The following is a 55,572-nucleotide window of genomic DNA, read 5'->3' on the forward strand; positions in this document are numbered from 1 at the left end:
TGGCCGGGATAACCGGGATACGGGCGCTCCGGCTCCGGACGCGGCGGGCGTGGCGGATACGGTCGGTGATCGCCGCCGCCATGACCCGGGCGGCCCACTTCGCGCACGGAGGACACGGCGTCGTTCATGCCCGGCATGCTGCCGTAGCGGCCAGGTCCGAAAGTACGGCAGTTGCCACGGTAATTGGCGTCCTTGCACACTTCCCACGTGCCCGAGCGCACGATGATGCTCGAGGTCTTGTCGTTAAAGCCCATGCGCGACAGATCGCCCGTGTCGTAACGCAGGGTCACGGGGCGGCCGCGGAAACCGGCGTCTTCGAACAGGGTGATTTCGCCCGCGGATGCGGCAATGGGGGCAAGCAAGGTGGCGGCGCACAACAGCGCGGGCCGGAAAGATAAAACCATGACAACTCCAATACTGATGACATTTTCGCCAGTGTAGACCAGGCGGCAGGCGGCGAGTGTAACAAAGGGCAAGCAAATGTCAGCGCACGGCAGCGAATGTAAAAACCGCCTGGCGGGATCAACCCGGCAGGCGGCCTGTCTGCATGGTGGCAGAAAAAATCAGCGTACGCGGCGCAGCGAGGAAATCTGGTTTTCCATGGCGTTCAGGCGGCCGTATTCGCCCGGCCCGATCACTTCGCAGCGGCCATGGAAGTTCGAATCGCTGCACACTTCCCACTGGCCCTCGTTGACGACCATGGACGAGGCGCGGTCGTTGAAGTTGTAGCGCACCAGGTCTTCCGCATTGCGGTCCAGCGCCAGCGGTTCGCCGCGCATGCCCGCTTCGGGGAACAGCAGCACGGCGCCGCGCTGCTGGTACTGCGGCTGCTGGTATTGCGGATATTGCGGATATTGCGGCTGATCGTATTGCGGCCGCTGGTACTGATTATCGTACTGCTGCTGACGGCGCGCTTCGCGCTCGTCGACCATGCGCGCCGACGAGACGCGCCCATCGAGGCCGCGTCCCAGGTCGTCGTGGCGGCCGGGGCCGAAGATGCGGCATACGCCGTTGTAGTTCGAATCGCTGCACAGCTGCCAGTAGCCGTTATAGATGACGATGCTGCTGGTGCGGTCGTTGAAACCGATATTGACGAAGTCGTCCGTGTCGCGGTTCAGTCGCGCCGAGCCGCCATTCTGGCCCGCGCCCGAATACACTTCCAGGGTACCGCCACGGCCATAGCCGCCGCCATGGCCCCGGTCGGGATCGCGTCCGGGGCGTCCCGGATTGGTGCCATCGCCGCGCCCCGACTCGCGCACCGAACTGATGGCGTCATTCATGCCCGGCATCGAGCGGTATTCGCCCGGCCCCAGGGTGCGGCAATTGCCGCGAAAACCGGCATCCGTACACACGTCCCAGGTACCCGAGCGCACCAGGATGCTCGACACCTTGTCGTTGAAGCCCATGCGCGACAGATCGTCCGTCGTCTCGCGCAGGTTCACTGCGCGGCCACGCAGATCAACGTCTTCGAACAAGGTGATATCGCCCGCATGGGCGGCCGCATGGGCCCCCAGCGAAAGCAGCAAGGTGGCCGCGCATGCCAGCGTATGTTTGAAAGGGCCCGTCATGATTAACTCCATTCTTCATTCTTTGGTGATGATTTGCCTGGCAAAACGCCAGGATGCCATTGTAACAAGTGCCAGCCCGCGGGGAAGATCCGACCCCGCGTTCAGTACAGGCGGCGCAGCGAGGAAATGCGCTTGTCGAGCGCCGTGTCCAGTACTTCATACTTGCCCGGCCCCATGCGCTCGCAGTTGCCGTTGAACTGCGAGTTCGTGCAGACTTCCCAGGTGCCTTCGTTGATGGCGATGGATTCGGCCTGGTCGTTGAAGTTCAGGAGCACCAGGTCGCTGACGTCGCGGTTTACCTGCAGCCCCCGCCCCTTGAGGAACGCGCGGCCATACAGCACCACCAGGCCCTCGTCATTTTGCGGACGGTTCTCCTCGCGCGGATCGACCAGGCGCGCCGACGACACGCGCCCACTCAGGCTGCCCAGGTCATCGTGGCTGCCAGGCCCGAATACGCGGCAGCTGCCATGGTAGTTGGAATCGCTGCACAACTGCCAGTAGCCGTACTCGATGCGCGCGCTGCTGGCGCGGTCGTTGAAGCCGATGTCGACCAAGTCGTCTCGGTCCGAATTCACGCCGGCCGACGCGCCGCGCTGGCCGCCGTCGGCGTACAGCTGCAGCGCCGCGCGGCGTCCACTACCGCTGCCGCTGCCCTGCCCGCCGCCGATTTCGCGCACGGATGAAATTTTATCGTTCATGCCCGGCATCGAGCGGTAGTCGCCCCGTTCCAGCGTCTTGCAATCGCCCTTGAAATCGCCATGCGTGCACACTTCCCAGCTGCCCGAATCGACCTGGATACTCGAGACGGTGTCATTGAAATTGACGCGCGACAGGTCGTCCGTCGTATCGCGCAAGACCACTACGCGTCCCTTGAAATTGTCGTCGGTGTACAGGCGTATCTCGCCGGCCTGCGCCGCGAGGTGGACAAACAGCGAACTGGCGCACAGCAGAGCAAAGGCGAACGGGCGATTCATGGGAAGGTCTCCGGTGGCGGCAAAGGCAAGTGATCGACATGACAACTGATGTCAGTGTAGCCATCCGTAGAAAAAACGGTGTAACAAAGTATGGGAAAAGCACAAGAAATTGTTACCAAAAGCAATAGCAGGCTCCTGCGGAGCCCGTTATTGCCACTTGGACGTACTAGCCGCCTAGTGTCAGCCCACTTCAGCGCACTTCGCGCACCGACGAGATGCGGTTGCTCATGCGTTCCAGGCTCGCGTACTCGCCCGGTTCCAAGGTGCGGCAGCGGCCACGGAAGCCCACGTCCTCGCACACTTCCCAATAGCCGGAGCGCACGCGCACGCTTTGCACCGTGTCGTTGAAGTCGCGCTCGCGCAAGTCGGCTGAGGCGTTGCGCACACTCAAGCTGCGGCCGGCGAAATCGTCACGCGTGTAGAAGGTCAGTTCGCCGCCCAGCGAGCGTCCTGGCAAATGGCCGTGCTCCCGGTCGCGTTCCCAGCGGCCGTCCCGGTCTCGCCCACGGTCACGATCGCGGCCCGGATGGCCGTCCCAGCCGCCGCGCACTTCGCGCAGCGAGGTGATTTTGTTGGCACGGTCGTCGAGCGACGGATACTCGCCCGCCTCGAGCAGGAAGCAATCGCCGCGGAAATCGGCTTCCTCGCACGCTTCCCAGCGGCCCGAACGCACGCGGATGCTTTGCGTCGTGTCGTTGAAACGGACATCTTCGAGGTCGGCGACCGTATCGCGCACGGTCTGCGAGCGGCCGTGATAATCGTCGCGCGAATACAGGGTCAGTTCGCCGGCGCCGGCCAGTTCGGCCGTCATGGCGGCGCCCAGCAACAGGGCGCAGTTCAGGGTGTGTCTCAGCATGGTCTTGCTCCATAGTCAGGGTACTGCGGTTGACTATTTGGTCATTTTGCCAAATAGAGCGCGCAGTCTATCCGCGACTGGCTTTCTTAGCTGTAACAAATGATTACCGGGACGGGCGCCCTGGGCGCCGCGTCGGACAAGCACGGCGAATGCCGGTAGAATCTTGTGTTTAGTCAAGCTTTCCGCCCATGCCACACACTACCTCGTTCACCCTGCCCGCCATCCGCACTGAAGTCTCGTCGCTGTGGAAGCTGGCCTGGCCCATCCTGATCGGCCAGCTGGCCACCGTCGGCATGGGCGCGGCCGACGTGGCGATGACGGGCCATACGAATCCCGAGGAACTGGCGGCCGTGTCGCTGGGCGCGGCCATCTGGTCCATCGTGCTCGTCACCGTGAGCGGCATCATGATGGCGATCAATACCCTGGTGGCGCATGAAATCGGCGCCGCGCGCCATGACAAGGTGCCGCACATCGTGCGCCAGTCGCTGTGGAAGGCGCTGCTCGTGGGACTGGTCGCCTGTCTGCTGACGAACATGGCGGCGCTCGTGTTCGACCATCTGATGCTCGAACCGGCCGTGGCATCCAAGGCCAAGCTGTTCGTGCACATCATCAGCTGTGCGCTGCCGCCGTTCGCCGCCTACCGCGCGCTGTACGGCTACAGCACCAGTATCAACCAGACCAAGCCCGTGATGGTGATAGCGCTGGCCGCGCTGGCGCTGAATATTTTCGTCAACTACCTGCTGATCTACGGCCACTGGGGCATGCCGAAACTGGGCGGCGTGGGCTGCGCCGTGGCCACCACCTGCTGCGTGTGGATGATGCTGCTGGCCATGCTGGCCTGGATCCGGATCGCGCCCGCCTACCGCGCCACGTATCCGTTCGCGCACTGGGAATGGCCGGAGCTGTCGTCCATCGGCCCCATGCTGCGCCTGGGCCTGCCCATCGGCGTCACCTACTTTGCCGAAGTGAGCGCCTTTGGCGTCATCAGCCTGCTGGTGGCGCGCTTCGGCGTGATCCAGGTATCGGCGCATCAAATTGCCCTGAATTTCTCGTCCGTCGTCTTCATGGTGCCGCTCACCTTCGGCATCGCGCTCGTCACGCGCGTGGGCCACGCCGTGGGCGAAGCCAATTTGCGCAAGGCGCGCTTCATTTCGTGGGTGGGCGTGGCCATGTCGCTGACGGCGGCCATCGTCTCGGCCGCCGTCATCACCATCTTCCGCCACCAGATCGCGCAAGCCTACACGTCCGACCCGCAGGTGCAGGCGCTGTGCGCGCAGCTGCTGCTGTTCGCCGCCCTGTTCCAGCTGTCCGACGCGACGCAGGTGGCCACGTCCTGCGCCATCCGCGGCTACAAGGTGACGCGCCAGCCGATGCTGATCCAGCTGCTGGCCTTCTGGGGCTTCTCGCTGCCGATCGGCTACGTGCTGGGCCTGGCGCCGCAGGGCTTCATCTGGTCGCCGGCCGAGCCGATGGCCGCCGCCGGTTTCTGGATCGGCCTCGTCACGGGCTTGACGGTGGCCGCCGTGCTGCTGACCTGGTATCTGAACCGGCTGTCGCTGCAGCGCCTGCGCGCCGCCTGAACTACTTAAAGGAATCCGCCATGCCCCAGCCGCGCCCCTTCAAGCAGGTCGATGTCTTCAGCAAGGTGCCGTTTCTCGGCAATCCGCTGGCCGTCGTACTCGACGCCGACGGCCTCGATGACGCGCAAATGCAGGCCATCGCGCGCTGGACGGGCCTGTCGGAAACCACCTTCGTGCTGGCGCCGCGCGACCCCGCCGCCGACTACCGCGTGCGGATTTTTTCTCCCGAGACGGAATTCCCGTTCGCCGGCCACCCTACCCTGGGCACGGCGCACGCCCTGCTCGACTCCGGCATGCAGCCGAAAGGCGCGCGCATCGTGCAGGAATGCGGCGTGGGCCTGGTGCACATTGAACGGCAGGCGGGCGGCGTGCTGGCGTTCCAGGCGCCGCCGTGCACCACGCGCGCGCTCGACCCGGCGCTGCTGCCGCTGCTGCAAACCGCGCTGGCCGGTGCGCCAGCCGCTGCCGGCACCGTTGTCGACATGGGCATCCGCTGGCTGTGCGTGCCGCTGGCAAGCGCCGCCGCCTGCCTGGCCGTGCGCGCCGATATCGCCGCGCTGACGGCCTTGCTGGCCGCAGCCGGAGCGGACGGCCTGGCGCTGTATGGCCCGCACGGCGCGGGCGGCCCAGCCGACTACGAAGTGCGCGCGCTGCTCAGCGAACACGGCGCGCTGGTGGAAGACCCCGTCACGGGCAGCGCCAACGCCTGCATCGCGCAACTGCTGGCCGGTGGCGACTACACTGTCCGCCAGGGCACCTGCCTGCAGCGCGACGGCCGCGTGTCCGTCAGCTTCCGCGATGGCCACGCCTGGATAGGCGGCGCCTGCCTGAGCGTCGTCGCGGGGTCGATATTGGCCTGAACCACGTAAAGCGCCATCGAATGGATGGTGCCTGGATATTTTTCACGAAGGAAATACGGCAGGCAAGGCCATATTCCGTGGCCGGGGCTATCGCATAAAGAAGCACGCTCTGGTATCGTCTTACGCTTAGGCAACGCTCAAGTTCGCCTATGCATGCAGTGCCCTTCATCCTTCCAACTACCGAGACATCCATGCGTTTTATTCTTTGTTTTCTGGCCGCGATGGCCAGCGTTCCCGCATCGGCTGAAAAGCTGACCCTGGAACGCATCCACGCCGATCCGGCGCTGGCCGGCCCCGGCGTGCGCAACCTGAAGGTCTCGCCCGATGGCGAGCGCGTCACGTTCCTGCGCGGCCGCGCCGACAACCAGTTCCAGCTCGACCTGTGGGAATTCAAGCTGAAGGACAAGAGCACGCACCGCCTCGTCGACTCCAAGGCGCTGGTGCCGAATGAAACGATTTCGCCCGAAGAGCAGGCGCGCCGCGAACGCGAGCGCACGGCCAGCCTGAACGGCATTCTCAGCTACAGCTGGTCGCCGGACGGCAAGCAGCTGCTGGTGCCGCTGGCCGGCAATCTGTACCTGGTCGACGCGGCCCATCCTGACAAGGCGCGCCTGGTCGCCAAGGGCAATGTGCTCGATCCGAAAATCTCGCCGAAAGGCCGCTACGTCTCGTTCGTTCGCGACCAGAACATCCATGTGATCGACCTGAAGTCGGGCCAGGAACGCCAGCTCACCACCGACGGCAAGGGCACGATCCGCAACGGCGAAGCGGAATTCGTGGCGCAGGAAGAAATGGGCCAGCGCACCGGCTACTACTGGGCCCCGGACGATTCCGCCATCGCCTACAAACGCTACGACGAAGCGCCCGTGCCCGTCGTGCGCCGCTTTGAAATCTTCGCCGACCGCACGGACGTCGTCGAGCAGCGCTACCCTGCCGCGGGCGACCCGAACGTGCTCGTGCAGCTGCTGATCGTCTCGCCGGAAACGGGCGCGCAGCGCCAGGTGGACCTGGGCACGAACCCGGACATCTATCTGGTGCGCGCCGACTGGAGCGCGGACGGCAAGTCGCTCGTGTACCAGCGCCAGTCGCGCGACCAGAAGACCCTCGACCTGGTCGCCGTCGACGCGGGTACTTTGGCGCAGCGCACCCTGCTGACGGAAACGTCGACAACCTGGGTCAGCATCCATGACGACCTGCGCTTCCTGTCGAACGGCACCTTCCTGTGGTCGTCCGAGCGCACGGGCCGCAACCATCTGTATTTGTACGACATGGGCGGCAAGCTGCTGCACCCGGTCACATCCGGCGCATGGGGCATCGACAGCGTGCTGGCCGTGAACCAGAAAACCGGCAAGGTGTTCGTGTCGTCGAACCGCGACGCCGTGATCGACAAGCAGACCTACGCGCTGGCGCTCGACGGCAGCACGGCCGACAAGCCGCAGCGCGTGACGAAAGCGGACGGCTGGCACGACACCACGTTCTCGCGCAACGGCGAAGTCTTCGTCGACACGTATTCCGACCCGGCCACGCCGCCGCAAGTGAGCATCCGCCGTCCGGACGGCGCCATGGTGGGCTGGCTGGAAGAAAATGCGCTCAACGCCAGCCATCCCTACTTCAAGTACAAGGCGGACCACCTGCCGACGCAGTACGGCACGCTGAAGGCCAACGATGGCCAGACCTTGCACTATTCGATCGTCAAGCCGTCGGACTTCGATGCGGGCAAACGCTACCCCGTCTACCTGTCGACGTATGGCGGCCCGCACTCGCAGCACGTGGCTCGCCGCTGGGGCAACAACTTCGACCAGTACATGGCGCAGCAGGGCTTTGTCGTCTTCCGCCTCGATAACCGCGGTTCGTCGCGCCGCGAGCGCGCGTTCACGGACGCCATCTACCATAACCTGGGCGCGGCCGAAGTGGCGGACCAACTGGTCGGCATCGACTGGCTGGCCAAGCAAAGCTTCGTCGATCCTAAACGCATCGGCGTGTTCGGCTGGAGCTACGGCGGCTTCATGACCCTGCGTTTGCTGTCGGCCGCGTCCGACAAGATCGCCATGGGCGTGTCGGTTGCGCCCGTGACCGACTGGTCGCTGTACGACACCCACTACACGGAGCAATTCCTCGGCATGCCGAAGGAAAACGTGGACGGCTACAAGGCCAGCACCGTGTTCGCCCACCTCGACGGCCTGAAGTCGCCGCTGCTGCTGGTGCACGGCATGGCCGACGACAACGTCTTGTTCAGCAACAGCACGCGATTGATCGACGCGCTGGTCAACCGCGGCGTACAGTTCGACCTGATGACGTACCCGGGCGCCAAGCACGGCATCTCGTCGCGCGCGGGCCAGCGCCACGTGTACAAGAAAATTGAAATGTTCTTCAAGCAGAACCTGATGAAGCCAGCACAGTAAGCTTGCGCTGCATCAAATAAAAAACCGCCGCCTGTCTTGCGACAGGCGGCGGTTTTTACATTCTTGCTGCCAGAATTAAGGCTTGCGCGTGACGGTCTCTACTGCGTCCTTCACATCGCCAACTTTCTTCTGCACTTTGCCTTCGACCTGGTTTGCCAGGCCCTTGGCTTGCTGTTCTTCGCTGCCGACGACTTTGCCAGCGGCTTCCTGGATTTTACCGCCGACTTCCTTCAGTTTACCTTCGACTTGATCTTTGTTCATGATGGATCCTCACTGTAGTTGGTACATCTGTTGTCCAGCCCAAAGGGCCGGTACTGCGGCTCACACGCTGTTGCAAACTGCTTGCTGCGTGTCGATGTATTCATAGTACGCCCGAGGCCGTAAAAACTATGTACGGTTCCTAACACATGCCAAAATTCATCCAAAGTGCGCCCATCAGGCTGGCTTGCGCCACACGGTGGCCAGCCACGGCTGCTGCTCACGCGGCAAGCCCGGCGGACGGTAATACTGCTCGACCAGGGTAAAACCGGCCGCCTGCACATACGCGGCCCATGTCGCTTCGTCGTGGTAGCTGCCGTAGCGCGCGCCGTTCCAGCCTTCCTGGTTTTGCCCGCGCGGGTTCGAGCTGAACAGCACGCCGCCCGGTTTCAGGCACGCGTGCAAAGCGCGCAGCACGCCGGGCAAGGCGGCGCTGGGCACGTGGAACAGCACGGCATTGGCGAACACGCCGTCGAAATGCGCGGCGGGCAAGTCGAGGTCGACGAAATCCTGCCGCCACACGGTGCAGCCGCTGTAGGCGCGCGCCATCCCGACGAAGCGGGCGCTGCCGTCGACGCCCGTCGCATGGTGGCCCATGGCCGTGAACGCCTTCAGGTCGCGGCCCGGGCCGCAGCCGAGGTCGAGAATCTCCAGAGGCGCCGGGCGGCCGATGGCGTTCAGCAGTGCGCTGATGTTCTGGCTGACGTCGTGGTCACGCGTGCCTTCGAAAAACTGCTCGGCGCTGGCGTCGTAATGGGCCAAGGTGCGTTCGGTGATGGCGTGGATGGGGTCTTGCTGATCTTGCGGTGGGGTCGGCTTCATGGCGGTCCTGTCGATATGTTCCGCCATTTTACGGTGCCGGCTCGCTGCGTGCCGGCACCGTCAGCATTTTCTACCAGACGCGCACGCGCTGTTCCGGCGCCAGGTACAGCTGCTGCCCAGGCTTGACGTCGAAGGCCGGGTACCAGGCATCGAGGTTGCGCACGGTGGCGGCGCGGTATTGCGCCGGCGCGTGGCCATCCGTGAGGATTTGCTGGCGCGCCGCCGCCTCGCGCGCCTTGCTGCGCCAGCTGACGCCGTAGCCGGTGAAGAAGTCGCGGTCCGCGCCCGGCTGCGCCGGCTTGCCCTGCTGCGACAGGGTGAACGCGTCATGCGCGGCCGCCACGCCGGCCAGGTCGGCCAGGTTTTCGCTCAGGGTCAGCTGGCCATTCACGGCCAGGTCGGGGAACGGCTTGTAGGCCGCAAACTGCGCCACCAATTGCTTGGATGCCGCCTGGAAATGCGCCAGGTCGGCCGGCGTCCACCAGTCGCGCAGCTTGCCCTGGGCGTCGAACTGCGCGCCCTGGTCGTCAAAACTGTGGCTGATCTCGTGGCCGATGGTGGCGCCGATGCCGCCATAGTTGGCCGCGTCGGACGCTTGCGGGTCAAAGAATGGCGGCTGCAGGATGGCGGCCGGGAAGTTCAGCGCATTTTGCAGCGGCAGGTTGACGGCGTTGACCAGCTGCGCCGGCATGGCCCAGGCCTTGCGGTCGGGCGACTGGCCCAGCTTGGCCAGTTCCTGCTGGTAATGGAACTGTTCCGCCCGCTGCACATTGCCCAGCGCATCGCCGCGCACGACGCGCAAGCCCGCATAGCTTTCCCACCGTTCCGGGTAGCCCACGCCCACGTACAGGGTCTTGAGTTTTTCCTGCGCCTGCGCCTTGGTGGCCGGCGCCATCCAGTCCAGCTTGTCGATGCGGCGCGAGAAGGCGGCGACGATATTCTTCACCATGTCTTGCACGCGGGCTTTCGATTCCGGCGGAAAATAGCGTTCCACGTACAGCTTGCCGACGGCGTCGCTGAGGGCCGCATTCGTCGCGGCCAGCGCCCGCTTGCTGCGCGGCGACTGCTGCGGCGTGCCGCTCAGGGCGCTGCCATAGAAGGCGAAGCGCTGGTCGGCGGCCGCCTTCGGCAAGGTCGTGCTGAAATGGTTGATCGCGTGGAAGGCCAGAAAATCCTTCCACGTGGCCAGCGGCACGCTCGCCACCAATGCCGCGCTGCCCGTCATGGCCGTCGGATGCCAGACGATGAAATCCGTCTGCTGGCCCAGGCCAGCCGCCTGGAAGAACACTTTCCAGTCCAGCCCAGGCGCCTTGCTGGCGAAGTCGGCGGCGCGCCACGCATTATTGCCCTTGGCGACATCGGCCGAATCCTCGCGGCTGGCGTGGCTGGCGGCAATTTGCTGCTCCAGCGCAAACACGCGCGCGGCGCGGGCCGACGCATCGCTGTAGCCAGCCTGCTTGAGCATGGTGGCGATATGCGCCTGATAGCCCGTGCGCAAGCCCTGCATGCGGGCGCTGTCGCTCTGGTAAAAGGCGCGGTCGGGCAAGCCCAGTCCACCCTGCAGCAGATAGGCGACATTGCGCGTGGTGTCGTTCAAATCCTGCGCCACCCACAGGCCGAACAGGTTTTCCGTATAAAAATTGGTGGCGTTGAGCGGGTCGACATCGGCGCGCAGGCTCTCGCCCAGCGCGCGGGCCAGCCCTGCCCGGTCGCGTATGCCATCGATCTTCCTGAGCAGCGGCTTGAGCGGCGCCCAGCCTTTCGCTTCGATAGCCGATTCATCCATCCAGGAACGGTAAAAATCGCTGACCTGGCGCGCGGAGGCATCGGCCTGCGGCGCCGCCGCCAGGCCTTCGACGAGGGCGATGATGCGCTCGTTGGTGGCGTTGGCGAGGATGGCGAACGAACCCCAGCTGCTGCGGTCGGCAGGAATTTCCGTGGCGCGCAGCCAGTCGCCATTCACGTAATCGTAGAAATCGTCGCCGGGCAAGGCCTTCGCGGCAGCGGGGACGGTGGCGCTGGCCGCCGCTTGCTGGCCATGCGCCTGGACAGGCAAGCCGGTCAGCGAGACGCCGGCCAGGGCGAGGGTGATGGCAGCCTGGACTGGGGTCCGGGACCAGGAAAAACGCAAACCGTGCATGGCGATCCTTTCGATGTAATAGCCAAAATCATAACCTGAAAATCCTGCCTTTTTGGGACGAAAAACCGTCCCCTAACTTTTTTGCATGCGGACAAAAAATCGGCATATAGTGGCACGACCGCACGCCGTACCGCGCGAACGCCAAGGAGATTGCCATGCAACTGGAAGCTCTGTTCCAGCATCCCCACGCCCTGCCTGCCGCCCCGAAAATCGTCGATGAATTGGTGCGCAGTTTCGACAACCCCGCGATTGCCACCGAAGACATCGCGCGCCAGCTAGGAGCGGACCCGGCCTTGAGCGCCAAGCTGCTGCGGCTGGCCAACTCGGCCTATTACCATGTCTCGCGCAGCATCGGCACGGTGGAAGACGCCGTGCTGATGCTCGGTTTTGTGACCGTGCGCACCCTCGTCATCAGTTCGGGCCTGGTCAGCGGTTTCAAGGCCGTGCCGGGACTGCATTTGCCGCAGTTCTGGCGCTACAGCCTGCACAGCGCCGTATCCGCCCGCTGGATCGCGAGGCAGACGGGCGACAACCAGGACCTGGCTTTCACCATCGGCATGATGCATGCGATCGGACAACTGGTGATCCATGCCGCCATGCCCGAGCAAGCCATGCAGCTCGACAAGATCGCCCCGCCGCTCGACGCGCGCCGGCTCGACGCGGAACGGGTATCGCTGGGCTACGATTATGCGCAGGTGGGCGCCGAACTGGCGCGCCGCTGGAAGTTTCCGCCCGCCTTTGCCGAGGCCATCGCCGCCTTTCCCGATCCGCTGGCCAAGGCGCCCCTGAACCGCCTGGCCGCCATCATCCACCTGGCCGCCTGGCGCGCGCGCATCGATGAAAACCAGCTGAGCAATGAAGAAATCATCGCTTGCTATCCCAACGAGGTGGCCGAAGCGCTCGGTTTGCCGCCGTCCGTACTGGTCGACAGGATGCCGCCGCCCGCCGAACTGAGCGCAGGACTGGAAGAACTCGTCAAATAAATCCACCGCTGCCGGCATCGCCACCCCGGCATCCATGGGGGTTTGCGGACGATTCCGGCGGCCAGCCAGAAAACATCCAAATTATTTTCACTTTTTTTCAAAAACACCCTCAAGTTCCCGTTGGACCCGCCGTTAATCTGGACAAGCGGTAATCCATTCACTAGTTACGGGTGTGCTCATGACCTCCAACGACGTTCTCTCGATGTACGAAAATATTGCAGGAATGACCAATAAAATGGTCGTGGCCGCACGTTCGAGCGACTGGGATGGCCTGGATACCCTGGAAAACCAGTGCGCCAGCACCGCCAGCGCGACCATGACGGGCAAGGTGCCTGCCCTGGCCGGTGCCTCGCGTCTGCGCAAGATCGACTTGCTCAAGCAAATCCTGGCCAACGACCGCGAAATCCGCGCCATCACGGAACCATGGATGACGCAGCTGCCGAACGCCATGCAGGGTTCGCGCGCACGCATGTAAAACTTGCCGCACCAGAAACGACAAAAGCACCCGCGGGTGCTTTTTTTACGTCTGCCGCCTTCGCAGCGAGCGCGCCATCTGCGGCGCCCGGGAAGCAAGGAAGAGAATTTGGAAGGCGAGCCCCAGGTATCTCCTGGCGTCGCCTCGCTGCCGGTTGCATCCGGCGTTCGCGAGCACATCGTCGGCATCGCGAACCGCTTCCAGACCCAGGCGTTTATGCAACGCTACACCTGTTTGCCGCGCCACGCTATCGTTGGTGACTGCGCCAGGCTGGGGCTGTTTTGTCGTAGAGCAAGTCCACTGAATTCATCATAGCACCATCTTTGAAAAACAGGCAACGTGATTGACCGGCGTTTCCATGTATTTTTTCAATATCTTTTTTTATATCAAATTTCGGCGCCGTCTTGCCATGTCTTTAACGCGAGAACGGCTCCGGTTCCGGCTCGGCCGCCCCATCTTCCACGGCTTCCGTCAGCACGGGCACATCCTTCTTTTTGCGGCTAAACGGCTTGCGCAGCAAGACCCAGTATTTCGATGGCGCGCGCGGCCCCGCCGCCTGCCTGCGCTTGCGCACGACATACACGATGACGGCAGTCAACAACAGAAAGACCAAGGTGCCGATACCGAGCCACAACAGGCCGTTGCCGCCCGCCTTTTTGTCCTTGTCAGCGGCTGGCGCCGCATGCAGAGGCTTGGGTTTGGCATGGGGCACTTCCGCCACGGCCGGTGCAGCGGCAGCCGGCAGGGCCAGCGCCTTTTGCAAGGCGCCGATCTTGCCCTCCAATTCGCCGAGCTTTGCATTCAGAGCCGTGTTTTTCTCATCCAGCGCCACGCACGCTTGCGCCTGCTCCATATTGGCTTGCGGCGCGCAAGCGGCCACGGGCGCCGCGGCGCGGCGCGGCGGACGCAATACAGGAGCAGCCGGTGCGGGCGCGGCGCGCGGCGGCACGAACACGCGCGCCGGACGCACGAGGCCCTCGGCGCGCGCGCGGGCCGCCAGCGCGGCGGCGTCGGGCGACGGCGCGACGGGTACAGGACGTGGCAACGGCAACGGCGCTGGCACGGGCGTCTGAACGGCAGGCCGGACTGGCGCACTGACGGGGGCAGCAGCGGGCGGCGCCGGCGTCAGCCACAAGGTGCCCAGGCGCACGACGGCGCCGCTGCCATTGCCCAGCAATAAATACAGATGCACGTGGCCCGCCTGGATCGCTTGCCGGGTGCTCACGCGCACATAGTGGCGCCCACCGCGTTCCAGCGGGCTGATCGTCAATGCCTGCAGGGCCGGGTCCATGCCGATGCCGCCACCGCGGTACACATCGGGCGAAGCCAGGCGCACGGCCACGCCGTTGATCTCCTCGGGCGCCAGGGCCGTCAGTTCGATCTCGGCCAGCAGGGGCTGGCCCACATGCGACAGCACGGCCATCTCGCCCAGTTCGGCCGCGCCCACCACAGGCGGCAAGGCCAGGCTGGCGGCGGCGCACGCGATCAAAGACCAACGGGGAAGGATGCTGCTCTGCATGGACTGATCGCTTTGATAACAGGATAGATAATCGGGACTCGCCTGTCTTTAACGGCAGGAAATCGCAAAAATATAGATGGCCCAGGGTAAAAATGATGCAATACAGCATCATCCTGTGTCTTTTTGACGCCTGGAGTACACTCGATCCACCTCTATCGATGAAAGGGATGTCATGAGTAGCAGAATCGAACGCGACAGTTTCGGCCCGATCGACGTACCCGCCGACCGGCTGTGGGGAGCGCAAACGCAGCGCTCGCTCGAGCACTTCCATATCTCCACGGAAAAGATGCCGCCCGAACTGATCGCCGCCCTGGCCACCGTCAAGCGCGCGGCCGCCCACGTCAACCTGGACCTGGGATTATTAGATGGCAAGAAAGCCGTTGCCATCACGCAGGCGGCCGACGAAGTGCTGGCCGGCAAGCACGACGCGGAATTCCCGCTGGCCGTCTGGCAGACGGGCTCTGGCACGCAAAGCAATATGAACATGAACGAAGTGCTGGCCAACCGCGGTTCCGAGCTGATCGGGGGCTTGCGCGGCGCCGAGCGCCTGCTGCACCCGAACGACGACGTCAACCTGGGCCAGTCCTCGAACGACATCTTCCCGACCGCCATCCACGTGGCCGCCGCCCTGGCCGTCGCCAACACGGTCTTGCCGCCGCTGCGCCAGCTGCGCGCCACCCTGGATGCGAAGGCGACGGAATTTGCCGACATCGTCAAAATCGGCCGCACCCATTTGCAGGATGCGACGCCGCTGACCCTGGGCCAGGAATTTTCCGGCTACGTGGCGCAGCTGGACTTCGCCGAGCACATCATCACGGCATCGCTGCCGCCGCTGCGGCAGCTGGCCGCCGGCGGCACGGCCGTCGGCACGGGCTTGAATGCCCACGTGGAATTTGCCGGCCGAATCGCGCAAGAACTGACGCGCCTGACGGGCCAGCCATTCGAAACGGCCAGCAACAAGTTTGCCGCGCTGGCCGCCCACGACGCCCTCGTCGCCGCCCACGGCGCGCTGAAAACCCTGGCCACGGCCCTGATGAAAATCGCCAACGACGTGCGCTGGATGGCGTCCGGCCCCCGCTCCGGCCTCGGTGAAATCACGATCCCCGAAAACGAGCCGGGCAGCTCCATCATGCCGGGCAAGGTCAATCCTACCCAGTGCGAAGCGCTGACCATGCTGTGCTGCCAGGTGTTCGGCAACGACGTGGCCATCACGGTGGGCGGCGCCTCGGGCAATTTCGAGCTGAACGTCTTCAAACCCTTGATTGCACACAACTTCCTGCAAAGCGCGCGTCTGCTGGGCGACGGCATGCGCAGCTTCGACGAGCATTGCGCGCACGGCATCGCGCCGAACCGCGCACGCATCGCCGAACTGATGGAGCGTTCGCTGATGCTGGTCACGGCGCTGGCGCCGCACATCGGCTACGACAAGGCGGCGCAAATCGCCAAGCAGGCCCAGCACGAAGGCACGACCCTGAAGGAAGCGGCGCTGGCCCTGGGCTTTGTAACGGAAGAGCAATTCAGTGCGTGGATCGTGCCCCTGGAGATGACGCGCCCCAACAAAAGCTGACTTCCACCCTGCATTGCTGGCGGCTTCAGGTAAACTACAAGTTAGTTGAGGTCGTCATCAAGTGTTGAAAACACATCATTGCAATAAGGGATACAATGCAAAAAGTAAGCTTTGATTTAACATCCGAGTTCGTCGAGCTGAACCAGCTGTTGAAGCTGGTCGGCTTGTGCGACAGCGGTGGCGCAGGCAAGGTCATGGTCGATAGCGGCGTGGTGAAGGTCGATGGCAAGAAAGAATTGCGCAAGACCGCCAAGATCCGCGCCGGCCAGGTCGTCAGCGTGGGCGATATCCGTATCACGGTCGTCGCTCCAGTCTGACCCCGGCATGGGGCGCGAAAGCGGCCCCATGCGTCCAGCCAGCACCCCGCCAGCCGGCTGCCTGCATCAAGCTGCAAACACGTCGTTATTGCCAGATAAATATCGATTGCAGAAGGGGAGCGCCATGGACCATCCCGAACAAGGTACGCGCAGCCAGGAACGCCTGATCGGCGACTTGCGCCAGGTCATAGAAAACGCGGAAGAATTGCTGCGTAACACAGACAAATACACCAGCAGCCTGTACCAGAGCGCGCGCGCCAGACTGGAACTGGCCCTCGTCGCGGCCACTGCCGAGCTGGCCCGCTTTGAAGAAGAGCAAGTGACGCGCATGATGGACGCCACCCTGGCCGCGAACGCCCTGTACCGCGATCAGACGGGCGAAGCGCGCCTGCTGCGGGCCTTCGAATAAATCGTTACGCCGTCAACACCGCATGCGCCAGCCACTGGCGCAAGTGTGCGGCCAGGTCGAATGCCGGGTCCAGCTCGAATGCCGCGTCGAGCGCGGCGCCAAACGTCTGTCCCTGCCGCAAGGCCAGCAAGGCCGCATGTGGCGCCGCATCGAGTACCAGCACCTGCGCCTTCCAGCGCGACCGGCATACGAGTGCGTAGCTGGCCATCTGCATATCTTGCGGAAACATCCCCTGCCCTTCCCCTTCCTGATGCGCCTGCCACAGGGCAGCCACTTGCCAGTCCGATGCCAGCAAGACGCAAGCGGGATGCAAGGTAAAACAGCGCGTCTCCAATTGATCGGGATGCAAGGCGGCCAGCGACTCGGGCGCCAGGCCCTGCGCATCGGCCGCGTAGTGGGCCAGGTGCAAGGCCCATTCCAGGCGCGCCATGTCCGGCAGGTAGGGCAACTGCGCCACGGGCGGGAACGCGGCGAGAAAGTCGGCGAAACGCGCGCCAAACTGATTCAAATCGGCGCTATCGGATGGCATCTGCCGGCCATACGCGCGCGCCAGTCCGGCAAAGAATTCCTCGCCCACCAGCGCCAGCACGACGGGATAGACGTGGCCCAGGGTGCGGCGCCAGGTGGCGCTCAAGCTGCCGCGATACAAGGAGAAACGCTGCGGCACCGATTCTCCCGCGAACGATGGCAGGGCTGCCGCGGTATCGAGCAAGGCCGTGGCAAACACTTGCTGGCCGGCGGCCAGCGCGTCAAGCGACGCGGGCGGTGGCGGGGACGGCAGCGCTTCCCTCTGCCAGGGCGTTTGCGGCGCATGGCGCGCCAGCATGGCCTGCGCCTTGTCCGCCTCGCCCAGCAAGACATCGAGGGCGGGCAAGTCCGTATCCCATTCGACGAGGGTGGGAATGGCGCCAAAGCGCAGCAAGGCGGCCGCATACAAGTCCCAGACGGGCTCGGCCACGGCGGCGCCATGGTGGTCGACCACGGCGTGCGGCGTCAGCAGATGGCCGCCCAGGTGCAGTTCGCCCACGCTGCCCGGCGCGATGGATTGCATCGCAAGCATGGCGTCCTCGCCGTGGTTGCACTGGTTCACATACAGGTTATTGATATCGAGCAGCAATCCACAGCCGCTGCGGCGCGCCAGCTCCGCCAGGAATTGCGCCTCGCTCATGGCGTCGTCGGCAAAACGCAGGTAAGTGGAGACATTCTCCAGCAAGATCGGCCTTTTCAGCACATCCTGCACCCGCCCCACTCTGGCGCACAGCAAATCGAGGGCGGCGCCATTCAAGGCCAGCGGCAACAGATCGTTGAGTTGCTGCTGCGCTACGGCGCCCCAGCACAGGTGCTCCGACACGAGGACCGGCTCGATGCGCTCGACCACGGCGCGCACGCGCCGCAGGTGCGCGTCCGAAAAGCCGTGCGCGGAGCCCAGGCCCACGCCATGCAGGCTGATCGGGTAATCCTCGCGCAGGGTCCGCAGCACGTGCCAGTCCCAGCCGGACGGCTGCAGATAGTTTTCAGTGTGCACTTCCAGCCAGCCCACCCTGGGCCGGCGCGCCAGAAAATCGCGGTAATGCGCGGCGCGCAGGCCGACGCCGGCAAGCGCCTGGATGGGCAAAGGCACGGGCGGGCGGCGGGTGCTTACGGCTGCGTGGCCGGTTTTGCAGCCTTGCCGGCCTTGATGGGCTTGATGGAGCCGCCCGCCTGTTCGCACGTGCCCTTGGCAACATAGGCCCATTCGGTAGGCAGGTTGTCCGCCTCCGCCTGGCCCGCGCAGGAATGCGCGCCATCGGACGAAGCGCAATCGTTCTGCCCCGCCTTGGCCACGCCATAGCATTTTTCCTTGTCGCCGGGGGCGGGACCGTCGTGCGCGGCCGCGTTGATGGTGGCGCCGGCACAGATGCCCGCGAGGGCGGCGGCGATGAGAGCTTGACGTTTATTCATGGGAATTCCTCTTGCTGGGTCAAAGTAATCGGTAAGTGGGCACGCCCCGGGCTGCGCCATGAGCAACACAAGGCGATGGACGTCATTCTACTGAATCGGCCGTGCCATGGCGAACCATGATCAATTAATCAACTTGTCAGGAACGGGAAGAAAAACGGAAGGACGGCAGGAAGGCAGACAAAAACGCCCACGCGCCACCGTCGACGACGGTGGTGTGGGCGTATCGATGGCGAGCGCCAGAAGGGCGCCGCGGGACTGCGCTCAGGCTGTCGTGTTGATGCGGTTGCCGAGGTGAGCCGGCAGGCTAGGCGCCGCCTGTACCGGTGGCAGCGCTGCCAGCAAGGCAGTGGCAGTCGAGCTTTGGATATCCTGGGCTTTTTTCAGGACAGTCAAGCCCACGGCTTGCCGCGTGCCTGTCTCCGCCATCGTGGTTGACAGTTGAGCAATGCTTCCGACGTCCATACGTTTCTCCAATGAGGTTCTACCCTTGTTAACGGATGCCGCCGGCAAACCTTTAGCTTATTTTTCCAGTCTGTGCAGCAGCCAGGCCAGCACGTGCTCGCGCGCATTCAAGTCCAGCCATTGCACGCCCTCGCGCAAGTCGGCCGGCGCCGGACTGTCGGAGGCGACGGCGATCACATGCGGGTCATGCGGATACAGGGGCGCCTGCCCCACTTCCGGGCGGAACACTTCCAGCTTGGGAATGGGGTCCGTCTTGAAACCTTCGACCAGGGTCAGGTCTGCCGGCCCCATGCGGGCCAATTGCTGCGCCAGGCTGGGCTCGGGCGCGCCGCGCAGCTCGTGCACGATGGCAAAACGGTACGGCGACGCCACCAACACTTCCGCCGCACCCGCCATGCGCAGGCGGGCGCTGTCCTTTTGCGGCGGTTCCAGCGCCAGGTCATGGTGGCTGTGCTTGACCAGGTTGACGCGCAAGCCGCGCGCCGCCAGTTCCTTCACCACAAATTCCAGCAGGGTCGTCTTGCCGCTACCGGAACGGCCGATCACCCCGAGTACCGGGTGGGCGGGCATCGCATCGTGCATGGTCACTCCTTGTTTGAGAAGGAATGATTATACGCAGCCCCACGGGCGCGACCGCCGGCGCAGGCCCCGCGCATTGCCCGGCTCATCGCCCAGGTCAAGCGACCACAGGTTTTCCGCCATTCACGGTACCGGCGGGCGCCGTCTTGCCGCCCTGCCGCCGGCGCCTGCCCGCCGGCTTCGGCGCTGTCGCGCCCGCCGATTTATTATTTGCCGCCTGCGCATTTCTGGCCGTGCGCGCCAATTGCCGGTGGGCGGCGATCGCGCCCGCCTCGGCATCGGACTGGAACGGTACGGCGGCAGCGGCGGCCACTTCGCCATCAGGCTGGCAAGCGGGTGCCAGCGGAGTAAAATCCTGCGCCCGCACATCCGCTTCCCATGCGGCGCGCTGCGCCAGCACAGCAGCGGGCACGGCAGGCGCCGCGCGCGCTTGCGCCAGGGTCAGCACGGTGCCCAGGCCGCTGGCGGCCGCCACGCGCGCGCCCATCTGGGGCAAGGCGCCATCGGCGCCGCGGCAAAAGCGCTGCAAGATGGTTTTGATGATCGACGTGTGGTCGTATACCTCGTGGCTGACGCTGCCCGGTGCGATCAGCGGCGACACCAGCAGCATGGGCACGCGCACGCCGTACTGACGAAACGCGGGATCGTCATCGATCGCGGGGCCAGGCGGCACGTGGTCGAAAAAGCCGCCGTGCTCGTCATAGCTGAGGATGAGCAAGGTGCGCGCCCACGCAGGCCCGCGCGACAAGGCCTGGTAGACCTGCGCCACGAGCGCCTGGCCGGCGCGGATATCGCCCGGAGGATGGTCGTCATTCTCGAAGAAATGCGGATCGATCCAGCTGACCGAGGGCAAGGCGCCCGCCAGCGCATCGCCGATGAAGCCATAGCGGCGCGCGCTGGAACCGAACGGTTCGTACAGCTCGGACGAACGGTAATGGTCATCCGTCAGCGCCAGGCTCCAGGGTTTCCAGGCGGAATAAAACTTCCAGCTGACCTGGGCCCGCTCGAGGTGGCGCACGAAGGACTTGTTCGCATACAGGGGCACGCGCTTGCTGTCGCGGCTGCCGGCCGCCCTGCCGCTGATGGCATACAGGCGGTTGGGCCAGGTGGCGCCAGGCACCGAGCTGTAGCAGCGGTCGCAAACGCAGAACTGCTGCGCCAGGAAATCGTACATGGGCAAGTCGGCACCATTGTAGTAGCCCATTACCAGGTCGATGTCGGGGTCGCCCGGATGCGTTTGCGCATAATCGTCGACAAAGCCGCCATTATTGTTTTGCAATTGCTGCGCCACCGACATGCCCGTGTGCGACGGGTCTTGCTGCGGGCCAAAGGCCGTGCGCCGCAAATGGTGCACGGGGTAGCTCACGCCCGCATGCACGTTGGCATGGCCGGCCTGCAAGCCGTCGATGTCGGTGCGCCCGCCTTCCAGGCTCAGGTAGCCGAGCATGTGATCGAACGATCGGTTTTCCATCATCAGCACGACGATATGGTCGATGCGCGCCAGGTTTCCCAAACCATGCGCATCAAAAGCACCCTCACCAGCTGCGGCAGCAATCATCGGAACTCCCCGGCCGCGCACACGGTCGCAGCGACCCTGGTTCGACCAGGCCAGGCCAGTATGGTTCAGCTACTGTTACCCGGCCTTGATGCGCAACAACTCAATACGGCACGCGGTAGCGGTAGCCCTTGAAACTGAAGATGGCCGCCTTCGGCTGCAATTTTTCCAGCACCAGGCCGGGCGCCAGCTCCTCGCCTTCGTGGCGCAGGACTTTGTCGATCAGCAGCAGGCGGTCGGCCGGGTTCTTCGAATAGATATAGCCCCCGATGGCGACCGGGGGAATCTGCCGCTGTATCGGCTCGGGCAAGTCGCGCATGCCGGGCACGGTCTCTTCGGCTGCGGCCGCCGGCGCGGACGCTACGGGCGCCGGAGCGGGGACTGGCGCCTCCGGCTTCGGTTCCGCCACGGGCTTGGCATGGTGCACGGGCGCGGCGGTGGCCGCCGGCGGCACTGGAACGGGCACGACCACTGGCGCGGGCACTGGCGCTGCTGGCGGGACGACTGCCGGCACCGGCGCGGGCACGGCCTGGGCCAGCACGGCAGGTGCAACCGCAGGCGCCGTGGCCGCCGCCTGCCAAGGCTGCCACAGCAGCAGCGCGGCAGCCACGGCCACCGTCACGCCGCCCAGCGCCAGCCAGACGGGCGCGCGACCCGCGGCGCCCGATGCTGCGCCATCGTGCAGCTGCACTTGCGGTGCGTGGATAGACGGCAACTCGCCCAGTTGGCGTTCGGCTTGCGATTTTTTCAGTGCTTCAAGTATGTAGGACATCTTATTTCCCCGCCACCATCGCCGTCGCAGCGGGCGCCGCCACGGCAGGAACTGCGCCGCTCAGGCGCGGCTCCGCGTTGTCACCGAGCTGCATCAGGCGTATATACGTTTTCGGGCCCGCCAGGCCATCGGCCCGCAGGTTCTGGCTTTGCTGGAATGCGCGCAACTGGTCTTGCATCTCGGCATCGAGCGGCAGATTGGCGGCCGGCGCCGGCAAGCCCCGCTGTTGCGCCAGGCGCTGCGCCAGCCAGTCCACGTCGGCACCGCGCGCGCCCAGCGGCACTTCATCGCGCCAGCCGCGCGGGGCGCGCCAGAAGGTCGTGAAACTGCCATCGCTGCGCTGCGCCAGCTGGGCCAGCGGCAGGCTTTGTTGTTTGCCATCGAGCATCAAGGTGGCGCTCTCGTCCTGCACGCGCGTGAGCAGCGCCAGCTGTTCCCTGCCATCCGCATCGCGCAAGGCCAGCATGGCGGGACGGTCCAGCACGCGCAGCTCGGCTATACCACCCCGGCTGTGCAGGCAGCGCAAGCCGGCGCGGGTGCCCGCCTGGCAAGCATCGCCGGCCGGCAACTGCTCGCCCCACAGCCTGGCCAGCTGGCGCAGCACGGCGTTGCGGTCCGGCACGCCGACTGGCGCGGATGCGGATGCGGATGCGGATGCGGATGCGGATGCGGATGCGGATGCGGATGCGGATGCGGATGCGGATGCGGATGCGGCGGCAGCCGCCACGGCGGAGGCGGAGGCCGGTACTGAGGCGGCCACGGCAGGCGCAGCAGGCACGGCGGGCGAACGCGGCATGAAATGCCAGGCCAGCGCGGCCGTGACCATGGCGCCGGCCAGCACGCCGCCCGCCACCTGCGGCCAGCGCAAGCCCCGTCCGGCAACCGGCTTGCCCTCTTCCGCGAACACTTCCTCGGCGGCGCGGCGCAATATCTGGCGCGTCACCTGCGGCTGGTTTTCCACATAGGCGCCCAGCAGCGCGCGGTCGCACAGCAGGTTGATGCGGCGCGGCACGCCGTGGCTCATGGCGTGAATATGCGCCATCAAACGGGGCGCGAACGGCGTCTGCGCCGTGCAGCCGGCCACGGCCAGCCGGTGGCGGATGTAGCTTGCCGTCTCGTCCGCCGTCAGCGAACCGAGGTGATAGCGGGCGATCACGCGCTGCGCCAGCTGCTCGAGTTCGGGCCGGGCCAGCATGGCGCGCAATTCCGGCTGGCCGATGAGGATGATCTGCAGCAACTTGCGCTCGCTCGTCTCCAGGTTCGTCAGCAAACGCAATTGTTCCAGCACGGCGGCCGACAGGTTTTGCGCTTCATCGATGATCAGCACATTGTTCCTGCCCTGCGCATGGCTGGCCAGCAGGTGCGCATTGATGGCGTCGACATAGCCTTTCACGCTGGCCACGCCGGGCGCCAGGGCGATGCGGAATTCCTCGCAGATCGACAGCAGCAATTCTTCGACGGACAATTTCGGATTGAAGATATACGCGAGCTGGCAGTTTTCCGGAATCTGCTCCATGAAGCAACGGCACACGGTGGTCTTGCCGGCGCCGATTTCCCCCGTCAGCAACACGAAGCCGCCGCCGCTGCCCACGCCATACAGCAAATGCGCCAGCGCTTCGCGGTGGCGTTCGCTCATGAACAGGTAGCGCGGATCGGGGGCGATCGAAAACGGCGATTGCTTGAGCTGGAAATAATGCGTGTACATGGAGACCCTGCGGATGAAACGATCAAAATGCGCGGCGGCAAGCCGATACCCTCATCGGGTGCGGGCGGGCGGCAACGGCTTGTATTTGGCGCAATAGACTTTCGCCTTGCTGCGGAAGTAGACGATTTTACTGCCAGGCACGGAACCACGGACAGGAAAGGCGGAATTGTCGAGTTTATTGAAACGCAGGCCCGAGACGCCGCGAATGGCCGGCTCCAGCTTTTCCGGCGTCGAGTCCGCCACCACCCCCATGAAGACGAGGGGGCTCGTGTCATCGCTGACGATCACGTCGGTAATCGGCGCGCCCCACAAGGTGGCGTCCGTGCGGAACCAGTAGGCGCCCCCTTCATGCTTGTAGGCGGGGCCGAAGGCCGTCAGCAGATACGCATAAAAGGCCTTGTTGTCGATCTGGTCGATGCACAGCACGGCATTGCCCACCACTTGCCCGAACGTGGACGGCGGCGGCTTTTGCTGCGCCAGCACGCCGGATATGGGCACGCCGCAGGCCAGCAGGGCGAACGCCGCCAGCAGGGCCGGCGCACGCCACGGGCGCATCAATGAACGGCGCACGCGCATGATCAGCGCTTGCGCTCTTCTTTCTTGACCTTCTTGGCTTCCTTCTTTTCCTTCATGGTCTTGGCCGGTTCCTTCTTGGCCTCTTTCTTGCTGTCCTGTGCCTTGCTCATCATCTACTCCATGCCTGGGCGGAAATGCCTGGGCCATTATGACACTCCCCCATGAAAATGCCACGTCATTTCCCCCATGCAATTGACAGACGGCGCCCGGCAAGCACGGGCAGCGCATGCGCTTATTTGCAAAAAGACGTTTGCATTTTTATTTTATTGTGTTTTAATACACGCAATTTATAAATAGATATCATTTCGGTGCGGCGTGACCAGCACGGAAACAAGCATACAAACTGGGGACAGGACATGGCCGGCATACGGCACGACCATGTGTAATCAACTTAGAACAGCCCTCGGCGGAAACAGGCAATATGATGAGAACAATGATTTTGCTGGGCGCGGCCCTGTCGCTCTGGGCCGCTGGCAACACGCATGCGGCCGGCACGCCGCCGGTTCAGATGGCCGCCTACCAGACGGTGCCCGCCACCCTGGCCACGCGGCTGGCCCATTTCCATTCGCCGGACGCCAGCCGGCGCGTCCCTGGCTCGCATGAACCGGGCCCGCATTCGCTGCTGCTGGTCACCATCATGCTGCTGAGCCTGCGCATGCGCGTGCGCGCCAGCAGCGAAAAATTCAGCACCTGACGTGAAAACGGCCGCGCAAGGCGGCCGTTCCAGTCACACGTCAGCGCACGATCAGTGCAGGCACAGACGGCGGCGCGTCTTTTCGATCAGCGCCGCATCGTAGGGATACAGGTTCTCGATAAAGAACAATTCCGTTTCCGCTTCATCTTCCAGGCACATTTCGATCATGACCGGGCCATCGCTTTCGCGGCCCAGGAAATCCTTCGGCCAGCGGTTCTTGCGGTGCGTGCGCATCATTTCCATGCCCAGCGCGGCCAGCGGCGCCGACACGCCGGCGGCCAGCGCCTCTTGCTGCCAGTCGTCCCAGTACTCGCTCTTTGCTGCCTTGTCGTTCATCATGCTCTTCCAACTCAGGTGTAAAAGGCGGACTTTACTCTTCATGGCGTCCCTTGCCAAGCATGCATACAAGCAATATCGCACACCCAACAACAGACCAGTTGCAAAAAATTGGCATTAAACAAGGCCAATTTCAATACCATTCGACATCCACAAAAAACCCTTTAATAACAACAACTTGTCATCACACCCTCGGGCATGGCACGACGCCGTGCAACGCAATTATCAATACCACTTAAATACCTGTTGACAAGCCATCGGGGCGACAATATAGTGCCTTCAGCTTTTTCGCCGCCCGACAAATAAAAGAACCGAGACAGGCGCACTCAACCAAACGCGGGACTGCACAACATGATCGAATACATAATCGGCGTCGACGGCGGGGGAAGCGGTACCCGCGTACGCCTGGCGCGCCTCGACGGCCAGGAGCTGGCACAGGGACAAAGCGGCCCCTCCGGGCTGGGGCTGGGCATCGAACGGGCCTGGACCTCCGTGGCGCATGCCGTCACCGTGGCCTTCCGCACGGCCGGCCTGGAACAGCCGTCATTGCAGCGCATGGCCATCGGCCTGGGCCTGGCCGGCGTGCACAACAAACAGTGGGCCGCCAGCTTCGTCGAACACAATCCCGGCTACGCCTTTGTGGCGCTGGAATCGGATGCCCTGACCACCCTGCTGGGCGCGCATGCGGGCCAGCCGGGCGCCATCGTCGCCATCGGCACCGGCAGCGTGGGCGAAGTGCTGCACGCGGACGGCAGCCGCCATGAAGTGGGCGGCTGGGGCTTCCCCTCCGGCGACGAGGCGGGCGGCGCCTGGATCGGCATGCGCGCCATCAACCACGCGCAGCAGGTGGTCGACGGCCGCGTGCCCGGCAGCGCCTTCGCCACGGCCGTCATCGACGCCTGCGGCGGCCAGCGCGACGCCATGCAGGTGTGGCTGGCCGAAGCCAGCCAGACCAATTTCGCGCAACTGGCACGGCTGGTGCTCGAACACGCGGCCAGCAATGCCGTGGCGCACACCATCCTGGTCGACGCGGGCCGGCAGATCGCGCTGATCGCCAGGGCGCTCGACCCGGCCGGCGCCTTGCCCGTGGCCCTGTGCGGCGGCCTGGCGGCGCCCTTGTCGGGCTACCTGCCGGCGGAACTGTTGAAACTGGTCGTGCCAGCACAGGGCGACTCGGCCGCAGGCGGTCTGCGCCTGATACGCAAGCACTTGCAGGAGCAATGACCATGCTGGCCAAACTGTCCACCTTCAAACCCAATCCGGCCAGCGACACGCCGCTCTACATGCAGCTGGCGAACATGCTGTCGGACGGCATCGCCAGCGGCGACTGGCGCGCCAACCAGGCCTTGCCTTCCGAGCGCGTGCTGTCGGAGATCCTGGAAATTTCGCGCGTCACGGCGCGCAAGGCCATCGACATGCTGTGCGACCGGGGCATGCTGACGCGCAAGCGCGGCTCGGGCACCTATATCACGCCCAAGCTGGAACAGCCGCTGTCGCGCCTGACGAGCTTTTCGGAAGAATTGCGCCAGCGGGGATTTACGGCCGGCTCGCGCTGGCTGCAGCGCGACATCGGCTCGGCCGCGCCGCTGGAACTGCTGTCGCTGGGACTGTCGCCGCACATGCCGGTGGCGCGTTTGCGCCGCCTGCGCACGGCAGACGAAGTGGTGATGGCGATCGAGACGACCACCATTCCCGCGCTGTACATGCCGGACCCGCAGCAGGTGACCGATTCGCTGTATGGCTACCTGGAGTCGCGCGGCACCATCCCGATGCGCGCGCTGCAGCATATCCGCGCCGTCAACGCCACGGCGGAACAGGCCAAGCTGGCCAATATCAAGACGGGTGAAGCCATGCTGCACATCACCCGTGTCAGTTATCTCGACAACGGCGCAGCGGTGGAACTGACCCACTCGTATTGCCGCAGTGATTATTATGAATTCGTAGCGGAGTCGCGCAGATGAGCAGCACTATCAAAGGCAATATCCTTACCCCAGGCGGCTGGATCCACGGCGCCATCGCCTTCGGCGAGCGGATCGACAGCATCGAGGGCAATTCCCTCCACCCGTCGGGCAACAGCGACGACTATATTTTGCCCGGCTTTATCGACCTGCACGTGCATGGCGGCGCCGGCAAGGACATCATGGAAGGCGGCGAAGCCGTCTACACCATCGCGGCCATCCACGCGCGTCACGGCACCACCAGCCTGCTGGCCACCACCATGACGGCGCCGCCGGAAGACATCGACATGGCCCTGACGGCCATCGGCATCGCCGCCAACCACCGCCGCCCGAACACGGCGCGCGTGCTGGGCGCCCACCTGGAAGGCCCGTACATCAATTCCGGCAAGCTCGGCGCGCAGCCCAACTTCGCGCGCGCCGCCACGCTGGCTGAAATCGAACGCCTGCAAACGCTGGCCAAGCTGCGCGTCATCACCGTGGCGCCGGAAATCGCCGGCCACCTGGACCTGGTGCGCGCGCTGGCCGACGCCGGCGTGCGCGTGCAGATCGGCCACACGCTCGGCTCCTACGAAGACGGCGTGGCCGCGCTGGAGCACGGCGCCATGGGCTTCACGCATCTGTTCAACGCCATGAGCGGCCTGCACCACCGCGAGCCGGGCATGGTCGGCGCCGCCCTGGCGCACGCCGAATACGCGGAACTGATCCCCGACCTGCTGCACGTGCATCCGGGCGCCATCAAGGTGGCCCTGCGCGCCATCCCGCGCCTGTATTGCGTCACCGATTCGACGGCCGCCACCGGCATGCCGGACGGCGAATACATGCTGGGCCGCCACGCCGTGCAGAAATGCATGGGCGGCGTGCGCCTGCCCGACGGCACCTTGGCGGGCAGCACCCTGACCCTGGACCAGGCGCTGCGCAACCTGGTGGGACTGGGACTGGACCTGGCCGACGCGTCCAAGCGCGTGTCGACCAACGCCGCCGATTACCTGGGCCTGGAAGAACGCGGCCGGCTGGCCCCCGGTACTTACGCCGATCTGGTGGTACTCGATCGCGATCTCAAACTCAAAGCTGTGTATATAGAAGGAGAAATCTGTGACCTCAATGATGCTTAAAGAAGCCATTTCCGCCGCCGAATGCGTCGCCCTGCAACTGGCCAGCGACACGGAACGCTACGCGGAACTGGGCCGCAAATTGAGGAGCACCTCGTTCTCGACCGCGCTGACCATCGCGCGCGGCAGCTCCGACCACGCCTGCAACTACGTCGCCTACCTGATCATGGCACGCCTTGGCCGTGTCGTCGCGTCGTTGCCGATGTCGCTGGTCACCCTGAACAAGTCGCCGCTGGTGACGCGCGACACCTTGGCCATCTCGATTTCGCAATCGGGCCAGAGCCCTGACGTGGTCGAACCGATCCGCTACTTCCGCGACGGCGGCGCCACCACCGTGGCCCTCGTCAACGACATCGATTCGCCGCTGGCGCACGCCGCCGAGTGGGCCATGCCCCTGCGCGCCGGCAAGGAACAAAGCGTCGCCGCCACCAAGAGCTTCATCACCAGCCTGGTCGCAGGTGCCCGCATGGTGGCCCAGTGGCAGAACGATCCCGAACTGCTGGGAGGCCTGGAAGCGCTGCCCGAGGCGCTGCTCGAAGCGACCCGCGTCGACTGGTCGCCGGCGATCGACGTGCTGGCGCCGGCGCGCAACATCATGGTCGTCGGACGCGGCATCAGCTTCCCCGTGGCGCTGGAGTCGGCCCTGAAATTCAAGGAAACGTCGGCCCTGCAGGCGGAAGCGTTCAGCGGCGCCGAAATCAAGCACGGCCCGATGGCCCTGATCGAAGACGGCTACCCGCTGCTGATTTTCGCCACGCGCGGCCCGACCCAGGCCGGCCTGCTGCAGCTGGCCACAGAGATGCGCGGCCGCGGCGCGAAGGTCTTGCTGGCGGCGCCCGCCGACGTGGCCGAGCGCGACCTGACCCTGCCCGTGGCCGCCACGCCGGACCTCGATCCGATCGTCGCCATCCAGTCCTTCTACGTGATGGCGGCAAAACTGTCGGCCGCGCGCGGCATGGACCCGGATGCGCCACGCCACTTGAGCAAGGTAACAAAAACAAACTAAGCAATACCCAACCCGAAAGCGAAGACTGGGGTCGGACGGGGGCACCTAGCCCCTGAGGGTCCGACCCCGGCACTTACGGGGCCACTGGCCGGGATAATAATAATGATCAAGAGACTGTTGGCGGTTGTTGCCTGCGCGGGCCTGCTCGCGCCGCAGGCATGGGCTGCCGAGAAAATCGAATTCTGGACCTTCAGCATGAAGCCCAAGTTCACGCCGTATTTCCATGCGGTGGTGGCGCGCTATGAGGCGCAGAATCCCGGCGTCAAGATCGAATGGATCGACTTCCCGTGGGACGTCATCCAGACCAAGCTGGTCACGCGCATCGTGGCCGGCACGCCGCCCGCGCTGGTCAGCCTGAACGTGCCCTGGGCCGACGAATTTGCGCGCGACGGCTTGCTCACACCCGTCGATGGCCTGATCAAGGAAGCGCGCGCCAGCTACATTCCCAGCGCCCTGGACGACTTGCGCTTCAAGGGCCGCACCTACGGTTTTCCCATGTACAGCAATGTCGCGGTGATCGCCTTCAATACCGCCATCTTCAAGCAGGCGGGCCTCACGCGCGGCCCCGCCAGCCTCGATGAACAGCTGGCGTACGCGCGCCAGATCGCGCAACGCACGGGCAAGGCCGGCATCGCCCCGGCCCTCTCGAAGATCGACGGCCTGTTCATGCAGCAGGGTCTGGCCGTCATCACCGACAACCGCGCCGTCTTCAATTCGCCGCAGCACGTGGCGCTGGTGCAGAAACTGGCCGACACGTACAAGGTCGGCGGCCTGTTGAAAGAAAGCCTGTTCGCCGAAGACAATTTCCCGGCCGTGATCGACGCCTACAAGGGCGGCCGCCTGGGCATGCTGCTGGCGCCGCCGACGGCCATGCAGCGCATCCGCGGCGACGCGAAAGACATCTACGCCATCACCGACGTGGCGCCCGCGCCGCTGGGCCCCACCGGCATCGCCGACGGCGGCTGGCTCGTGCACTTCGCCGTTCCGAAAGGCGTGCCTGCGCGCCAGTTGCCGTCGGTCGGCAAGTTCGCGCGCTTCCTGACGAACGACGAGAACCAGCTGGCCTTCGCGCGCCAGGCCAGCGTCTTTCCCACCACCGTGAAAGCGGCGGCCGATCCGTTTTTTCTGTCCACGCCGCAAAACGCGGGCGCGGCCGAAAAGGCGGTGGCCGCCGGCGCGCTGTCGATGGGCCACTCGCGCACCCTGTACGTGGCCGGCATCGACGACTACGACGAGCTGCGCCGCTCGCTCGTGAAGGCCGTCGAAGCCGGGGTCACGGGCAAGCAGGACGTCAAGCAGGCGCTGGACCAGGCCGTCGCCATCTGGAACCGCAAGCTGGCCACACTGCCGCGCCACTAAGGACACCATGAAACTCGCCCACCGCCACACCGTGCAAGCCTGGCTGTTCCTCGCCCCGGCCCTGCTGCTGCTGGCCGCCTTTTCCTTCTGGCCCGTCGGCTACGGCTCCGTGCTGGCGTTTACCGACTACAGCCTGATACGCGAGACGCGCTTCGTCGGCCTCGACAACTTCCGCTACATCTTCAACAACGAGATGTTCGTCTCGGGCCTGAAGAATTCGCTGATGTTTTTGCTGATGGTGCCCTTCGTGCAGGTGGGCGCCATCGTGCTGGCCGTGCTGGTAAACAACCGCCTGCCCGGCATCCGCCTGTTCCGCGCCGCCTTCTACGTGCCCGTGGTGACCACCGTTTCCGTGGTCGGCATCATGTGGGGCTTCATGTTCCACGAGCAGGGCGCGCTCAATTACGTGATGATGACGTTAAAACTGGTGAACGCGCCCGTGGGCTGGCTGTCGAACGACAGCCTGGCCCTGTTTGCCGTGATGTTCGTCACCCTGTGGCGCGGCCTGGGCTGGTACATGGTGATGTATCTGGCGGCCCTGCAATCGATACCGTCGGACATGCAGGAAGCGGCCATGCTCGATGGCGCCAACCGCTGGCAGCGCTTCTGGAAGATCACCGTGCCCATGCTGCGACCGACCATCATGCTGTGCTCCATCCTGTCCGTGCTGGCGGCGCTGAAGGCGTACCAGGAAGTCGACGTACTGACCCAGGGCGGTCCGATGAATTCCACCTTCACGGCGCTGTACTACGCGTATGACCAGGGCCTCAAACACTTGAAACTGCCGCGCGCGCTGGCGGCCAGTTTCGTCGTCTCGCTGTTCTGCATAGCCATCGCCCTGCTGTGCCTGCGCTATCTGAAACCGAAGCACCGCTAACCGGGAATGACCATGAAACTCCGTTCCCGCCCCCTGAAAACCCGCCTGCAGATACTTGGCCACTATGCCGTGCTGTGCGCCATCGCCGTCGTCTGCGTCTTCCCTTTCTGGTGGACCCTGGTGACGGCCATTTCCACGCAAGGCAATATCTTCGCTTTTCCGCCCACCTTCTGGCCGAAGGCGCCGTCCTTGGACAACTTCATCGAAGTGTTCAATGCCATCCCGATCTGGTCGTTCTTCAAGAACTCCGTGCTGATCGCCGTGTTCACCGTGTTCTGGAAACTGCTGCTGTGTTCACTGGCCGCGTATCCGCTGGCGCGCCTGAAATTCCGCGGCCGCAAACTCGTGTTCGGCCTGATCCTGGCCACCCTGGTGCTGCCGTCCGAGGTGAATTTCCTCGTCAACTTCATCACCATCACGCAAATGAGCCTGGTCGATACCTACACGGGCGTGATCCTGCCCAACGTGGTGACGGCCGTGGCCATCTTGCTGCTCAAGCAGGCGTTCGAGGAAGTGCCGCAAGACCTGATCGATGCGGCGCGTGTCGACGGCGCGTCCGAGTGGGTCATCTTCAGCCGCATCATGCTGCCGCTGATTACGCCATGGCTGGCCACCGTCGGCATCCTGACGGCCGTCGAATCGTGGAACGAATACATCTGGCCATCCATCGTCATGAGCAAACCCGATGAATTCCCCCTGTCGGTGGGCGTGCTGTACCTGCGCGGCACCTTCGGCAGCAGCACGCGCGTGATCGCGGCCGGCACCCTGATCACCATCGTGCCGACCCTGCTCGCCTTCCTGTTTACCCAACGCTTCTTCATGCGCGGCATGGACGGCGCTGTCAAATGAAAACGTCTCTCGATAAGGAAGCCTCCATGCACGACAAGCGCATCAGCATCAACAAACGCAGCCCGATCACCTGGGTGCCCACCTTGTACTTCGCCCAGGGCTTGCCGTTCTACGCCGTGGCCCTGGTGGCCGGCCTGATGTTCAAGAGCATGGGCGTGCCGAACGACCAGATCGCCCGCTGGACGGGCCTGATCGGCTTTGCCTGGGTCTTCAAGTCGCTGTGGAGCCCCTTCCTGGAACTGGCGTCGAGCAAGAAGACCATGGTGGTGCTGTTCCAGTTCGCCGGTGGCCTGAGCCTGGGCCTGATCGCGCTGGCGCTGCAGACGCCGCTGTGGTTCGCCGCCTGCATCGCCGTGCTGTTCGTCGCCGCGCTGGCCTCGTCCACGCACGACATCGTCTGCGACGGCCTGTATATCGCCAGCCTGTCAGACAAGCAGCAGGCGGCCTACGCGGGCTGGCAAGGCGCCTTCTTCAATGCGGGAAAATTCATCTCGCTGGGCGGCCTGGTGATCCTGGCCGGCTACCTGGAGAAAAAAATCGGCATCAAGCCCGCCTGGTCGGTGATCTTCCTGATCATCGGCGCCATGATGCTGTCGCTGGCCGCCTACCACCTGTGGGCGCTGCCGCAGGTGCGCAACGCGGCCGTGGCCGACAAGAGCGTGGCCGGCATCAGCCGCACCCTGTGGGACGTGCTGGTCGATTTCCTGAAAAAGCCCGGCATCTGGGGCATGATCGCCTTCATCATCCTGTTCCGCGCGGGCGAGGCGCAAGTGCAGACCATCGGCCCGCTGTTCCTGCGCGAAGCGCGCGAACTGGGGGGACTGGGCCTGTCGACGACGGAAGTGGGCGCCGTGTACGGCACGGCCGGCACCGTGGCCTTTTTGCTGGGCAGCATCGGCGGCGGCTACTTCACGTCGTGGCTGGGCCTGAAACGCGCCATGTTCTTCCTGATCCTGGCCATGAACTTGCCGAACCTGGTGTTCTACTACCTGAGCCACAGCATGCCGACCGACCTGACCCTGATCACGGCCGCGCTCAGCGTCGAGATGTTCGGCTATGGCTTCGGCTTCGTCGGCCTGATCCTGTTCATGATGCAGGTCGTCTCCGTGGGCAAGTACCAGACGGCCCACTATGCGTTCGCCACCGGCGTGATGCAGCTGGGCTTCGTGCTGTTCAAGATGATCAGCGGCGACATCCAGACGGCGCTCGGCTACAAGACCTTTTTCCTGTGGGTGCTGGTGTCGGCCGTGCCCGTATTGATCCTGTCGCGCTTCATGCGCATCGGCCCGAAGGATACCTCCGACCCATCTGACGCCGGCGCCACCTCCGCGCCGGCCAGCGCAAGCTAGGATAGAAGCACTTCATGGCACATATCGCTTTAAAGAACATCGTCAAGCTGTACGACGACAAGCACCCCGTCATCCACGGCATCGACCTCGATATCCGCGACGGCGAATTCGTCGTCTTCGTGGGACCGTCCGGCTGCGGCAAATCGACGCTGCTGCGCATGATCGCGGGGCTGGAAGACATCACGGACGGCGAGCTGCATATCGGCGGCCAGCTGGCCAACGATATCGCGCCGGCCGAGCGGGGCCTGGCCATGGTCTTCCAGAGCTACGCCCTGTACCCGCATATGACGGTGTACGAGAACATGGCCTTCGCCCTCTCCCTGGCCGGACATAAAAAGGCCGAGGTGCGCGCCGCCGTCGAGCACGCGGCCGAGATCCTGCAGATCACGCCACTGTTGAAACGCAAGCCGAAAGACCTGTCGGGCGGCCAGCGCCAGCGCGTGGCCATCGGCCGCGCCATCGTGCGCAAGCCCAAGGTCTTCCTGTTCGACGAACCGCTGTCGAACCTCGATGCATCGTTGCGCGTGCAGATGCGCGTGGAGATTTCACGCCTGCATCAGGAGCTCAAGACCACCATGATCTACGTCACGCACGACCAGGTCGAGGCCATGACCCTGGGCGAGCGCATCGTCGTCTTCAACGGCGGGCGCATAGAGCAGGTAGGCAGCCCGCACGAGCTGTACAACAACCCCGGCAACCTGTTCGTGGCCGGCTTCCTCGGCGCGCCGAAGATGAACTTCATCGCTTGCGAGGCCGTCGCCTGCGGCCCCGGTTCCGTGTCCATGCGCCTGCCCGGCGGCACCGTCATCGACGTCGAGGCCCAGGGCGATGGCGTGGCGCCGGGCGACCAGCTGACCCTGGGCGTGCGCGCCGAGCATGTCAGCCTGCGGCACGCGAACGATGCAGGCGACAACGTCGTCGACGCGGCCGTCAGCCATGTCGAATACCTGGGCGACGTGGCCGTCGTTTACGCCAGCATGCCGGGCGTGAACGAGATGCTGGCCGTCAAACTGCCGGCAGAAGAAGGCTTGCGCCACGCGGGCGACGCCATGCGCCTGCACCTGCCGCCACAGCGCTGCCTGCTGTTCGATGCCAAAGGGCAAGCCCTGGCGCGCACGTTTGCCGCACCCGCTCAGCCGTTTATGTGACAATAGCCGTTTTGTATCATGCCGCTTCTGTTTGACTTGTGCAGGCAGACTGGCAGAAATGTATTTTTTCGAGCTTCCTTGCCCCTCTGGCAATGCTACTACACGACGTTGCGGCTGCCAGTGCCGGTGCGTATTTTTGTTATTGATTGAAGGATAACCCATGTCCCAATTCCGTCTTGCCCGTCTTAGCCTGCTCCTGGCCGCCATCGGCCTCAATGTCCTGCCATCGCTGTCGCACGCGCAGGATGCCAAGCCAGCCGCCGCCGCTGCCGCCCCGGCCGATTCGGTACGCCCTGAAGTGTTCAAGCTGCTCGATCCGACCGCCGTGAAGGCATCGATGGATGCCAAAAACTACGCCGACGTGCAAAGCCGCATCGACCAGGCTGCCGCCATTCCGGCCCTGACGCCGTATGAAACGTTCGTGCTGAACCGCCTGCGCGTGGCGCTGGCGTCAACCACCAACAATGCGCCTATGGCCATGACGGCGCTGGAAGCGGTCATCGAATCAGGCAAGCTGGACAAGAAATCGGAAGGCGACTTCATCCAGGCGCTGGCCAACTACCACTACAACGCCAAAGATTACCCGAACGCCATCAAATGGTTCACCCGTTACCAGACGGCAACCGGCGACGTGGCCACCGTGCGTCCCTACATCATCCGCGCCTATTACTTCAGCAATGATTTCGCGCGCGCGAAACAGGAACTGATGGCGGACGTGACGGCCAAGCAGCAAGCGGGCAAGACGCCGACCATCGAAGAACTGCAATTGCTGGCCAACACGGGCTCGAAAAGCAAGGATCCGGCCACCTACCTGATCGCCATGGAAAACCTGGTGCGCTACTACCCGTCGGACGACTACTGGAGCGACCTGCTGGGCCGCTTGCAAGGCAAGGCCGGCTATTCCGACCGCTTCGCGCTCGACGTGCTGCGCCTGCAATTCAAGGCCGTGGGCACCATGCCGCCGCAAGATTACAGCGACATGGCTGAAATCGCCTTGCAAAACGCCTTCCCGACGGAAGCGAAAAAAGTCCTCGACGCGGGCTTTGCCAAAGGCGTGCTGGGCACGGGCGCGAGTGCCGCCAAGCACAAGAAGCTGCGTGACCAGGCCAGCAAGGCCGCCGCGGACGATGCGAAGAACATCGCCAGCGGCGAAGCATCGGCCATGAAGAGCAAGGATGGCACGGGCTTGATCAACCTCGGTTACGCCTTCGTGACGATGGACCAGTTCGACAAAGGTATCGACCTGATCGAGAAAGGCATCGCCAAGGGCGGCCTGAAGCGTCCAGAAGACGCCAAGCTGCGCCTCGGTTATTCCTACGCCATGGCTGGCAAGAAAGACGATGCCATCAAGGTTCTGGAAACGGTCAAGGGCGGCGACGGCGTGGGCGACCTGGCCCGCTACTGGATCCTGTGGCTGAACCGTCCTGCCACGGCAGCGGCGGCACCGGCAGCAGCGGCACAGTAATTCCTGTTCCCGCCAGCATGCGCAAGGCAGTTCCCGGCTCACGCCGGGGCTGCTTTTTTTTCGACCTTTTTCATTCTTCCATGCCGCCAGCCACTGTCGCCACTGCCACCGCCGCCGAACGCTTGACCAGCCTGGACGCCTTCCGCGGCTGCGTGATCGTCATCATGATCTGGGTCAACTACCTGGCCGGCATGCCCGGCATTGCCTGGTGGCTCGAACATGCGGGTCCCCGCGCCGACGGCATCACCATGCCAGACCTGGTCTTTCCCGGCTTTCTGTTCATGGTCGGCATGGCCATACCGCTGGCCTTGCAGCGCCATTGCGGCCACGTCACGCCAGCCTTGCTGGGGCGCCTGCTGTGGCGCTCCGCCAGCCTGATGCTGGCCGGCGTCGTGCTGGCCAACGCCTACCGCTACGATGCGCAGGCGGCGCCGCTGCCACAGGCTTTGTACTTCCTGCTGTTTTATGGGGCGATGATACTGCTGTGGCGCCAGGGCGCGGGCAAGCTGGAGCTGGCAATGGGCGGCATCCTGATGCTGTTCCTGCTGGCGACGTTCCGCGGCGAACTGAACGCGGAATTTTCCAGCACCTGGCTGCAACCGTCGTGGTGGGGCATCCTCGGCATGATAGGCTGGTCCTATTTGCTGTGCAGCTTGCTGTACCTGGCGTGCCGGGGCAGCGGCACGGCCCTGATGGGCATGTTTGCCCTGCTGCTCGCGCTGTACATGGGCGGCACGGCGGGCAGCCTCGATTTCCTGCCGGCAGGCATCAACGCTTTCGTCAACGTGCCGCAAGTGCTCGGTTCGACGGCGGCCAACGTGCTGGCCGGCACCCTGGTGGGCCAGCTGTTCCTGCGCGGCGCCGCCCTGAGCCATGGGCAGCGCGTCCGCTTCATGGCGTGGTTCGCGCTGGGCCTGTTCGCGGCCGGCATGCTGCTGCGGCCGTATCACCACATCAACAAGATCGCGGCGACGGAATCCTACACGCTCGTGTGCAGCGCCCTCATCCTGGCGCTGTTCCTCGTGTTTTACATCGTCATCGACGTGTGGCGCTGGCGCGCCTGGGCCGTGGTGCTCTTGCCGGCCGGCACCAACGCCCTGTTCGCCTACATCGTGCCCGACCTGTGGCAGCAACTGGCGGCCGTGCTGCACTTGCCGCCCGTCTGGTGGCCGTATTGGGAGACGGGCGGCGCTGCCGGCCTGTGGAACGCGGCCGCCGTCACCGCCCTGATGCTGCTGTTGACGGCCGTGGCCACGCGCTACGGCCTGAAATTGAAATTCTAGACCTTGATGTAGATCTTGCGCTTGTCCATGGCGTAGGCGATCAGCCAGCACAGCAGCATGAAGCTGACGGCAAACAGCAAGGAGCCCACGCGCGCCGGCGCCCAGCCCGTGAACCAGTGCTGGTACAGCGACTGGTACAGATTGCCGCCGCCGGTACGCACGGTAAACGCAATGATCACCAGCACTTCCGACACGAGGTAAATGAACAGGGTGTTCTTGCCGAAGACTTCAAAAAAGTAGGTCCAGCCCGTGATCTTGCGCACGTCGATGACGAACATCAGCAGCGCCAGCAGCAGCAAGTCCAGGCCGATACCGAGCATCACGTAAGAGCTGGTCCACAGCTTCTTGTTGATCGGGAATACCTCGTTCCAGCACAGGGCCACGGCCACGCAGATGACGCCGGCCACCACCAGCCGATACAGCGCGGCACGCAGCTGCGCCGGCGCCGCCTGGCGCACGAAGCTGCCCGCCAGGTAGCCGGCAATCACATTGACGATAGCCGGCAAGGTGCCGAGCACGCCTTCCGGATCGAAGGCGATGCCTTCGCCGTGGTACAGATGGCTGTCGCCCAGCAAGATCAAATCGAGCTTGGCCGGCGCATTGCCATGCAAGCTGTAGTCGCCCCAAGCCGCGAGGATGGCCCAGTAGCCGAGCAAGGCACAGGCGCTGAAGACGAGCGCGCCCCGTGTCTTCCAGTAATGGAGGATCAGGGCGGCGGCCAGGTAGCACACGGCGATGCGCTGCAGCACGCCGGGAATGCGCGTGTGCGACAGCGGCGACCAGGCGAACTGGCCCGCATCATCGATCTTGAAGAAGGGAAACCAGTACAGCAGGAAGCCCAGCAAAAAGATCAGCGCGCTGCGCTGGCACAGCCTGGCCAGCACGGCGCCATGGCCGAGATTTTCATATCTATTCAGCGCAAAGGCCAGCGCATTGCCGACGACAAACAGAAAGCTGGGAAAGACGAGGTCCGTGAGGGTAAAACCATGCCATTCGGCATGCAGAAACGGCGCATACACGCTGCCCCAGTCGCCAGGGGTATTGACGACGATCATCAGGGCGACGGTCAGGCCGCGCAGGACGTCGAGGGCGAGGTAGCGCTGGTTCATGGCTGCGCCCCTTTCAGGATGGGCGCCAGGGCCGTGCCCAGCACATGCTGCGCATCGCCGCTCAATTCCCAGAACATGCCACCGCGCAAACCCTTGTCGCGGATATAGCGCACTTTATGGCCTAGCGATTGCGCATCTTCGTAGCTGATGAAGACGCCGCTGTCGCGGTTGTACAGATACGGTACTTGCGACGCGGCATTCCAATGGCGCTGGAAGCCGCGCGCGCCCTTGCCATCGGCCAGGTAGCCGTGTTCGATCAGGTGCCGGTAAGTGAAGGTCGGCGTACCGTCATTACCGCTGGCCGCGCCCTGGCAAGGCTGGTACAGGCCATCGCCGCGGGGACCGGCGGCGCACTGTTTCCAGCCATAGCCATAGAAGGGCACGCCCAGCACCAGCTTGTCAGCAGGCACGCCGGCGCGCAGGAAAAGCGTCACGGTGGCGTCCGCATGCAAAGCCTTGTCGCGCTGCGGATCGGCCGGGTCGGCATACAAGGGCGCCAGCTGGCCATTCCCGGCATCCCACACGCCGCGGTAGTCATACGTCATCAGGTTGATCCAGTCCAGCTGCGCCGCCAGGCGGGCCATCCAGCCGGGCGCGGCATCGCTGTCGTCGCTCAGGCTGGCATGCGCGCCGGCGGCAATGGTGATCAGGTAATGGCGGCCAGCGGCTTGCTTGCCTGCCTGGTCGAAGGCGCTGCGCAGTTCGCTAGCCAGACGCACATAGTTTTCCTTGTCGTCGCTACGGTGGCAGACCTTGCCTTCGATACAGGGGATTCCCCCCGTGGCCGGATGCTCCCAGTCGATATCGATCCCGTCGAGACCGTGCCGGCGCACGAGCTCCAGCGCGGAAGCGATGAACGCCCGGCGCGCGGACGGCGTGGCGGCCACGTCTGAAAAACGGTTCGACCAGATCCAGCCGCCCACTGACAGCAGGACACGCAGCCGTGGACTATCTTGCTTGAGCGCGTTGAGCCTGCGCAAGTTGTCGGTATCGGCTTGCGGCGCCGGCAGCACGATGCTGCCATTGGCCGGCCGGGACGGCTGGCCCTGCGCATCCAGGCAAGCGCTCACGCCGCCGCCGTCGGGTGCCGGGTTGCCATGTTCGCCATCCCAGCAGATGTCGGCGAACGCATACTGGATCAGGCTGACATTGCCGGCGCGAATATTGTGTTCGTTAACGGGAAAATCGGCCGATTTCCAGCCGGGATAGTAGGCGACCACTTCCGGCGAGAAGACCGGTGCGGCGGGAGCGGCGGAGGCGGCCAGCGGCAGCGCGCAGGCGAAGCAAGCCAGCATTGCATGTAATGTCATCGGAGGTATTCCACCATGTAAAGAAAAGCATCTTGCAATAAAAAAAATGGCGGAGCCAGCTGCGCTCCGCCATTGTCATGCCATCCCGGGTGTCCGCCGGGGGGCATCAACTACATAAAACGTCTTACATCTTGCCTTGCAGTGCCAGGTAGATCTGACGGCCGTTCTTGTAGAACGCGCCTGGCATGTCATCCGAACCAGGGGTCTTGATGGTCGAACGCGACAGTGGATTGTTCAGGTCCTTGCCGTCCAGGGTGATGGCCAGGTTCTCCGTCAGCTGGTAGGCGATCGATGCGGACAGGCCGCCGATGCCAGCCTGGTAGGCGGCGCTGCGGCGCGAGGTGCCGTTCAGGAATTCCGAACGGTAGCTGTACGTCAGGCGTGCGCTGAACTTGTCGTTCTCGAAGAACGCGCCAATGTTATACGCGTTTTTCGAGGTGCCGATCATCGTGCATTCGCCGAAATCACCGCATGGCGAACCCTTGACGTTGCCCGTTTCCTTGCCATCGGTATAGGTGTAGTTGGCGTTCACACCGAAGCCTCCCGGCAACGCTTGTACATACGACAGTTCCAGGCCCTTGACTTCCGCCGTGGTATTGGTTGGCGTGCCAACTTCATACTGGGTGAACTTGTTCTGCAACTGGTTGTAGAACGTCGTCACACCCTTGCCGTAGGTCACATAGCCATCGAGCGACGAGTAGAAGATGCCAGCCGAAACCATAGATTTCGGCGCGAAGTACCATTCCACGCCGATGTCGGCGTTGTTCGAGCGGATAGGACGCAGGTTAGGATTGCCGGCGTTGCCGTCGAGCTGGTTGTCGCGCAGATCCAGGCCGGCCATCATGCCCAGTTCAGGACGGGCCATGGTGCGGCTGATGCCGAAACGGCCGATGATATCCTTCGTCACATCCAGGCGGAAGTTGGCGCTAGGCAAGAAATCATTGTACGTGTTGGTGTAGTTCTTGATTTCGTACTGGGCAGCCGGGTTCAGCTCATAGCGGTTGACGTCTTCCTTGGTGTGCACATAACGCACGCCGAAGTTACCCGACAGGCCTTCCGTGCCGAAGTTCGCCATCGCGTACACCGACTGGGTCGGTTCCTTGATGTTGAACTCGGATTGGCGCAGGTTGCCCTGGTACGTGGCGTTATCCTTGAGCCACTTGTTGACGCTCGCTTGCGAGAACGTCCAGTAGCCGGCGCCGTTCACGCCCAGGTCCTTGAAGTTGCTTGGGAACGAGGTCAGGCCATCCATCGGCAGATTGGCGGTGACGCCCAGCGAAGGCTTGGCGACGATGCCGATGGCGGTCAGGTCACGCTTGTGTTCCGCGACGCGGGCACCGAATTCCACCGACGAGATCGCTGGCAAGTCCAGTTTCAGGATACCGTCGATCTGGCCATAGGTTTCCTTGTCGTTCGCGGTGACGTGCGAACCGTAGGTGTAAGGCGTTGCCTGACGGCCGCCGATCGAGAACTTGTTCGCGCCCGGGGTATCGTAGATCACGCCATGGCTGGCGCCGTTCTGGGTGTAGCCGCCGCCCGTCCAAGGCATCCAAACGCCCAGCGCGCCGCTTTCCGTGTTGCCGACGCCCTTGGTCGTGCCGACTTTACCCGAGAAGGTCAGACGGTCGTTGACGCGGTATTTGGCATCGATATTGAAGAAGTCGGACTTGCTTTCCGCCACAGGACGGCTGAACTCTTCCTGCACGGCACTGGAATAGCCGGCGCAGACGGCGCCGCAATTGGCTGGCACGGTGGTGTGCAGGCCCGTGACGATACCGCCCTTGTAGGTGCCGCTGACGTTGCCGACAGGGTAACCACCCTTGCTGCCCGTTTCCAGGCCTACGGTCTGGATGAAGTTATGGTTGATGTTCGGCGCATCGAGTTCGGAATGGAACAGGGTGAAGTCCAGGGTCAGCGCGCTGGTCGGCTTGATTTGCACGTCGATCAGGCCGCCCTTGCGGGTGCGTTCCTGTTCGAACCAGGCGGTGCCGCCCATGTAGTTGACGCGGCCGCCGGCCGAACCTGGCAAGGCGCCAGCGACTGCCGAATCCGCGGCAACGCCGTCATACCAGACGCCATTTTCCTGGCCGACACGGCTCAGTTTGCGCTTCTGATAGAAGCCCTGCACCATCACACCCATGGTGTTGGCATCGTTCTTCCAGTTCAGCATGCCGCTTACTTGCGGATCTTTCTTGCCCGAGTTGGACGAGTACACGGCGCCCAGGCTGACCTGGCCCGTAATTTGTTTCTTGAAGTCCAGCGGTTTGCGCGATTCGATATCGATCACGCCTTGCGCGCCGCCTTCCAGCAGGTTCGCTTGCGAACCTTTATGCACGGTGACGCGGCCGATCAGTTCGGATGGGAACAGCGAGAAGCTGACGCTGCGGCCGCCGCCAATGATGTTGTCGGCAAACCAGTCGCCGCTGCTGACCGAGTGGCCATTGAAGGTGGTCAGGGTCAGGCCGAACGGTGTGCCGCGCAGTGCCACGCGGTCATTCTCGCCAAAGCTGCCTTCGTTGCCGCCCGCAGCGGCGACGCTGACGCCTGGCACGCGTTGCAGCGAGTCGGCGATATTTTTGTCAGGCATCTTGCCCACGTCTTCAGCCGTGATCACTTCGACCAGGCTGTCGGAATTGCGTTTTTGGTTCAAGGATTGTTGCAGCGATGCGCGGATACCCGTCACGACGACGGTCTGGCCTTCATCAACTTCAGCCGTTGCCGCCGGCTTGGCTGTCACGGCTTCCTGCGCATGCGCCGAGAAACTCGCACCTGCCATCAACATAGCCACAGCAGCGGCGATAGGCGTCAAATTGCGTGCTGCAGAGCTAGCTGTCAAATTGCGTTTCATGTACTCCCCCTTGATTTAGGCCCCAGGATTGGAACCTTTTCATTTTTAACGTAGGTCTTCTTTCCAGCCCGCCCACTCTCGCGGCATGCTGCAGACCCTTCGGCACAACCACTTACAAAACCAATTCAACGCCAATATACTACTATCCAATACCAGAACACTACCAGTTGCAACTTTTTTTTTATAACGTTGTTTGAATCACACAGACCACTTCACCGAAATCAATTTGTAGCCCGTATGGGCGGGTTAAATAACAGCGGGACCACGCATAAATTGCCGGCCTGATAATTCAAATTGGTTTTACAACGGTCTTTTTTGGTATTATCCAGCGACACAAAACAGATACAGAGCGCGTCTGCAACGCGCCGTAACGGAGACCCTCAGCGTATGACAACCCTGGCTCACATCATGCAAGGCCTGGGGCAGACGAGTAGCCTGCCCCTGTACCAGCAACTGCAGCGCGCGCTGCGCGAAGCGATCGACAAGCGCATCCTCGGCCCCGACGAAGCCCTGCCGGCCGAGCGCCAGCTGGCCAGCGACCTGGCCGTTTCGCGCATCACCGTGCGCAAGGCCATCGATGGCCTCGTCAACGAGGGCTTGCTGGTGCGCCGCCCCGGCTCGGGCAATTTCATCAATACGCGCATCGAGAAAAACTTCGCCAAGCTGACCTCGTTTTCCGAAGACATGCGGGCGCGCGGACGCACGCCGCGCAGCGTGTGGCTCAAGCGCGCAGAGGGCACCGTGACGCCGGAAGAGGCCTTGCGGCTGCGGCTGTCGCCGGGCGCGCCCGTGTACCGCTTCCACCGCATCCGCTATGCGGACGAGGTGCCGATGTGCCTGGAATATGCGACCATCGTCGCCAGTTGCCTGCCGGCGCTCGACGCCGTCGACGTATCGATGTACGACGCGCTGGAACAGGCGGGCAACCGGCCCGTGCGCGCCTTGCAGCGGCTGAGCGCGCTTTTATTGACGGGGGAGCAGGCCAGCCTGCTGCAGGCGGAGGAAGGCGATGCGGGCTTGTCGGTGGAAAGGCTGGGCTTTTTGCGCGACGGCCGCGCCGTGGAATTTTGCCGCTCCTACTTCCGCGGCGATATGTATGACTTCGTGGCTGAATTAAGTACCAATTAATACCAGCCGCTCCATTTCACGAATACCAGATAACACCATTTATTGCGGTGCAATATATATGCCGGCATCGCGTTTCAATATGCACGGCAATGGTGCAATCACCGGCGGCGATTATGTGGCGGCCTGCGCGGGAATATAAAAGAAGGCCGCGCAATGCGGTTTTGCGCATTGCAGCAAAACGTGGCCTTATGCATCAAGAAGCAGGGCCGGCGCGGCGGCCCACGCACAGCAAAATCACACCCAGCGCCACGCACAGCCAGCCGAACAGCGGCCCCAGCCACCCGGCCCAGGTGGCGATGGGCGGGTGCGCCGGCAGCGGCGCCAGCAAGGTGCTGCCCGGCATGGCGCTGCTGGCGCGCTCCGCCAGCACGCGGCCATACGCATCGCTGACCGTCAGCACGCCCTCGCGTGCCGCGCGCAGCACCGCATAACCGTTTTCCACGCCGCGCACGACCGTCATGCGCGCGCCCATCCAGTCGTCGAGCTGGAAGTCCCAGGCCGGCACCAGCATCGTTTGCGCCCCGGCCGCGCCATACGCGTGCCCCAGGGGCGCGAAATGCATATCTTTACAGATGGCCAGGCCCATGGCTAGACCCGCCACCGGCTGCACGGCATACGCGCTGCCGGCAAGAAACTCGCGCTCGGGCGGCGCCAGATGATGTTTTTGATAGCTGACGGGCGCGGCGCCATCGGGCGCGAACAACCAGGCCAGGTTGCGCCGGCCGGCAGCGTCCTGCACGCCAACACCCACGGTGATCCACGCGCCCGTGCCGCGCGCCAGCGCCTGGAAACGCTGCCGCACGGCATCCGCCTGCGCAGGGGCCAGCACCGCTATCTTTTCCGGCATCAGCACCAGCCTGGCACCCTGCCCGGCCAACTGTTCGACGTGGCGCGCGTACTGGTCCCAGATGGCTTGCGCGCGCGCCGGCGGCGTGGCCGGGCCGATAAAGTCATCGATGGCCACCAGCCCCGCCAGCGGCCCGCCAGATACCGGGGCGCCGTGCACGCGCCAGGCGCCACCGGCGAATGCGGCCGCCAGCAGCAACCCGGTCACGCCCGCCGCTGGCGCATACGCGCGGCCTCCCGCCAGCAGCAAGGCCAGCGCGGAGGGCGCCAGGCACAGCAAAAACAGCAGGCCAGGCACGCCCGCCAGGGCCACCACCTGCAGCACGGCAAGGTTATCCGCTTGCGAATACGCGAGGCTGCCCCAGTTACCGTCCGGCAGCAAGGCCGCCATCAGCGTATCGATGGCCACCCACAGCACGGGATACGCCAGCACCGTCCAGCTTGCCCGATAGCGCAGCACGAGGCGCCGCGTGGCCAGCACCACCAGCAGCCACAGCAGCGCCTTGACGGTGATCGCGGCCAGCACGGCCGGCAAGGGCATCAGCAGGCGGAAATAGGCAACGTTGGCTGACAAGCCCAGCATGGCGGCCAGCAACGTCATCCAGGCCGCATCGCGGCGCGACGAACGCAGGGCCAGCCACAACACAGGCAGCGTCGCGCACCAGGCCAGCGGGCCCAGCGGCTGCGGCCCCAGCACCCAGTACAAAGGCAGGCCGGCCGCCAGCGCGGCGGCAATTTGCAACAGGCGCTGGCGCAGCGCGGCGCCACCGGCGAACAGGGCTGGCGCAGACAAGGTATTGAACATGCTCATGCTTTCAAGGGGAGCCAGATTTCCACGCCACCAACACCGCTGGCGGGATCGAATTGCCGGTCGTAGCGCTCGAAGTCGGGCGCGTCGGCCACTTACAGCCCCGACTGGGGCAGCCATTCGTTCCACACCGTGCGCCAGGTGGCGCGAATGGTGGAAATATGCCCGCAGTGATGAAACACGGCATAGCGCTGCGGGGCGATGCGCAGCCGCGTCCAGCCATCGGGTGCCTGGGAAAAGTCACTGACCGGCATGGCGCACAGGTAATCGAAATTGCCCGCGTCGTCATTGTTGCAGCACACGCCATACACCAGCTGGCCGGGCACCACATGGGGCAGGAAGCGCTGCCACAGGGCGGGGATGCCGGCGGCCGTTTCTGCGCGATAGCGTTCGACGAGTCCCGCCACCAGCAAGGCGGGGCCCTGCTCGAAACGGGGCGGCGCCAAAGGCACACCTGGCGCCACATCCATTTTGAGGGCGTCCACCAGCGCGAGGTTGGCGACGTGGCGCTGGGCCCGCACCTTTTCCGGCGTGACATGGAACTGGTCGCGGAAGGCCCGCGTAAATGCTTCATGGGAACTATAGCCTGCTTCCAGGGCGACGGCGAGGATGTCTTGCGCGCCTTGGGCCAGCGCGTGCGCCGCCTCGCTGAGCCGGCGCGCCCGCACATAGCGCATCACGGAGTGGCCCGTGGCCAGGCCAAACGCACGCGTCAGGTGGTACGGCGAGGCGCCGCCCACGCGGGCGATGTCACCGAGCGAGAGATTCTGCGCATAATGCGATTCGATATACCAGAGTGCCTTGGCCAGAGTGTGCATGAACGCTTCCCGTTGAACGAGCAGCGACTGTAGCATTTTCGAGTAACGGGGATTTGATTGGAATTGCGCAATGCGGACTTATTTGCGCGTGCGCTTTTCATGTACGAGCTGGCCGCTGCTGATGCGCGCCAGCTCGGCCATCTCTTCGGCCAGGAAGGCCAGCAGGTCGTCGATGCTGACGACGCCCGAGAGCGCGCCCAGGCTGTTGACCACAGGCAGGCGGCGGATGCCGTTGACGCGCATGCGTTCGATGATGTCATAGACGTCTTCTTCTTCGCTGGCGGTGAGCAGCTGCGCGCTCATGATGTCGCCCACCAGCAGGCTGGCCGGATCGAGGCCCAGAGCGATGACGGAAATGACGATGTCGCGGTCGGTGAGGATGCCGATGGGCACGCGTTCGCCGTTTGGCTGTTCGGCCACGATCAGGTCGCCCACATGGTGCTGGCGCATCAGCAGCGCCGCGTCCTGCACGCTGGTGTCACGCTGGCAATGGATGGTGTGCAGGGTACAGATGTCGCCGATACGCATGTCGCCACTCCGTTTGAGACAGAGTGTCCACGCTACGCCAGCCCGCCGTGGCGGGTTTGAGGCACATCAATTGAAACGACTTATTTTTCTTCGGGGGGCGGCAGGAAGCAGGCTTCGACGATTTGCAGGTCGTTATCCTTGGCAAATTCGCGCACGAAGTGAAACGCCATCGGCTCGATCTCGCGCAGCTTGGTGTTGACCACCACCGACTTGACGCCATTGACGACGGTCGGGCGCACGTAGGGAGAATACTGGAGGTGCGCGTTGCGCCCGCCGCCTTCGGGATTGAAACAGGACATCACTCCACAAAGGCGCTCGGCCCAATCGCTGGGTCGGAATTGCTTGCCATTGCTGGTGAGACCAAGGATGAAGAACTCGTCTGAGAGTTCCCCTGTTTTTTGAGATAACTCGGCCATGTGGCTTGTCGGGACTGGATTGCGTGAATGGCCCCGGCGGGTAGGCCGGGCTGGTAATTCAACTACGTTTGCTGCGGTAAGCCAGTATTATATCTTATAGAAGACTTGGGTTCTACCTCGATCTGCCCTGACGATGCAAACAGGGGCCGGCACGCATCACGCGCCAGCCCCTATTTTAACCTTGTTCCACGCGCAAGGCGCATGGATGGCGCGTGTGCGCCCGCGTCAGCCGAGGAAAACGGCGCCCGACATCAGCAACAACAGCAGCATCCACAGCAGCAAGGCGCGCCAGACGAGGCCCACCGTGCTCTGCAAGGCGCGCGCACCCGGCTCTTCGCCAGGCAGGATATCGCTTTCGCTGTCGCTGTCATCGACGGCCATGTCCGGCGTGACGAGCACGCGGGCCGCCGTTTCCGCCGGCGTGCCCAGGCGTACGCCCATGGCGCCGCCGCCAGCCGTCAGGATGATGCCGATGGCCTCGTCCTGCCAGCGCTGGGCGAAATTGCGCCAGGCGTAGATGGCGTCCTCGAAATTGCCGACCACGGCAAACGCCACGGCCGTCAGGCGCACGGGGATCCAGTCGATCCAGTAGAAAGCGCGCGCGGCGAACTGGCCGAACGCTTCATTGCGCATGTGCTCGGGCTCGTTCCAGGCGCGCGCCAGGTATTCGGCCACGCGGTACATCACGGCGCAGGCAGGGCCCAGCGGCATGAGGAACCAGAAGAACACGCCAAACACGTTGCGGTGCGTGGTGACCAGGGCTTTTTCCACGGCGATGCGGGCGATTTCGCTCGCTTCCATGCCCACCGTGTCGAGCTTGGTCCACTCGGCCAGCAAGGTGCGGGCGGTCGCCTCGTCGCCGGCGCTCAGGGCCAGCTGGATGGACGTAAAGTAATGGCTGTAGTGACGGAAGCCCAGGGTCAGGTAGACGATGAGGACGTTCCAGGCAAAGGCCAGCAGGGTCAGCTGATAATGCTGCAGCAGCCAGTAAATGCCTGCCGTCGGCACCATCAGCACGCCGATCATGAGGAACCAGCCCATGCGGCCATGGTTGGCGTGGCCGGCATTGAACCAGGTCTCCATGCGCATTGCCAGGCTCTTGATTTCGGCGTAGATCGGATTGTCCGCGCGCAAAGGTTTGAGCTGCTCGATCAGCAATGCGCAAAGTATGGAGAGAAATGTCATCAAACGTCCTTTTTGTCTTTTTCAGCAATACCGCAATGCCCGCTACGATAGCGCAGTGCAGTGCTGGAATCAAACTTATTACGTGCGGGACGCCATTTTACGCGCGCAAGAGGTGAAACAGATTGCGCAGCATGCCGGCGGTGGCGCCCCAGATGTAGAAGCGCTCGTACGGCATGGCGTAGAACGAGCGCCGTCCGCCGGGCAATTCCACCGACAGGCGTTGATGGTTGAGGCCATCCATGAGGAAAGCCAGCGGCACTTCGAAGATTTCCGCCACTTCCGACGGGTCGGCGCGCAGCTCGAACGGCGGCGTCACGAGGCCCGCCACGGGCGTGACCTGGTAGCCGGTGCCCGTCAGGTATTCGGGCAGGCAACCGAGCACTTCGATGTGCTCGCGCGCCAGGCCCACTTCTTCTTCCGTTTCACGCAAGGCCGTGGCGATGGGCGACGCATCGAAGGCTTCGCTGCGCCCGCCGGGAAAGCTGACCTGCCCCGCATGGCTGCTCAGGTGGTCCGTGCGCATGGTCAGCAAGATGGTCAAGCCTTGCGGGCGTTGCACGAGGGGAATGAGTACGGCGGCGCGCACGGGTACGGCGCGGGCGGAAAGGAAATCCTGGGTAATCTCGGGCTGCCAGTCGGGCTGTTCTGCCAGGCGCTGGCGCAGCCAGTCCGGCGTCAGGCGCACGGCGTCCAGCGCCGCCTCGCCGGCGATCGAATCGATGGCGAGTTGTTTGGGATCAAATGCGATGGTGGCCATTGCCCCTCCCTCATGATTAAAAGCACCTGGCAAAAGCGTCGCGAGCGGAAGGAAGAGGTAGCCGAGACGCGTAACCGTGCTCTAGCACGGTGAGCATCGCAGGCTGCCTATACCGACGCGTAGCAGGTTTTGCCAGGTGTCACCATAAAAAAAGGGGCACCAATACGGCACCCCTTTTCCCAACGCAGACGCTGATATTACGCGCTTGCTTTCGCCACAACGCGGCGATTTGGCAATTTTTCTTTGATACGCGCCGATTTACCCGAACGCTCACGCAGATAGTACAGCTTGGCGCGGCGAACATCACCACGGCGTTTCACTTCGATCGAAGCGATCAGCGGCGAGTACAGTTGGAACGTACGCTCAACGCCTTCGCCGGACGAGATCTTGCGAACGATGAAGTTCGAGTTCAGGCCACGGTTACGACGGGAGATAACGACGCCTTCGTAAGCCTGGGCGCGCTTGCGCGTACCTTCGACTACGTTGACGCTGACGATAACGGTATCGCCTGGTGCGAATTCAGGAATGGTTTTACCCAGACGAGCAATTTCTTCCTGCTCTAATTGTTGAATCAAGTCCATTTTTAACACTCCGAAAACCATCATGCCGGCGCACTGTGGATAGCAAGTATCCGCCCGGTAGAGGATGGGTAACACAATATGGGCAACATGCCCGGCACTACTGGCCACCCTGCCACCGTCCGGAGACGGCTTACAGGCTGGCCAAGAATTTTTCGTCGGTCTTGCTGAGCAAGCCGGCGGCGCGTGCACCGACCAAGAGGTCAGGCCGCTTTGTCGCGGTCGCTTCCAGCATGCGCTGGCGGCGCCACTTGACGATCTCGGCATGATTGCCACCCATCAAGACGGGCGGCACGGCCATGCCTTCATATGTTTCCGGCCGCGTGTAGTGCGGCGAATCGAGCAAGCCATTGACGAAGCTGTCCTCGATGGCCGATGCCTCGGTGTTCAAGACACCCGGCAACAAACGGATCACCGCATCCAGCAGCGCCATGGCAGGCAATTCACCGCCCGACAGGACGAAGTCGCCGACGCTGATTTCCTCGTCGACGCAACGGTCCAGCAAACGCTGGTCCACGGCTTCATAGCGGCCACACAGAATCACCAAACCAGGTTCGGCTTTCAGCTGCGTGACGCGCTCGTGCGTCAACGGACGGCCTTGCGGCGACATGAACACCACGCGGGGCGCCGCCAGTCCCAATGCGGTCTGGCGCTGCTTCGCGGCATTAATTGTCGCTTCGAGGGGACGGGCCATCATCACCATGCCGGGGCCGCCGCCATACGGGCGGTCATCCACGGTACGGTGATTGTCGGTCGTGAAATCACGGGGATTCCACAGCGACAAGCCACACTTCCCCTGCTCGAAGGCGCGCCGGGTCACACCCGACTGCGTCAGCGCGGCAAACATTTCCGGGAACAGGGTCACGACATCAAATTGCATCGCTCACCATCCTGCAAAGTTTGCCCGGCGCAAAGTTAAGCGCAGGCGGTTTAATAATCGAGGCCCCAGTCGACCGTGATCTTGTTGGCAGCCTTGTCAACGTTAATGACAAACTGGCCAACAAACGGGATCAGGCGCTCAGGCGCCTTTTCAACGGTCTCATCGGCAGTGGCGACGGGCGTAACGCGCAAGATCGACTGCGGACCATTGCTCATCATGTCATGCACTGTGCCGAGGCACTCGCCTTGCAAATTCTCGACTGTCAGTCCGATCAGATCGGACCAATAAAATTCATCGGCCGTCAGCGTCGGGAAATGGCTACGCGGAATTTGCACAGAGACGCCTTTCAGCGCTTCCGCGGCATCCCGCCCGACCACACCCACCAGCTGGGCCACGACGTCGCCGCCGTGTAACTTCGCTTGCCTGACTTGAACATCATGCAAGGTCGGTTTATCAAACCACCAGGTTTTGACGCTTAATAATGCATCCGCGTCGTCGGAGAAAGGAGTGATCCTGACTCCGCCAGCAATGCCATAAGCACCGGAGACATAGCCTACCTGTACCAGGTCATCGGGGACTTTCACCCCGGATGCAGTCTTGACCGTCAAACCAGTGATCTAATTAAGCTGCTGCTTTGTTGTTGCTGGCTACCAGGCGAGCAACGGTTGGCGACAATTGTGCGCCAACGCCTTGCCAGTAGGCCAGACGGTCTGCGGTGATACGCAGTGGAACTTCGCCACCTTGCGCCATCGGGTTGTAAAAACCGATACGCTCAATGAAGCGACCATCGCGGCGATTGCGCGAATCAGTAGCGACGATGTTGAAGAACGGGCGCTTCTTGGCGCCTCCACGAGCTAAACGAATAACGACCATAATATTTCCAAAAAGTGTGCTGAGGCGGAAAAAGCCGCAAATTATAGCGCGCTTTACCGCCAGGCAGCAAGCGTTATGATGACGGGCGTGTAATTTGGGCTAATCAAACATTATGACCAGTCATGGCCGAAGACGCAATAGGCGCGTGCGTGTATCGTGCCGCCGATGCCACGCCCAGGCGGCGGCGGCACGCGTCGGCATCGCCTGAACACGGCACGAAAGTGCTATCGTTGCGGCAGGGAATGACCGATACTGACAATCTTTACCGATGAGCAACTCTGGAGTCCCATGACCACCGCCACCATTTTGCAACAGTCGCACAAGAACAAGGCATTCACCAGCCTGCTGGCCTTTTTGCTGGGATGCCTGGGCGCCCACCGCTTCTACCTGCACGGCGCCAAGGACCGCTGGGGCTGGCTACACCTGGCCGCCCTGCCCGCCAGCTTGCTGCTGCGCCAGCTGTTTCCCGAGGCCGACTGGTTTTACCAAATATTGCCGCTGACCCTGTCCGCGCTGGGCGGCTTCCTGGAAGCGCTGGTGCTGGGCCTGATGCCGGACGACAAATGGGATGCGCGCTACAACGCCGCCTCCGGCCGCGTGTCGGACACGGGCTGGCCCCTGGCCGTCGTGCTGGTCGCTACCTTGATGCTAGGCGCGGGCGTGCTGATCGCCACCATGGCGCGCCTGTTCGACTTGCTGTACACAGGCGGCGCCTACGGTTAATTTCCATGCGGCAACCACCGCCATCAAGGTACGCCACACGCACATGTAAGTGTTGGTAAGCAATCATGATTTTCCTCTATACTGCATTCACAATGCCGACATTACTGGTTCATTTAACACCCCCTAGGAGAAGATCATGATTCGTCGCCCACTCATCCTCGCAGTCGCCGTCACGGCACTGTTCAGCACCTCCGCTTTCGCGCAAAACCTGTCGCCGAAGGCGCAATACGCGTACGACACGAAGCAAGCCAGCACCCGCTATGCGGACGACAAGAAATTGTGCGCAGAAGAAACCAGCTCGAAAGCCCGCATGCAATGCCTGCGCGACGCCAAGGGCGAATACGACCAGGCCATCATCAACGCCAAGGCCGCGCAAAAGGCGGGCAATTCCTACGCCAGCCAGCCTTCCAAGCAGCAACATCAGATCTGCGCCGAGTGCGGCAAGGTGCTGGCAGTCAACGTCACTGAAAAAGCGGGCGAAGGCGGCGCCCTGGGCATGATCGGCGGCGGCGTGGCCGGCGCCTTGCTGGGCCGCCAGGTCGGCGGCGGACGCGGCAAGGACCTGGCCACCCTGGCCGGCGCCGCTGGCGGCGCTTACGCAGGCAAGCAAGTCGAAGGCCACATGAAGAACGCCAAGACGTGGACCGTCACCGTGCAATACGAAACGGGCGCCAAGGCCGATTTCGCATTTGACCAGGACCCTGGCCTGGCGGCTGGCGACTTGGTACGTAACTCGGGCAACGGCATCGCCCGCCGCTAAGAACGCAGAGTAAATCTGGGGTCAGACCCGGCGGGTCTGACCCCGGCATTTGTCTTTGTGGTTAAAAAAAGCGCTGGAGAGCGATCTCCAGCGCTTTTTTTGCATTCAGCCGGCTCCCGCCGGCCCGGCGTCAACTTAAAACTGCTCTTCCGACAGCGCCATCACGCCGGCGCTGCCGTCGATGATGGTGGCGCGCAAGCCTGGCGCTTGCGACAGGATGTGGTCGGCAAAGAAGCGGGCCGTGGCGATTTTCGCCTTGTAGAACGCGGCGTCGCCGCTGCCCTCGCCCAGCTTTTGCTGCGCCACCACGGCCGCGCGCGCCATCTGCCAGCCGCCCAGCACGATGCCGGCCAGCTTCAGATACGGCACGCTGCCCGCAAACACGGCCTTGATGTCCGTCTTCATGTTCGCCACCACATACTCGACCACGGCTTCCAGCGCGGCGCTGCCTTCGGCCAGGTGGCGCTGCATGGCCTGGAAGTCGGCGCCCGTCAGCTCGCCCAGCTGTGCTTCCGTGGCGCGCACCTGGGCGATGATGGCTTTCGCCACGGCGCCGCCGTCGCGCACCGTCTTGCGGCCCACGAGGTCGTTCGCCTGGATGGCCGTCGTACCTTCGTAGATGGTGAGAATCTTGGCGTCGCGGTAATGCTGGGCGGCGCCCGTTTCTTCGATGAAACCCATGCCGCCATGCACTTGCACGCCGTCGCGCGTGACGTCCTGCGACATTTCCGTGGCCCAGCCCTTGATCACGGGCACCAGGTATTCATAGGTGGCCAGGCTTTCCGCGCGCACGTCCGCGTCCGGATGGTGGTGCGCCACGTCGCTGATGGCCGCGCCCACGTAGGCCAGCGCGCGCGCCGCCTCCGTTTGCGAACGCATGGACATCAGCATGCGGCGCACGTCCGGGTGGTGAATGATGGAAACGGGACCAGGCGAACCGGCCAGGTCGCGCGACTGCACGCGGTCCTTGGCGAACGCCACGGCCTGCTGGTAAGCGCGCTCGGCCAGGCCGATGCCCTGCAAGCCGACGCCGAAGCGGGCCGCGTTCATCATGATGAACATGTACTCGAGGCCGCGGTTTTCCTCGCCCACCAGGGTGCCGATGGCGCCGCCGTGGTCGCCGAAATGCAGCACGGCTGTCGGGCTGGCCTTGATGCCCAGCTTGTGCTCGATGGAGACGCAGTGCGCGTCGTTGCGCGCGCCCAGGCTGCCGTCGGCATTGACGAGGAACTTCGGCACGATGAACAGCGAGATGCCTTTCACGCCGGCGGGCGCGTCCGGCGTGCGGGCCAGCACCAGGTGGACGATGTTTTCCGCCATGTCGTGCTCGCCGTACGTGATGAAAATCTTCGTGCCGAATACTTTATAGGTGCCGTCTTCCTGCGGCACGGCGCGCGTGCGCACGGCGGCCAGGTCGGAACCGGCCTGCGGCTCCGTCAGATTCATGGTGCCCGTCCACTTGCCGGAGACCAGGTTCTCCAGATAGACGGCCTTTTGCTCGTCGCTGCCGGCCGTCAGCAGCGCTTCGATGGCGCCGTCCGACAGCAGGGCCACGAGGGCGAACGAAATGCTGGCCGAGTTGAGCATTTCGATGCACGGCGTGGCCAGGAGCTTGGGCAAGCCCTGGCCGCCGAACTCGGTCGGATGCTGCACGCCCTGCCAGCCCGCTTCGCCGTAGGCCTTGAACGCTTCCTTGAAGCCTTTCGAGGTAGTCACTTGCCCGTCGTGCCAGAAGCTCGGCTCCTTGTCGCTGGGGCCGTTCAAAGGGGCCACCACGCCGCCGCAGAACTTGGCGTTCTCTTCCAGCACGGCTTCGGCCGTGTCGGGCGTGGCGTCTTCGCAGCCCGGTAATGTGTGAATTTCGGCCAGGCCGGCCAGTTCGTTCATCACGAACAACATGTCTTTCAGCGGGGCTTGATAGCTCATCTTCTTTTCTCCAAGAAAAAAGCCACGCGCGGCTCGCCGTGTGGGGCGGGCCGGCGTGGCTTTGTCAGTAACAAAACCGGAAGGGGTGTGACTTAACCCAGTTCTTTGACCAGTTGCGGCACGATCTCGAACAGATCGCCCACGATGCCGTAGTCGGCCACGGCAAAGATCGGCGCTTCCGGATCCTTGTTGATGGCGACGATGGTTTTCGAGTCTTTCATGCCGGCCAGATGCTGGATCGCGCCCGAGATACCGACGGCGATGTACAGCGATGGCGCGACGATCTTGCCCGTCTGGCCCACTTGCCAGTCGTTCGGCACGAAGCC

54 protein-coding genes and 1 pseudogene (2 of these 55 only partly in view) are annotated in these 55,572 nt (G+C 63.8%); 23 read left to right on the forward strand and 32 right to left on the reverse strand.

Translation table 11 applies throughout. From position 1 onward, the window contains the following. The 4 genes from IGS55_RS06360 to IGS55_RS06375 form a co-directional block, all read right to left on the reverse strand. Window positions 1-404: the 5' portion of a beta/gamma crystallin-related protein gene (locus IGS55_RS06360; protein WP_230515535.1), read on the reverse strand. 283 nt of this gene lie to the left of the window's left edge; the window shows 404 of its 687 coding nt (coding positions 1-404); it begins with the start codon at window positions 402-404; its stop codon lies off the left edge, out of view. 159 nt (window positions 405-563) lie between these two features. Further along, the gene (locus IGS55_RS06365; protein ID WP_230515536.1) at window positions 564-1,568 is read right to left on the reverse strand and encodes a beta/gamma crystallin-related protein; all 1,005 of its coding nucleotides are present in this window, start codon (window positions 1,566-1,568) and stop codon (window positions 564-566) included. A 101-nt stretch (window positions 1,569-1,669) separates the two neighbouring features. Beyond that, window positions 1,670-2,542, reverse strand: a complete 873-nt coding sequence (locus IGS55_RS06370) for a beta/gamma crystallin-related protein (RefSeq protein ID WP_230515537.1) — start codon at window positions 2,540-2,542, stop codon at window positions 1,670-1,672. 190 nt (window positions 2,543-2,732) lie between these two features. Further along, window positions 2,733-3,398: a beta/gamma crystallin family protein gene (locus IGS55_RS06375; protein ID WP_230515538.1), complete on the reverse strand. Its 666-nt coding sequence runs from the start codon at window positions 3,396-3,398 to the stop codon at window positions 2,733-2,735. Between the two features lie 188 nt (window positions 3,399-3,586). On the opposite strand from IGS55_RS06375, the gene IGS55_RS06380 reads away from it, so the two are divergent. From IGS55_RS06380 to IGS55_RS06390, 3 genes are all read left to right on the forward strand, one after another. Beyond that, the gene (locus IGS55_RS06380; RefSeq protein ID WP_230515539.1) at window positions 3,587-4,978 is read left to right on the forward strand and encodes an MATE family efflux transporter; all 1,392 of its coding nucleotides are present in this window, start codon (window positions 3,587-3,589) and stop codon (window positions 4,976-4,978) included. 20 nt (window positions 4,979-4,998) lie between these two features. Then, entirely contained in the window at window positions 4,999-5,838 is an 840-nt protein-coding gene (locus IGS55_RS06385; protein WP_230515540.1) for a PhzF family phenazine biosynthesis protein, read from the forward strand. A 191-nt stretch (window positions 5,839-6,029) separates the two neighbouring features. Continuing rightward, window positions 6,030-8,240: a S9 family peptidase gene (locus IGS55_RS06390; protein ID WP_230515541.1), complete on the forward strand. Its 2,211-nt coding sequence runs from the start codon at window positions 6,030-6,032 to the stop codon at window positions 8,238-8,240. A 75-nt stretch (window positions 8,241-8,315) separates the two neighbouring features. On the opposite strand, the gene IGS55_RS06395 is transcribed toward IGS55_RS06390, so the two are convergent. The 3 genes from IGS55_RS06395 to IGS55_RS06405 all read right to left on the reverse strand — a co-directional run bounded on the left by IGS55_RS06395 (window position 8,316) and on the right by IGS55_RS06405 (window position 11,460). After that, a complete protein-coding gene (locus IGS55_RS06395) occupies window positions 8,316-8,501 on the reverse strand; it encodes a CsbD family protein (RefSeq protein ID WP_034759763.1) in 186 nt (61 codons plus the stop codon). 174 nt (window positions 8,502-8,675) lie between these two features. After that, the gene (locus IGS55_RS06400) at window positions 8,676-9,320 is read right to left on the reverse strand and encodes a class I SAM-dependent methyltransferase (RefSeq protein WP_230515542.1); all 645 of its coding nucleotides are present in this window, start codon (window positions 9,318-9,320) and stop codon (window positions 8,676-8,678) included. 70 nt (window positions 9,321-9,390) lie between these two features. Then, a complete protein-coding gene (locus IGS55_RS06405; RefSeq protein WP_230515543.1) occupies window positions 9,391-11,460 on the reverse strand; it encodes a M13 family metallopeptidase in 2,070 nt (689 codons plus the stop codon). A 155-nt stretch (window positions 11,461-11,615) separates the two neighbouring features. Here IGS55_RS06405 and IGS55_RS06410 point away from each other — a divergent pair, with 155 nt between their 5' ends. Both IGS55_RS06410 and IGS55_RS06415 read left to right on the forward strand, forming a co-directional pair. Further along, window positions 11,616-12,443, forward strand: a complete 828-nt coding sequence (locus IGS55_RS06410) for an HDOD domain-containing protein (protein WP_230515544.1) — start codon at window positions 11,616-11,618, stop codon at window positions 12,441-12,443. A 223-nt stretch (window positions 12,444-12,666) separates the two neighbouring features. Then, window positions 12,667-12,918 (forward strand): flagellar protein FliT, encoded by a 252-nt coding sequence (locus tag IGS55_RS06415; RefSeq protein WP_329958112.1) that lies wholly within the window; start codon window positions 12,667-12,669, stop codon window positions 12,916-12,918. Between the two features lie 415 nt (window positions 12,919-13,333). Here IGS55_RS06415 and IGS55_RS06420 read toward each other — a convergent pair whose 3' ends face one another. Beyond that, entirely contained in the window at window positions 13,334-14,437 is a 1,104-nt protein-coding gene (locus IGS55_RS06420; RefSeq protein WP_230515546.1) for a type IV pilus assembly protein FimV, read from the reverse strand. A gap of 172 nt (window positions 14,438-14,609) precedes the next feature. Here IGS55_RS06420 and fumC point away from each other — a divergent pair, with 172 nt between their 5' ends. From fumC to IGS55_RS06435, 3 genes are all read left to right on the forward strand, one after another. Beyond that, window positions 14,610-16,004: a class II fumarate hydratase gene (fumC, locus tag IGS55_RS06425; protein ID WP_230515547.1), complete on the forward strand. Its 1,395-nt coding sequence runs from the start codon at window positions 14,610-14,612 to the stop codon at window positions 16,002-16,004. Between the two features lie 95 nt (window positions 16,005-16,099). After that, window positions 16,100-16,321 (forward strand): RNA-binding S4 domain-containing protein, encoded by a 222-nt coding sequence (locus IGS55_RS06430; RefSeq protein WP_035825476.1) that lies wholly within the window; start codon window positions 16,100-16,102, stop codon window positions 16,319-16,321. A gap of 124 nt (window positions 16,322-16,445) precedes the next feature. Next, window positions 16,446-16,730: a hypothetical protein gene (locus IGS55_RS06435; RefSeq protein ID WP_034759786.1), complete on the forward strand. Its 285-nt coding sequence runs from the start codon at window positions 16,446-16,448 to the stop codon at window positions 16,728-16,730. A 4-nt stretch (window positions 16,731-16,734) separates the two neighbouring features. On the opposite strand, the gene bufB is transcribed toward IGS55_RS06435, so the two are convergent. The 8 genes from bufB to IGS55_RS06475 all read right to left on the reverse strand — a co-directional run bounded on the left by bufB (window position 16,735) and on the right by IGS55_RS06475 (window position 24,320). After that, the gene (gene bufB / locus IGS55_RS06440) at window positions 16,735-18,351 is read right to left on the reverse strand and encodes an MNIO family bufferin maturase (protein WP_230515548.1); all 1,617 of its coding nucleotides are present in this window, start codon (window positions 18,349-18,351) and stop codon (window positions 16,735-16,737) included. Window positions 18,352-18,368: 17 nt separating this feature from the next. Next, entirely contained in the window at window positions 18,369-18,671 is a 303-nt protein-coding gene (locus IGS55_RS06445; RefSeq protein ID WP_230515549.1) for a BufA1 family periplasmic bufferin-type metallophore, read from the reverse strand. A gap of 261 nt (window positions 18,672-18,932) precedes the next feature. Next, window positions 18,933-19,133: a YjfB family protein gene (locus tag IGS55_RS06450; protein WP_086141004.1), complete on the reverse strand. Its 201-nt coding sequence runs from the start codon at window positions 19,131-19,133 to the stop codon at window positions 18,933-18,935. Window positions 19,134-19,190: 57 nt separating this feature from the next. Continuing rightward, the gene (gene mobB, locus IGS55_RS06455) at window positions 19,191-19,715 is read right to left on the reverse strand and encodes a molybdopterin-guanine dinucleotide biosynthesis protein B (RefSeq protein ID WP_230515550.1); all 525 of its coding nucleotides are present in this window, start codon (window positions 19,713-19,715) and stop codon (window positions 19,191-19,193) included. Window positions 19,716-19,809: 94 nt separating this feature from the next. Continuing rightward, on the reverse strand, window positions 19,810-21,270 hold the full coding sequence (locus tag IGS55_RS06460; protein WP_230515551.1) for an alkaline phosphatase family protein: 1,461 nt from the start codon (window positions 21,268-21,270) through the stop codon (window positions 19,810-19,812). Window positions 21,271-21,370: 100 nt separating this feature from the next. Continuing rightward, entirely contained in the window at window positions 21,371-22,039 is a 669-nt protein-coding gene (locus tag IGS55_RS06465) for a general secretion pathway protein GspB (protein WP_230515552.1), read from the reverse strand. A gap of 1 nt (window position 22,040) precedes the next feature. Beyond that, window positions 22,041-23,744: an ExeA family protein gene (locus tag IGS55_RS06470; RefSeq protein WP_230537168.1), complete on the reverse strand. Its 1,704-nt coding sequence runs from the start codon at window positions 23,742-23,744 to the stop codon at window positions 22,041-22,043. A gap of 51 nt (window positions 23,745-23,795) precedes the next feature. After that, entirely contained in the window at window positions 23,796-24,320 is a 525-nt protein-coding gene (locus tag IGS55_RS06475; RefSeq protein ID WP_230515555.1) for a hypothetical protein, read from the reverse strand. A 424-nt stretch (window positions 24,321-24,744) separates the two neighbouring features. Here IGS55_RS06475 and IGS55_RS06480 point away from each other — a divergent pair, with 424 nt between their 5' ends. Then, window positions 24,745-25,014, forward strand: coding sequence for a hypothetical protein (locus tag IGS55_RS06480; protein ID WP_230515556.1), 270 nt, complete (start codon window positions 24,745-24,747; stop codon window positions 25,012-25,014). Window positions 25,015-25,065: 51 nt separating this feature from the next. Here IGS55_RS06480 and IGS55_RS06485 read toward each other — a convergent pair whose 3' ends face one another. Then, window positions 25,066-25,353 (reverse strand): hypothetical protein, encoded by a 288-nt coding sequence (locus tag IGS55_RS06485; protein ID WP_034759823.1) that lies wholly within the window; start codon window positions 25,351-25,353, stop codon window positions 25,066-25,068. 348 nt (window positions 25,354-25,701) lie between these two features. Here IGS55_RS06485 and IGS55_RS06490 point away from each other — a divergent pair, with 348 nt between their 5' ends. From IGS55_RS06490 to IGS55_RS06540, 11 genes are all read left to right on the forward strand, one after another. After that, window positions 25,702-26,574, forward strand: coding sequence for a BadF/BadG/BcrA/BcrD ATPase family protein (locus tag IGS55_RS06490; RefSeq protein ID WP_230515557.1), 873 nt, complete (start codon window positions 25,702-25,704; stop codon window positions 26,572-26,574). Between the two features lie 2 nt (window positions 26,575-26,576). Then, on the forward strand, window positions 26,577-27,311 hold the full coding sequence (locus tag IGS55_RS06495; protein WP_230515558.1) for a GntR family transcriptional regulator: 735 nt from the start codon (window positions 26,577-26,579) through the stop codon (window positions 27,309-27,311). Beyond that, the gene (nagA, locus tag IGS55_RS06500) at window positions 27,308-28,420 is read left to right on the forward strand and encodes an N-acetylglucosamine-6-phosphate deacetylase (RefSeq protein WP_230515559.1); all 1,113 of its coding nucleotides are present in this window, start codon (window positions 27,308-27,310) and stop codon (window positions 28,418-28,420) included. Before IGS55_RS06495 ends, nagA begins: the two co-directional genes overlap by 4 nt. After that, a complete protein-coding gene (locus tag IGS55_RS06505) occupies window positions 28,410-29,423 on the forward strand; it encodes an SIS domain-containing protein (RefSeq protein ID WP_034759831.1) in 1,014 nt (337 codons plus the stop codon). The genes nagA and IGS55_RS06505 overlap by 11 nt, the downstream gene beginning before the upstream one ends. Window positions 29,424-29,525: 102 nt before the next feature. Further along, window positions 29,526-30,782, forward strand: coding sequence for an ABC transporter substrate-binding protein (locus IGS55_RS06510; RefSeq protein ID WP_230515560.1), 1,257 nt, complete (start codon window positions 29,526-29,528; stop codon window positions 30,780-30,782). A gap of 7 nt (window positions 30,783-30,789) precedes the next feature. Then, the gene (locus tag IGS55_RS06515; RefSeq protein WP_230515561.1) at window positions 30,790-31,659 is read left to right on the forward strand and encodes a carbohydrate ABC transporter permease; all 870 of its coding nucleotides are present in this window, start codon (window positions 30,790-30,792) and stop codon (window positions 31,657-31,659) included. 12 nt (window positions 31,660-31,671) lie between these two features. Next, on the forward strand, window positions 31,672-32,508 hold the full coding sequence (locus IGS55_RS06520; protein WP_230515562.1) for a carbohydrate ABC transporter permease: 837 nt from the start codon (window positions 31,672-31,674) through the stop codon (window positions 32,506-32,508). Between the two features lie 26 nt (window positions 32,509-32,534). Next, window positions 32,535-33,857: an MFS transporter gene (locus tag IGS55_RS06525; protein ID WP_230515563.1), complete on the forward strand. Its 1,323-nt coding sequence runs from the start codon at window positions 32,535-32,537 to the stop codon at window positions 33,855-33,857. A gap of 14 nt (window positions 33,858-33,871) precedes the next feature. Beyond that, complete coding sequence (locus IGS55_RS06530) at window positions 33,872-35,005, forward strand: ABC transporter ATP-binding protein (RefSeq protein WP_230515564.1); 1,134 nt, start codon at window positions 33,872-33,874, stop codon at window positions 35,003-35,005. Between the two features lie 160 nt (window positions 35,006-35,165). Beyond that, complete coding sequence (locus tag IGS55_RS06535; protein WP_230515565.1) at window positions 35,166-36,470, forward strand: tetratricopeptide repeat protein; 1,305 nt, start codon at window positions 35,166-35,168, stop codon at window positions 36,468-36,470. Between the two features lie 80 nt (window positions 36,471-36,550). Then, entirely contained in the window at window positions 36,551-37,753 is a 1,203-nt protein-coding gene (locus IGS55_RS06540; protein ID WP_230515566.1) for a DUF5009 domain-containing protein, read from the forward strand. Here IGS55_RS06540 and IGS55_RS06545 read toward each other — a convergent pair. The 3 genes from IGS55_RS06545 to IGS55_RS06555 all read right to left on the reverse strand — a co-directional run bounded on the left by IGS55_RS06545 (window position 37,750) and on the right by IGS55_RS06555 (window position 42,948). Continuing rightward, complete coding sequence (locus IGS55_RS06545; RefSeq protein WP_230515567.1) at window positions 37,750-38,862, reverse strand: acyltransferase family protein; 1,113 nt, start codon at window positions 38,860-38,862, stop codon at window positions 37,750-37,752. The two genes, IGS55_RS06540 and IGS55_RS06545, sit on opposite strands and share 4 nt — an antisense overlap. Continuing rightward, window positions 38,859-40,172 (reverse strand): glycoside hydrolase family 18 protein, encoded by a 1,314-nt coding sequence (locus tag IGS55_RS06550; RefSeq protein WP_230515568.1) that lies wholly within the window; start codon window positions 40,170-40,172, stop codon window positions 38,859-38,861. The genes IGS55_RS06545 and IGS55_RS06550 overlap by 4 nt, the downstream gene beginning before the upstream one ends. A gap of 124 nt (window positions 40,173-40,296) precedes the next feature. Next, window positions 40,297-42,948: a TonB-dependent receptor gene (locus IGS55_RS06555; RefSeq protein WP_230515569.1), complete on the reverse strand. Its 2,652-nt coding sequence runs from the start codon at window positions 42,946-42,948 to the stop codon at window positions 40,297-40,299. Window positions 42,949-43,407: 459 nt separating this feature from the next. Between IGS55_RS06555 and IGS55_RS06560 the strand changes: the two genes are divergently transcribed. Further along, on the forward strand, window positions 43,408-44,148 hold the full coding sequence (locus tag IGS55_RS06560) for a GntR family transcriptional regulator (RefSeq protein WP_034759852.1): 741 nt from the start codon (window positions 43,408-43,410) through the stop codon (window positions 44,146-44,148). Window positions 44,149-44,341: 193 nt separating this feature from the next. Here IGS55_RS06560 and IGS55_RS06565 read toward each other — a convergent pair whose 3' ends face one another. The 10 genes and pseudogenes from IGS55_RS06565 to rpsP form a co-directional block, all read right to left on the reverse strand. Beyond that, window positions 44,342-45,805, reverse strand: a complete 1,464-nt coding sequence (locus IGS55_RS06565) for a carbon-nitrogen hydrolase family protein (RefSeq protein WP_230515570.1) — start codon at window positions 45,803-45,805, stop codon at window positions 44,342-44,344. Then, window positions 45,802-46,620: pseudogene (locus tag IGS55_RS06570) on the reverse strand (AraC family transcriptional regulator). The gene IGS55_RS06565 and the pseudogene IGS55_RS06570 overlap by 4 nt, the downstream one beginning before the upstream one ends. A 78-nt stretch (window positions 46,621-46,698) precedes the next feature. Next, complete coding sequence (locus IGS55_RS06575) at window positions 46,699-47,148, reverse strand: CBS domain-containing protein (protein ID WP_230515572.1); 450 nt, start codon at window positions 47,146-47,148, stop codon at window positions 46,699-46,701. An 80-nt stretch (window positions 47,149-47,228) separates the two neighbouring features. Further along, window positions 47,229-47,564, reverse strand: a complete 336-nt coding sequence (locus tag IGS55_RS06580) for a DUF3579 domain-containing protein (protein WP_029496213.1) — start codon at window positions 47,562-47,564, stop codon at window positions 47,229-47,231. A 225-nt stretch (window positions 47,565-47,789) separates the two neighbouring features. Beyond that, window positions 47,790-48,749, reverse strand: a complete 960-nt coding sequence (locus IGS55_RS06585; RefSeq protein WP_034759859.1) for a CobD/CbiB family protein — start codon at window positions 48,747-48,749, stop codon at window positions 47,790-47,792. 97 nt (window positions 48,750-48,846) lie between these two features. Then, the gene (locus IGS55_RS06590) at window positions 48,847-49,506 is read right to left on the reverse strand and encodes a CoA pyrophosphatase (RefSeq protein ID WP_230515573.1); all 660 of its coding nucleotides are present in this window, start codon (window positions 49,504-49,506) and stop codon (window positions 48,847-48,849) included. Window positions 49,507-49,703: 197 nt separating this feature from the next. Further along, on the reverse strand, window positions 49,704-50,087 hold the full coding sequence (gene rplS, locus IGS55_RS06595) for a 50S ribosomal protein L19 (protein WP_010395528.1): 384 nt from the start codon (window positions 50,085-50,087) through the stop codon (window positions 49,704-49,706). Between the two features lie 130 nt (window positions 50,088-50,217). Next, window positions 50,218-50,964 (reverse strand): tRNA (guanosine(37)-N1)-methyltransferase TrmD, encoded by a 747-nt coding sequence (gene trmD, locus IGS55_RS06600; RefSeq protein ID WP_230515574.1) that lies wholly within the window; start codon window positions 50,962-50,964, stop codon window positions 50,218-50,220. 50 nt (window positions 50,965-51,014) lie between these two features. Next, complete coding sequence (gene rimM, locus IGS55_RS06605; protein ID WP_058051091.1) at window positions 51,015-51,572, reverse strand: ribosome maturation factor RimM; 558 nt, start codon at window positions 51,570-51,572, stop codon at window positions 51,015-51,017. A 13-nt stretch (window positions 51,573-51,585) separates the two neighbouring features. Beyond that, entirely contained in the window at window positions 51,586-51,837 is a 252-nt protein-coding gene (gene rpsP, locus IGS55_RS06610; protein ID WP_010395524.1) for a 30S ribosomal protein S16, read from the reverse strand. A 288-nt stretch (window positions 51,838-52,125) separates the two neighbouring features. Here rpsP and IGS55_RS06615 point away from each other — a divergent pair, with 288 nt between their 5' ends. Next, window positions 52,126-52,560 (forward strand): NINE protein, encoded by a 435-nt coding sequence (locus tag IGS55_RS06615; protein ID WP_230515575.1) that lies wholly within the window; start codon window positions 52,126-52,128, stop codon window positions 52,558-52,560. A gap of 136 nt (window positions 52,561-52,696) precedes the next feature. Further along, window positions 52,697-53,320 (forward strand): glycine zipper 2TM domain-containing protein, encoded by a 624-nt coding sequence (locus IGS55_RS06620; protein WP_230515576.1) that lies wholly within the window; start codon window positions 52,697-52,699, stop codon window positions 53,318-53,320. Between the two features lie 135 nt (window positions 53,321-53,455). Here IGS55_RS06620 and IGS55_RS06625 read toward each other — a convergent pair whose 3' ends face one another. Further along, a complete protein-coding gene (locus IGS55_RS06625; protein ID WP_230515577.1) occupies window positions 53,456-55,246 on the reverse strand; it encodes an acyl-CoA dehydrogenase in 1,791 nt (596 codons plus the stop codon). Window positions 55,247-55,338: 92 nt separating this feature from the next. Then, window positions 55,339-55,572 carry the 3' end of an electron transfer flavoprotein subunit alpha/FixB family protein gene (locus IGS55_RS06630; protein ID WP_230515578.1) on the reverse strand. The gene runs 699 nt beyond the window's last position, so only the last 234 of its 933 coding nucleotides appear in the window; its start codon lies beyond the right edge, outside the window; its stop codon occupies window positions 55,339-55,341.

Source organism: Janthinobacterium sp. EB271-G4-3-2 (assembly GCF_020858035.1).
In the GTDB taxonomy this organism is placed as follows: Bacteria; Pseudomonadota; Gammaproteobacteria; order Burkholderiales; family Burkholderiaceae_D; genus Janthinobacterium; species Janthinobacterium aestuarii.

What these genes read in the sequence shown, in the direction of transcription:
- IGS55_RS06365 (WP_230515536.1), bottom strand. Translation starts at nt 1,568, where the DNA reads ATGACGGGCCCTTTCAAACATACGCTGGCATGCGCGGCCACCTTGCTG.
- IGS55_RS06370 (WP_230515537.1), bottom strand. Translation starts at nt 2,542, where the DNA reads ATGAATCGCCCGTTCGCCTTTGCTCTGCTGTGCGCCAGTTCGCTGTTT.
- IGS55_RS06375 (WP_230515538.1), bottom strand. Translation starts at nt 3,398, where the DNA reads ATGCTGAGACACACCCTGAACTGCGCCCTGTTGCTGGGCGCCGCCATG.
- IGS55_RS06380 (WP_230515539.1), top strand. Translation starts at nt 3,587, where the DNA reads ATGCCACACACTACCTCGTTCACCCTGCCCGCCATCCGCACTGAAGTC.
- IGS55_RS06385 (WP_230515540.1), top strand. Translation starts at nt 4,999, where the DNA reads ATGCCCCAGCCGCGCCCCTTCAAGCAGGTCGATGTCTTCAGCAAGGTG.
- IGS55_RS06390 (WP_230515541.1), top strand. Translation starts at nt 6,030, where the DNA reads ATGCGTTTTATTCTTTGTTTTCTGGCCGCGATGGCCAGCGTTCCCGCA.
- IGS55_RS06395 (WP_034759763.1), bottom strand. Translation starts at nt 8,501, where the DNA reads ATGAACAAAGATCAAGTCGAAGGTAAACTGAAGGAAGTCGGCGGTAAA.
- IGS55_RS06400 (WP_230515542.1), bottom strand. Translation starts at nt 9,320, where the DNA reads ATGAAGCCGACCCCACCGCAAGATCAGCAAGACCCCATCCACGCCATC.
- IGS55_RS06405 (WP_230515543.1), bottom strand. Translation starts at nt 11,460, where the DNA reads ATGCACGGTTTGCGTTTTTCCTGGTCCCGGACCCCAGTCCAGGCTGCC.
- IGS55_RS06410 (WP_230515544.1), top strand. Translation starts at nt 11,616, where the DNA reads ATGCAACTGGAAGCTCTGTTCCAGCATCCCCACGCCCTGCCTGCCGCC.
- IGS55_RS06415 (WP_329958112.1), top strand. Translation starts at nt 12,667, where the DNA reads ATGACCAATAAAATGGTCGTGGCCGCACGTTCGAGCGACTGGGATGGC.
- IGS55_RS06420 (WP_230515546.1), bottom strand. Translation starts at nt 14,437, where the DNA reads ATGCAGAGCAGCATCCTTCCCCGTTGGTCTTTGATCGCGTGCGCCGCC.
- fumC (WP_230515547.1), top strand. Translation starts at nt 14,610, where the DNA reads ATGAGTAGCAGAATCGAACGCGACAGTTTCGGCCCGATCGACGTACCC.
- IGS55_RS06430 (WP_035825476.1), top strand. Translation starts at nt 16,100, where the DNA reads ATGCAAAAAGTAAGCTTTGATTTAACATCCGAGTTCGTCGAGCTGAAC.
- IGS55_RS06435 (WP_034759786.1), top strand. Translation starts at nt 16,446, where the DNA reads ATGGACCATCCCGAACAAGGTACGCGCAGCCAGGAACGCCTGATCGGC.
- IGS55_RS06445 (WP_230515549.1), bottom strand. Translation starts at nt 18,671, where the DNA reads ATGAATAAACGTCAAGCTCTCATCGCCGCCGCCCTCGCGGGCATCTGT.
- IGS55_RS06450 (WP_086141004.1), bottom strand. Translation starts at nt 19,133, where the DNA reads ATGGACGTCGGAAGCATTGCTCAACTGTCAACCACGATGGCGGAGACA.
- mobB (WP_230515550.1), bottom strand. Translation starts at nt 19,715, where the DNA reads ATGCACGATGCGATGCCCGCCCACCCGGTACTCGGGGTGATCGGCCGT.
- IGS55_RS06460 (WP_230515551.1), bottom strand. Translation starts at nt 21,270, where the DNA reads ATGATTGCTGCCGCAGCTGGTGAGGGTGCTTTTGATGCGCATGGTTTG.
- IGS55_RS06465 (WP_230515552.1), bottom strand. Translation starts at nt 22,039, where the DNA reads ATGTCCTACATACTTGAAGCACTGAAAAAATCGCAAGCCGAACGCCAA.
- IGS55_RS06470 (WP_230537168.1), bottom strand. Translation starts at nt 23,744, where the DNA reads ATGTACACGCATTATTTCCAGCTCAAGCAATCGCCGTTTTCGATCGCC.
- IGS55_RS06475 (WP_230515555.1), bottom strand. Translation starts at nt 24,320, where the DNA reads ATGCGCGTGCGCCGTTCATTGATGCGCCCGTGGCGTGCGCCGGCCCTG.
- IGS55_RS06480 (WP_230515556.1), top strand. Translation starts at nt 24,745, where the DNA reads ATGAGAACAATGATTTTGCTGGGCGCGGCCCTGTCGCTCTGGGCCGCT.
- IGS55_RS06485 (WP_034759823.1), bottom strand. Translation starts at nt 25,353, where the DNA reads ATGATGAACGACAAGGCAGCAAAGAGCGAGTACTGGGACGACTGGCAG.
- IGS55_RS06490 (WP_230515557.1), top strand. Translation starts at nt 25,702, where the DNA reads ATGATCGAATACATAATCGGCGTCGACGGCGGGGGAAGCGGTACCCGC.
- IGS55_RS06495 (WP_230515558.1), top strand. Translation starts at nt 26,577, where the DNA reads ATGCTGGCCAAACTGTCCACCTTCAAACCCAATCCGGCCAGCGACACG.
- nagA (WP_230515559.1), top strand. Translation starts at nt 27,308, where the DNA reads ATGAGCAGCACTATCAAAGGCAATATCCTTACCCCAGGCGGCTGGATC.
- IGS55_RS06505 (WP_034759831.1), top strand. Translation starts at nt 28,410, where the DNA reads ATGATGCTTAAAGAAGCCATTTCCGCCGCCGAATGCGTCGCCCTGCAA.
- IGS55_RS06510 (WP_230515560.1), top strand. Translation starts at nt 29,526, where the DNA reads ATGATCAAGAGACTGTTGGCGGTTGTTGCCTGCGCGGGCCTGCTCGCG.
- IGS55_RS06515 (WP_230515561.1), top strand. Translation starts at nt 30,790, where the DNA reads ATGAAACTCGCCCACCGCCACACCGTGCAAGCCTGGCTGTTCCTCGCC.
- IGS55_RS06520 (WP_230515562.1), top strand. Translation starts at nt 31,672, where the DNA reads ATGAAACTCCGTTCCCGCCCCCTGAAAACCCGCCTGCAGATACTTGGC.
- IGS55_RS06525 (WP_230515563.1), top strand. Translation starts at nt 32,535, where the DNA reads ATGCACGACAAGCGCATCAGCATCAACAAACGCAGCCCGATCACCTGG.
- IGS55_RS06530 (WP_230515564.1), top strand. Translation starts at nt 33,872, where the DNA reads ATGGCACATATCGCTTTAAAGAACATCGTCAAGCTGTACGACGACAAG.
- IGS55_RS06535 (WP_230515565.1), top strand. Translation starts at nt 35,166, where the DNA reads ATGTCCCAATTCCGTCTTGCCCGTCTTAGCCTGCTCCTGGCCGCCATC.
- IGS55_RS06540 (WP_230515566.1), top strand. Translation starts at nt 36,551, where the DNA reads ATGCCGCCAGCCACTGTCGCCACTGCCACCGCCGCCGAACGCTTGACC.
- IGS55_RS06545 (WP_230515567.1), bottom strand. Translation starts at nt 38,862, where the DNA reads ATGAACCAGCGCTACCTCGCCCTCGACGTCCTGCGCGGCCTGACCGTC.
- IGS55_RS06550 (WP_230515568.1), bottom strand. Translation starts at nt 40,172, where the DNA reads ATGACATTACATGCAATGCTGGCTTGCTTCGCCTGCGCGCTGCCGCTG.
- IGS55_RS06555 (WP_230515569.1), bottom strand. Translation starts at nt 42,948, where the DNA reads ATGGCAGGTGCGAGTTTCTCGGCGCATGCGCAGGAAGCCGTGACAGCC.
- IGS55_RS06560 (WP_034759852.1), top strand. Translation starts at nt 43,408, where the DNA reads ATGACAACCCTGGCTCACATCATGCAAGGCCTGGGGCAGACGAGTAGC.
- IGS55_RS06565 (WP_230515570.1), bottom strand. Translation starts at nt 45,805, where the DNA reads ATGAGCATGTTCAATACCTTGTCTGCGCCAGCCCTGTTCGCCGGTGGC.
- IGS55_RS06575 (WP_230515572.1), bottom strand. Translation starts at nt 47,148, where the DNA reads ATGCGTATCGGCGACATCTGTACCCTGCACACCATCCATTGCCAGCGT.
- IGS55_RS06580 (WP_029496213.1), bottom strand. Translation starts at nt 47,564, where the DNA reads ATGGCCGAGTTATCTCAAAAAACAGGGGAACTCTCAGACGAGTTCTTC.
- IGS55_RS06585 (WP_034759859.1), bottom strand. Translation starts at nt 48,749, where the DNA reads ATGACATTTCTCTCCATACTTTGCGCATTGCTGATCGAGCAGCTCAAA.
- IGS55_RS06590 (WP_230515573.1), bottom strand. Translation starts at nt 49,506, where the DNA reads ATGGCCACCATCGCATTTGATCCCAAACAACTCGCCATCGATTCGATC.
- rplS (WP_010395528.1), bottom strand. Translation starts at nt 50,087, where the DNA reads ATGGACTTGATTCAACAATTAGAGCAGGAAGAAATTGCTCGTCTGGGT.
- trmD (WP_230515574.1), bottom strand. Translation starts at nt 50,964, where the DNA reads ATGCAATTTGATGTCGTGACCCTGTTCCCGGAAATGTTTGCCGCGCTG.
- rpsP (WP_010395524.1), bottom strand. Translation starts at nt 51,837, where the DNA reads ATGGTCGTTATTCGTTTAGCTCGTGGAGGCGCCAAGAAGCGCCCGTTC.
- IGS55_RS06615 (WP_230515575.1), top strand. Translation starts at nt 52,126, where the DNA reads ATGACCACCGCCACCATTTTGCAACAGTCGCACAAGAACAAGGCATTC.
- IGS55_RS06620 (WP_230515576.1), top strand. Translation starts at nt 52,697, where the DNA reads ATGATTCGTCGCCCACTCATCCTCGCAGTCGCCGTCACGGCACTGTTC.
- IGS55_RS06625 (WP_230515577.1), bottom strand. Translation starts at nt 55,246, where the DNA reads ATGAGCTATCAAGCCCCGCTGAAAGACATGTTGTTCGTGATGAACGAA.